The sequence below is a fragment of the Nocardiopsis sp. FR4 genome (assembly GCF_009830945.1).
In the GTDB taxonomy this organism is placed as follows: Bacteria; Actinomycetota; Actinomycetes; order Streptosporangiales; family Streptosporangiaceae; genus Nocardiopsis.
In genome coordinates, this window is the sequence record NZ_VWVV01000010.1 from 56,825 (window position 1) to 114,495 (window position 57,671).

The window sequence follows — 57,671 nt, forward strand, 5'->3', positions numbered from 1 at the left end:
TCCAAACCCTCTTTCCAACAATTCACGCAACGGCACCGATCAAAGCGTGAACTGTTTTCGCGTGCCCGCGTGAAGGCGCGTACATCCCCTGAACCAGAAGAAGGTGTTGTCATGGCTATGCAGGAATCCCCCGCGATCGACCTGCCCGACCTGGACTTCGACGACATGGAGGTCATGAGCGTCCGCGAGGCCGTCGCGGTCCCCGAAACCGGCGCCACAAGCGGATCCAGCAGCTGCACCTCCACGTCCTGCTGCGGCTCCAGCAGCTGCTGCTCCTCCGGTTCCTGCGGCTGACGGTGCCCCGCACGGGACCGCTCCGTCCCGTGACCGGGCGCCGCTGAGCCCCGCCTCCCGCGCCCGGACGGCACCGCCGGGGCGGCCCCCTCACAGGGCGGGGCCGCCCCCACGCTCCACCCCCCGACGAACCACGAGGGCCGCACGTGCACGCCATCCACGCCACCGACATCACCAAGGACTACGGGAAGGGGACGGTGCTCCACGGCGTCTCCTACCAGGTGCCCGCCGGGCAGATCGCCGCCCTGCTCGGCCCCAACGGAGCGGGCAAGACCACGCTGATCGAGATCCTGGAGGGACACCGGGGACGCACCTCGGGTCAGCTGTCCGTCCTCGGGCTCGACCCTGGCAACCGCCGGGACTTCGCACTGCTGCGCAGGCGCGTGAGCGTCGTCCTGCAGCAGACCATGCTGGAACCGGGCCTGTCGGTGCGCGACATCCTGCGCCGCCACGCCTCCTACTACCCCGACCCCCTGGACCCCGATGAGGTCCTCGCCCAGGTCGACCTCGTGGAGAAGCGGTCCGCGCTGGTCAGGTCGCTGTCCGACGGTATGCGCCGCCGCCTGGACCTGGCCCTGGCGCTCACCGGCCGCCCCGAGCTGCTCTTCCTGGACGAGCCCACCACCGGCCTGGACCCTGTGTCGCGCCGCCGCATCCGCGCCCTCGTCGCCGGACTGCGCGAGAGCGGCACCACCGTGGTCCTGACCTCGCACGACCTCACCGAGGTCCAGGAGCTGGCCGACCGGGTGGACGTCATCCGCGACGGCGTGTTCATCGCGTCGGGCACCCCCGAGGAGCTGGTCCGCGGCTCGGCCGCCCTGACCGTGGTGGAGTTCGCCGACCCCGGCGTGGCCGCCGAGCGCCTGCCCGAGGGGGCCTCGCTGGTCAACGGCCGGGTGCGCATCCGCACCGCAGACCAGGACGGGGTCGTGCGCGAGGTCCAGGAGTGGGCCGCGCGGGAGAGGACCGAGATCAGCGGGCTGACGATCGTCCCGCCGAGCCTGGACGACGCCTACATCGCGATGCTGGAGACGGGGAAGGCCGAATGACCACCACCCAGACCGTACGGGCCCCGAGCCCGGTCCGCAGCTTCCTCCTGCACGTGGACGGGGAGCTGAAGGAGTTCTGGCGCTCCCCCATCACCCTGGCCTTCATCGTCCTGATGCCGGTGATGTTCTACGTGGGCTTCGGGCTCGCGTTCCGCTCCCAGGCCGACGCGGTCCGCGCGGTCGGCGAGTACGAGATCACCCAGGCCAACCTGAGCTTCGGCGGGGTGCTCGGATTCGCGCTGATGTCGGTGGCCTTCGCCAACGTCGCCATCGGCCTGGCCATCCGCCGCCACCACGGCCTGTTCAAGCGCTTCCGCACCACCCCGGTCAGCCCGGCGACGGTGATGGGGGCCTACCTGGCCAACACCCTGCTCACGGCGGTGATCGTGCTGGCGGTCGTCGCCGCGATCGGCCTGCTCGGCATGGGCGTGACCCTGGACCCGGCGCGCGTGCCGCAGCTGCTGCTGGCACTGCTGCTCGGCTTCGTGTGCATGGCCCCTCTGGGCGCCGCCGTGTCGCTGCTGCCTCCCAACGCCGACGCCGCCGTGCCGATGGTCAACGGCATCTTCTTCCCCGCGGCCTTCCTCGCGGGCGGGTTCGTGGTCCTGCCCCTGGGCGAGACCGTCCAGGCGGTCGTGGACCTGCTGCCCGGCCGCCCCCTGACCGTCCTCCTCCAGGGTTCCCTGGCCGAGTCCGGCCCCGCCTGGGACTGGCCGTCGGTGTGGCTCCTGCTCGCCTGGTCCGTGCTGGGCACGGCGGCGGCGCTGCGCTGGTTCCGCTGGGCCTCCGAGCGCGAGCCGCGCGGCTTCGGCTCGGCCCGGCGCAAGGGGTCGGAGGGCAAGGGTTGAGCCTGCCTTCCTTCGAGTGCGTGGAGGGCCCCTACCTGGTCTCCCGCGTGAACCTGTACCCCTACCTGCCGCTGCGCGGCGCGGACGCGGACCTGGACCGGGAGCGGGTGCGCGTCCTGGCCGAGGAGGAGGCGTACCGCGAACGGTTGCGCGAGCGCCTGCTCGACGCCCTGCACGCGGCCGCCCCCGACCTGGAGGACGAGGAGCACCGGCGCACCGCGCTGACCGCCAAACGCGACGTGTACAACCGCCGCCCGCCGCGGGCGGCACTGGCCGGGCACCCGGTCACGTGGCGGATCGGCGCGCTCGGCGCGTGGGTGGAGAGCTGGGGGCGCACCCGTGAGGCCGCCGAGGCGCTCGACGCCGCGCACGAGGCGGCCCTGGCCGACGAGCGGGCCGTGCTCGCCGCGTGGGCCCGGGACCCCGGGACCGGCCGGAGCACGGCGATGTCCAGCCCGGACCTGCACCGGGCGGTGGCGGCCCGGGCGGCCGCCGACGGGCCGCCGGACAAGAGGATGCGCAAGGCCGAACCGTCCCTGGTGCGCTACCACTCGCGCTCCACCGTGAAGGTCAGCCCGTACTCGCTCTACACGGGCGTGCACTTCGACGACGTGGAGCAGCCGTCGTCGGCCACCCGCGACGGCGAGCCGCTGCGGTTCACCGCCCGCGCCGACCTGCGCCGCCTGCTGGTCCGGCAGGCGGGGCGCGCCCTGGCCTCCGACCCGGAGGCGCGCATGGAGATGGAGTGGGTGCTCACCGGCGGGGCCCGCCGCGAGGGCGACCGGCTGCTGGTGCGCCGCCGCCGGTGGGTGCCGCCCGCGCCGGGGCTGCGCGCGGAGGCCTTCGGCGAGGAGGAGGTGCGCCTCCCGCTCACCGGGGCGTGGGAGCCCCTGGTCGCGGCGCTGGAACGCCGTGCCGCGCGGCCCGTGCGCCTGGCCGCGCTGCGCGACGGGCTGGCGACCGACCTCGGCCGGGACCCCGCCGACGCCCTGGCCGTGCTGGACAGGATGATCGGCGCGGGTGTCCTGGTGCCGTGGGCCCCGGCCGCCGAGCAGTCCCCGGACTTCGCCGAACGCTGGCACGAGCTGGCCCGTTCCCTGCCCGGCGAGGCCGCCTCCCGGGTGGCCGCGGCCCTGGAGGCCACCAGCGGGATCCTCGCGGAGTTCGGCGAGGCGACGGGGGAGGAGCGGTCGGAGGCGGTGCTGCACCTGCAGCGCCTGTGGTCGGCCGCCCTGGCCCCGGCCGCCGGGGCGTCCGCCGCCCCCGGCGGGCCGGGGGACGAGGGGGACCGGAACGGGGGCGAGGCGGGGAACGCGGAGCCGCCCCGGGCGCCGACCGGCGGCGTCACGTCCTCCCCCCTGGTGGAGGACTGCCACGTCTCGCGCGGCGCCCCGGTGCCGCGCGAGTGGACCCGGCGGTGGACCGCCGACCTGCGCGGACTCGTGCCGCTGCTGTTCGCCCTGGACGACCAGCGGGTGCTGGCGGGCGCTCTGGAGAGCGTGTTCGTGTCCCGCTACGGCCGGGGCGGCCGGTGCACCGACCTGGACGAGTTCGCCGGGCACGCCCGCGCGGCCTTCCCCCTGACCCAGCGCCTGATGGCGGGCGACACCCGGGAGGCGGACGATGGCCTGACCCGCCTGCTGGCCGCCCGGGCCCGCGCGGTCGGCCACCTCAACGAGCTCTCCCGGCGGGAGGACGAGGAGGTCGAGGTGGACCCGGCGGTGGTGGCGGAGGTCGCCGCGCTGCTGCCGGAGCGGGAGTTCGCGGCGCGCCGCTCCTTCGCCGTGTTCGGCCAGCCGGACCGGGGAAGGCTCGTGCTCAACCACCTGTACGGGGGGCGCGCCCGGTACTTCAGCCGGTTCCTGTCCGCGCTTCCCGACGAGGTGCGCGACCGGGTGTCCGCCCACGTGCGGCGGCTGGGCCCGCCGGACGCGGACACCGTGCACATGCGGTCGGCGCTGGGGTTCAACGCCAACCTGTCGCCGCTGCTGGCCCCCGAGGAGCTGGCGCTGCGCGACGAGCCCGTGCTGGCCCCCGGCCCCTCCACCGGCGACCTGGACCTGGTGCACACGCCGTCGGGGCTGCGGCTCGTACGCGGCTCCCGGGAGGTCGACCCGGTGTACACGGGGTTCCTGGTGCCGCACGCGCTGCCCTACGACGAGATGCTCGTGGCGATGGTCGCCGACTCGCCGTTCTTCTCGTTCAGCGACACCGTGATGGACCTGCACCGGCGCTGGGAGGAGGGCCGGTCCGAACGCCGGGCGCCGGGTCCGACCCCGCGGATCCGCTTCGGGGACGTGGTGCTCCTGCGCCGGCGCTGGGCCCTGGACGCCGCGGCGCTGGCCGCCCGCCCCGGGGAGGCGCCGAGCGCGCTGCACCGGCGGGTCAACGTCGAGCGGACCCTGCGCGGGATGCCCGACCAGGTGTTCCTGCGTCCGCTCCAGGGCGCGCGGATGGGCCCGATGGAGCGGGCCATGGCGCCCAAGCCCCAGCACGTGGACTTCCTGAGCAGGCTGCACACGATGACCGCGGCCAAGCGGTTGGCCCACTTGGGCCCGACGCTGTTCGCGGAGGAGTTCCTGCCGTCCCCGGCGCGGAGCGGTCTGAGCGGACCGCGCGGCCGGCACGCCACGGAGGTGTTCCTCGAACTGTCCACCGTCCCCTCCCCCGTTCCTCCGGTGCCCGATCCCCCAGGCGAAGTGAGGCTGGTTCCGTGACCCTCGGACTCCGAGTGACCTACTACGACAAGGACAAGAGCGCGCTCCTGGGCGAGTGCCTCGTGCCCGAGGCCCTGGCCGCCGGGCGGCGCGAGGGCGTGACCGCGGCGTGGCTCCACCTGCACTGGCGGCTGGGCCCGCACTGCGTCCTCTACGCGGACGGCCGGGGCGACGCGGTGGAGGAGGTGATGCGCGACGCTGAGGAGCGCGTGCGGGGCTTCCTGGCGCGCAGCCCGTCCGCCTACCCGATCGACCGCCAGCAGTACGCGTCGTTCTCCCGTCGGATCGGCCGTCTGGAGCTGGTGGAACCGCCCTACGAACCGCTGGAGCCGGACAACTCCCTCCGACGGCTGGAGGGCGACCCGGTGGACACGTTCCTGCGCGGGCGCGAGGCGGTGGCGCTCAAGGGCCGGGTGCTGGCCGACGGCCTCCCCCGGGTGGCCGGCCAGATCGGCGGCCGGAACGCGACGGGCAACGTGTTCGCCGGGATGGGCGCGATCGCCTCCTGCTACCCCGGGTGGGGCCTGCGCTCGGGCTACCAGGCGTTCCTGTCGCACTGGAAGGAGTACTTCCACTGGACGGACCGCGACGGGAGCGCACAGGCGCGGCTCGCCGAGTCCTACGCCGCCCAGCGCGAGGACCTGGTGGGGGCGCTGCGGGCGGTCCACGAGGGGACCACGGACGACCCCCTGGCCCTGTCCTGGCTGGAGTGGACGCGGCGGTGGCTGCCCGAGGCGGTGGAGCTGGCGCGCGGGGAGCACATCCTGCCGTTCCCGCACCCGGAACGGCAGGACGCGGCGGCCCGCTTCGACGAGGAGACGCGGGTGCGGTGGAGCGGCTCCGACGAGCGCTCCTACAGCGACTACCACAACGAGTTCCGCAAGCTGGACTTCACCCGGCTCGGCGACGGGTACGGGTTCGCGGCGTTCCGGTTCCTCATCAACTGCTTCTTCGACCTGCTGCCGGTCATGGGGGTGTCGCCGATCCAGCGGTACTCGCTGGCCTACCTGTTCACGGAGGCCGCCCAGGAGGTGGTGGGCGAGACCTGGGAGGAGACCGTGCGCCGCGTGGTCGACCACCAGAGCGAGGACCCGGGGCTGCGGCCGACCCTGCCGTGGAGGGGCGATGTCTGAACCCGCCGCCGCGTGGCGGCTGAAGAGTTCCGTCCGCGCCCGCTCCCTGGCCGAGGAGGGGGTGGCCCTGAGCATGGGCGCGACCGCCGTGGTGGTGCGGGGCGCGCGGGCCGAGGCCGTGTGGCGGGCCCTGGAGCCCGCGCTGCGGGCCGGGTACACCCGGCAGGCCCTGACCGAGCGGTTCCCGGCCCGGGGGCGGCCCTTCCTGGAGGGCGTCCTGGACCAGCTGGAGGAGCACTCCTTCCTGCGGGAGGTGGAGGAGGAGCACGCGCTGTCGGAGGCCGAGCGGGTCGCCTACCCGCACCTGGAGTCGCTGACCGCACGGCCCTACGCGGCGCTGCGGGCGCTCGCGGGGAGCGGCGTGCGGATCCGCTCCTCCTGCCCGCTGCTGGAGGCCGAGGTGCGCCGTGCGCTGGGCCGCGCCGGTTTCCGTGAGGTGAGCGCCGACACCGGGCCCGCGACCGGGGCGCTGCTGACCACGCGCCTGTCCGTGCCCGGCCACGGGGAGGCACTGCACCTGGTCGCCTCGGGGCACGGGGTGTGGGTGTCGGGGCCGCGGAACGCGTCCGCCGACCCGGAGCTGGTGGAACGGGTGCGGGACTGGTTCTCCTCCCTTGAAGAGGGCGGGGTCGCCGACGGGACCGGGGAGGAGCCCGCCGCGGGGATCGTCCGCTCCCTCGTGGCCGCGCAGCTGGCGCTGGCCCTGGTGGCGCGGGTGGCCCAGGTGGTGGACGGGACGCCGCCCCCGGCCGACCCGGAGTTCATGGTGACCACGGACGAGCTGGTCAGCGAACCGCACCCGTTCGTCGCCCTGCCGGTGCTGGACCCGGAGGCCGGGGCGCCGCTGGCCCCGGCGGCGGAGCCGCCCGGGGAGGTGCCCGACCGGCTGGACGCGGTGGCGCACCTGTGGGACCGGGTGTTCGGCCCGGTCGGCGAGCCGCGCCCGGAGGACCTGGAACAGCTGCCGGTGGGGCTGGCGCGGGTGGAGCGCTCCCCGGTGCTGGGCGCCGGGACCACCACGGCGGAGGCCCGGCTGGACGCGCTGCTCGCCGCGCTGCACACGGTCGCCTGGCCTCGTGGCGAAGGCGCGGCCGCGCCGGAGGGCCCCCTCGGACTCGGGCTGGGGCTGACCCCGGAGGCCGCCGTCGGCGAGGCGGTCGGCGGCCTGGTGACGGCCGACCCCGCCGGATGGAAGGACGCGGACCCGCCGGAGCCGATGTCGGCGCCCGCGCGCAGGATGTGGGCCGCGCTGACCCTGCGCTTCGGGGTGGACGCGCGGTCGCGCTGGCAGGAGTGGGACGGCACCGGCCTGTGGCGGGTCGCCGTCCACGGCCCGGACGGGGCGCTGCTGGGCGCCAGCGCGGCCCCCGACGCCGACGCGGCGGTACGGGAGGCCCTGCTCCGCGCCGTGGCCGGTGCCCAGGCGGCGGGGAGGGACGGGCGCGTGGCCCCGGCGGCGACGCGGACCGCCCCGGTGACCGCGGCCCTGGCGCGCTGGGCGGGCGAGACCGGCCTGGTACGGGTGCGCGCGCCCGGCGGGGCCGGGGACTGGGCGCGGCGCGGCGTGTACGCGGCGGTGGCCGTATGGAGCTGAGCCGATGACCGCCGTGTTCCACCGGCCGCCCCGGGCACCCTCCCCGGAGGGGGCGACCCTGGCCGAACCCCGCACCGTCCCGGTGGCCGGGGGCCTGCTGCACGTGGCGATGAGCGGCGCGCTGGCGGTCGTCGGCCCGTGGACCCCCGACGGGGCCACGGGCTGCGCGCGGTGCGCGGGGCTCTGGCGCCGCGACGTCGAGGGCGACGGCGTCCCCGAGCGGGGCGCCGACGAACTCCTGCCCCTGTGGCGGCACGCGTTCACCGCCCTGGTCGAGACCGCCGCGGACGACCCCGGCCGCCTGCGGCTGGCGCTCACCGCCCTGGACTGCCGCACCGGAGCCCTCACCCGGCACACCCTCGTCCCGCACCCGGGCTGCGCGCACTGCTTTCCCGGCGGCGCGGGGCTCGCCGTGCCCGGCGGACTGGACCTGCGGACCCCGCAGCCGGTTCCGGGCCCCTCCCTGCGCGTGCGCGGCGCGGACCGGAGCGGCCTGCGCGCGCGGCTGCTGGACTTCCGGTTCGGTCCCGCCGCCCACCTCTACCGGGACGAGGAGTCACCGCTGTCCCTGGTGACCTGCGAGACGGTCGCCCCCGGGCACACCCGCCGCGAGGGCGGCTACGGGCGTTCGACCCGGTTCACCGACAGCGAGGTCCCCGCCCTCCTGGAGGGCGTCGAGCGCGTCACGGGAGGCCACCGGCACACAGGGGGGCCGGTCGTCTCCGGCTGCTACGCCGACCTCGCCGACGACGCGCTCGACCCCGAGCGCCTGGGCCTGCACGAACCCGAGTGGTACGGGCACCCGGCCTTCGAGCCGGTCCCCTACACCCCGGACACGCCCACCACCTGGGTGTGGGGCTGGTCCACCCGGGAGCGCCGCCGCGTCCTGGTGCCCGAGCACGTCGCGTACTGGCACGCGGGGACCCGGGAGACCCGCTTCCTGTACGAGTCCTCCAACGGCTGCGCGGTCGGCGGGAGCCTGGAGGAGGCCGTCCTCTACGGACTGTTCGAGGTGGTGGAGCGCGACGCGTTCCTGCTCGCCTGGTACTCGCGCACGCGGCTGCGCGAGATCGACCCGGGTGAGGACCCCGCCCTGGTGCACCTGACCGACCTGCTGGAGGAGCGGGGTCTGCGGCTGCGGCTGCTCGACCTCACCTCCGACCTGGGGGTTCCGACGGCGCTCGCGGTGGTGACCGCCCCCGAGGAGGCGGTCCGGGCCGGTCGGGCGCCCGCGTTGAGCCTGGCCACCGGAACCCACCCCGACCCCCGTCGGGCGGTCATGGCCGCGGTGGAGGAGACCGCCACCAACGCGCTCATGTACCCCAAGTGGGTGCGGATGCGCGCGTCGGTCAGCGTGGAGCGCTGCCGCCCCATGCTGGAGGACTTCACCCTGGTCAGAACACTGGAGGACCACACGGGCCTGCACGGGCTGTGGGAGTCGCGCCCGCACTGGGAGTTCCTGGAGGCGCCCGCGGGCACCGTCCCCCTGGCGGAGTTCGCCGCCGGGGCGCCCTCCTCCTTCGCGGGGACCGACCTCACCGCCCTGCTCAGGGAGCGCCTGGCGGCCGTGCACGCGCGGGGGCTGGACGTGGTCGTGGTCGACCAGAGCAGCGCGCCGTACGCGGAGGCCGCCGGGGTCCGCTCGGCGAAGGTGATCGTGCCCGGCGCCCTGCCGATGACCTTCGGCCACACCCACCGCCGCACCCGCTCGCTGGAGCGGCTGACCCGCGCGTCCACGCTGTTCGAGGGGGGAGTCCCATGGGAACGACACGGCCAGATCCACCCGGTACCGCACCCCTTCCCGTGACCGGCCCCGCGCCAGGGGAGGGCTCCCGGGCCCGGGTTCTGGCGGACCTGCACGGACAGTCGTACGGCAAGGACGTCGCCGAGGTGCGGACGCTGTTCTTCGGTCCGCGCCTGTCCACCGGCCTGGCCCGTCCGGTGCCGGGCCAGGTGCGCCCGCCCCTGCCCGCGCTGGGGCCGCTGCGGGACCTGGACGCCGCCGGGCCCGCGCTCGGCGGAACCTGGACGCGCGCGCAGCGGTTGCTCGCCGCGTGCGTGGAGGCCGTGCGGATCCGGCGGGTCTCGGCCGCCGACCGCTACCCGGTGCACCGCGCCTACCCGTCCCCGCGCGGGCTGTTCGGCGCCGACCTGTTCCTGGTCGCGGACGGCCCCGCGCCCCGGTGCCTGCGCGTGGACCCCGGGACGCACGCGCTCCAGCCCCGGGACGGCGTCCCCGCCCCAGCGGACCCGGAGGAGCTCTCCGGCTTCCGGCTCGTGGTGGCGGTGGACCACCGCCGCTACCCGCCCGAGTACGGACGGCTGCGCCCCTCGCTCGCGCTGCTGGAGGGCGGGCACCTGCTGGCGACGCTCGGCCTGGCACTGGAACGCGCCGGCCTGCGCCCGCGCACGCGCTTCGGCGCCGCCGACGCCCCGGACGGTTACGCCCCCTGCGGTGTCATCACCCTGGACCCGGACGGCCCGGACGCTCCCGCCGTCCCGGCCGAGGCCCTGGCCCGGGTGGCCGCCGCGTGCGCCCCGGCGGGCGTCACGCTGCGCCGCTGGCTGGACGAGCGCGGCAGCGGCGTGTCCGCCGCCAACCTCGTCACCAGCGCGTACGTCTCGCCCGAGGAGGGCGCGGTGGTCACGGCGGCCCTGACGGCCGCCCTCGGCGCCGCCCGGGAGGCCGTCCCCGGACCCGGAGCGCTGCGGCTGTACCGCCAGGTCCTGGTGGCGGACCGGGTGGAGGACCGCGCGGCCCGCGAACTCTCCCCCGACGGCACGGAGCACCCCGACCGGCCGGTGGAGCGCACCGGGGAGACCAACTTCTCCTCTCCCCTCGGCTACACGCTCACGGCCGACTTCACCGCGTGGGCGCGCGCCCACGGCGACCGCGCACCGGCCGTGCTGCACACCCTCCTGGGCTGGATCGCGCAGTGGGGCTGCCTGGGCGCGGCGGCCACCGGGCTGTGCGCCCGTCCCATGCGCAACCACCAGGAGGCCGACTGGGCCGCGGTCCTGGGCCTGGACCCCGGCCAGACCCCCGCCTACCAGCTGTGGGTGCGCGCCGAACGCGGCTCCTACCTGGACCTTCCCGTCGACGCCTGATCCGCCGCGCGCCCGGGACCGGGCGCGCGGCCACGACCCCGAGGAATCCCCCATGACCCGTACCTGGTCGGCCGTGTACGTCCACCTCCACCGCGACCGCGAGCGCATCGACTCCTTCCTGCTGGACCACCTGGCTCCGCGCGCGGAGGAACTGGTGGCGCGGGGGCACGCCAAGGGGTGGTTCTTCCTGCGGTACTGGGACGGCGGCCCCCACCTGCGGACGCGCTTCCTGGACGCGGACGCCGACGCCGTCCGGGAGTTCGGCGAGGACATGCGCGCCGCCGCAGCGGCGACCGCCGGTGACGCGGTCGAGCTGGACCGGACCGCCTACTACGCGGGCCTGCCGCGGGCCGACCCGGACCGCTGGCACCGCGACGGGGACGTGGTCGGGGCCGACTACGAGCCCGAGACCGAGCGCTACGGCGGCCCGCGGGCGCTGGAGGTGTGCGAGGACTTCTTCCGCACCAGCTCGGCGCTGGCTCTCGCCGTCCTGCGCTCGGCTCCCCGGCCGCACCAGCGGCAGGCGGTGGCCGCGGACCTGACCTCGCTGGCCTTCGAGGTGCTGGGCCTGTCCGACGTGGAGGCGGTCCGCCAGGCGCGGGGCTACCACGCGGCCTGGGACTACTCCGCGGAGGTGGCCCGGGGCGACGGCCGCGCCCGCGAGGAGGCCGAGCGGCTCTTCCACGAGTCCCCCGCGCGCTGGCTCCAGCGCCGGGTGCGGCTGCGGCGCCTGGTGGCCGCCGAGGGCTCCTCCACCCACCACCTGTGGCACCGGGCGCTCGGGGAGACCGTGGCGGCGCTGCGCCGACTGCACGCCGAGGAACCGCTCACCAACGACCTCACCCGTATCGTGTGGTCCTTGCTGCACATGAACAACAACCGCCTCGGGCTGGACATCGAGGACGAACGCCGCATCGCCTGGCTGCTCTCGCTGTGCTACCCCCGGTGGGAGCCGCCGGGGGACTTCTTCGACCCCGGGGTGGCCTCACCCGACCGGGCCTACGCCGAGGCCAGCAAGTACCGGACGGCGACCATCGGCGGCGAGCACCTGCCCCGCCCGGTCCCGGCCGAGGAGACGGGCCCGGAGCGGGGGCCGTCGGGGCTCGGCACGGTGGACCTGCCCGCGCCCGCGCCGCTGACCGCGCCGGTGGGCGAGGTGCTGGCCCGCCGGTCCAGCGCGCACGGGGACTACGGCTCCCGCCTGTCCCTGGCGGACCTGTCGGCCCTACTGGGGCACGCCGCCGGACCCAGCCGCCCCCGGTCGGGGGAGCCCGGCCGCCACCGGCCGCCGCGCACCCACCCGAGCCCGGGGTCCGCCTACGCCACGCAGGTGTGGGTGGTGGCCAGGCACGTGGCGGGGCTGGAGCGGGGCGCCTACCGCTACCTCGCCGAGGAGCACGGCCTGCTGCGGGCGGACGGCGCCGCGGCCGCCGAGGGCCTGGCGGAGCTGTCCCCGTTCCTGCGGGCGTCGGCCGACGGACGCCCGGGGGCGGTCGCGGACACGGTCGGCGCACTGATCGTGCTGGTGGGGGACCTGGGAAGACTGCGCCGGGGGTACGGGCAGCGCGCCCTGCGCCTGCTCCTCCAGGAGGCGGGGCACGTGGCGCAGAACCTGACGCTGTGCGCGACGGCCCTGGGCCTGCGGAGCCTGGTGGTGTCGGGCTTCGCCGACGACGCGGTGCACGCGCGGCTGCACCTGGACGGGGTGGACCGGGTGGCTCTGACGCTCCTGCCGGTGGGCGGGGGCCCGGAATAGGGACGCGACACGCCGCCGGTATCGCCATGCCCCGGACCGGGCCCTTCGTCACGTTTGCTGTCCACCACGACACAACTCCCTACCCCCTACTGGCAAAGCAGGGCTACTGAGTAGTAACATTGACTTGTTACTAGTCGGTAGATCCGCGTGTACAGACACCGCGGCCAGGACACAGCGGAGCTGTCCATGACGCATTACAAGAGCAACCTGCGCGACATCGAGTTCAACCTGTTCGAGGTCTTCAAGCGCCAGGACGTACTGGGACAGGCCCCGTTCGAAGAGCTCGACGAGGAGACCGCCCGCACCATCCTGGACGAGGTCAACCGCCTCGCCACCGGTGTGGTCGCCGAATCCTTCGAGGACGCGGACCGCAACCCCCCGGTCTTCGACCCGAAGACGAACACCGTCTCCATCCCCGAGAGCCTGAAGAAGTCCTACCACGCCTACATGGACGCCGGCTGGTACAACCTCGACCTGCCCCAGGAGCTCGGCGGCCTGGGCGCCCCCCGCTCCCTGGTCTGGTCCGCCGCGGAACTGGTCCTGGGCTCCAACCCCGCCGTCCACATGTACTCGGCGGGCCCCGGCTTCGCGAGCATCCTCTACTCCGAGGGCAACGAGAAGCAGAAGGAGTTCGCCAAGCTCGCCATCGAGCGCGGCTGGGGCGCCACGATGGTGCTGACCGAGCCCGACGCGGGCTCCGACGTCGGCGCGGGCCGCACCAAGGCGATCGACCAGGGCGACGGCACCTGGCACATCGAGGGCGTGAAGCGGTTCATCACCTCGGCCGAGCAGGACATGACCGAGAACATCTTCCACCTGGTGCTCGCGCGCCCCGAGGGCGCGGGCCCCGGCACCAAGGGCCTCTCGCTCTTCCTGGTCCCCAAGTACCTGGTCAACGAGGACGGCTCGCTCGGTGAGCGCAACGGCGCCTACGTGACCAACGTCGAGCACAAGATGGGCCTCAAGGCCTCCACCACCTGCGAGCTGACCTTCGGCGACAAGCACCCCGCCATCGGCTACCTCGTGGGCGACAAGCACGACGGCATCCGCCAGATGTTCCTCATCATCGAGTACGCGCGCATGATGGTCGGCACGAAGGCGATCGCCACCCTGTCCACCGGCTACCTCAACGCCCTGGAGTACGCCAAGGAGCGCGTGCAGGGCAACGACATGGCCGGGGGCAAGAACTCCCCCAAGGTGACCATCACCCACCACCCGGACGTGCGCCGCAGCCTCATGACGCAGAAGGCCTACGTGGAGGCCATGCGCGCCCTGGTGCTGTACACCGCCACCCAGCAGGACGCGATCCAGATCGCGCACGCCCAGGGACAGGACGTCACCGAGCTGGAGGCCATGAACGACCTCCTGCTGCCGATCGTCAAGGGCGTGGGCTCCGAGCGCTCCTACGCGCTGCTGGCCGAGTCCCTGCAGACCCTGGGCGGCTCCGGGTTCCTGCAGGAGTACCCGATCGAGCAGTACATCCGCGACGCCAAGATCGACACCCTCTACGAGGGCACCACCGCCATCCAGGCCCAGGACTTCTTCTTCCGCAAGATCGTCAAGAACGGCGGTCAGGCACTGGGCAGGCTGGCGGGCGAGATCAAGGCCTTCGCCCAGAGCGAGGCGGGCAACGGCCAGCTCAAGCAGGAGCGCGCGCTGCTCCTGGAGGCCTCCGAGCACGTGGAGAAGATCGTCGAGCTCATGGTCGGCCACGCGATGGGCTCCGCCGAGAACCCCCGCGAGCTGTACAAGGTGGGCCTGAACTCCACCCGCCTGCTCATGGCCTTCGGTGACGTCGTCCTGTCCTGGCTGCTGCTGCGCCAGGCCGAGGTCGCCCTGAACCGCATCGACGGCGCCAGCGACGAGGACAAGGACTTCTACACCGGCAAGATCGCCGCCGCGCGCTTCTTCGCCGAGCAGTTCCTGCCGCGCATCGCCGCCGAGCGCCGCGTCGCCGAGGGCGTGACCCTGGACCTCATGGAGGTCCCCGAGTCCGCCTTCTAGGACGTACCGGAACACCGCGCGGGGGCGGGGCGGCCAGGGGCCGTCCCGCCCCCGCGTCCGTGGTCCCGGTCACCCGCTCCCGGGTCGCGGCCCCGGTCGGCTCGTTCCCAGGCCCTTTCCATGGCCTCCGGGCCGACGGTGTCGGAGGAGGCCCCGGAGAAGCGTGCGAGGTCCTCGCCCGCCACAGCCCCGGGCTGCGGGCGCGGGCCGCCACCAGCACCCGGTAGACGCTCCCTGCCGCGCCGTTCGGGCAGCGTCGAGCCGCGCCCCACAGGCCGGCGAGGTCCGTTCCCGGGGAGAGCTCCAGCCGGGCGGCGTGAACACCGTCCCCCGACGCCAGTCCAGCAGGCGGGTCACCGGTCCGCCCCGTTCGGCTCCCGGAACGCGTGCGGGCAGGTGTACGCGATGTGGCGCTGGGTAGCCGCAGAGCCGAGCGTGTGCGCCGTACGGGGCGCACGGAAGGGGGGTTTCCGCATGGCACGACTCAGCGACGACCGCGTTGACGGGGCGCGCGAGTTCGACGACTACGACCGGGTGGCGGTGGTGACCGGCGCGGACAGCGGCATCGGACGGGCGACCGCGATCCGCTTGGCCGAGCAGGGCTTCGACGTCGGCGTGACCTTCCACCGGGACGAGGAGGGCGTACGCAAGACCGAGGCCGAGATCCGCGAGACCGGCCGCCGGGTGGCGGTGCGCCAGCACGACCTCACCGACCCCGTACAGGGCTCCGCGGCCGTCTCGGAGCTGATCGGGGACCTCGGGGGCCTGGGCGTCCTGGTCAACAACGCGGGCACCGGTTCCGGCGAGGAGCTGCTGGACACGGACTACGAGCGCTGGCGCGAGGTGCTGGCGGTGGACCTGGACGGCCCGTTCCTGTGCTCGAAGATCGCGGCCACGCACATGCGCGACGCCGGACGCGGCGGGCGCATCGTCAACATCACCAGCGTCCACGAGGAGTTCCCCCGGGTGACCGCGGGCGCCTACTGCACCGCCAAGGGCGGCCTGAAGCTCCTCACCCGCGTCCTGGCGCTGGAGCTGGGGCTGTACGGCATCACCGTGAACGCCGTGGCCCCGGGTGAGATCGCCACCCCCATGACCGGCCAGCACGAGGAGGAGCCCGCGCTGGACTCGCGCGCCGGATACCCGCTGTCGCGGCCCGGGCACGCCTACGAGGTGGCCGAGGCGGTGGCCTTCCTCGCCCGGCCGGAGGCGTCCTACGTCACCGGGGCGTCCCTGTTCGTGGACGGCGGCCTGTCGCTGATGGGACCGCAGGCCGGCGGGGCGCTCCAGGACGCCACCTGGCGCGCGGGCTGACCCCGGCGCCCGGCCCGCGCGCGGCGGGTCAGGGCCGCGCGGGGTCGCGCGCGGACCATCCCGACCAGTGGTGGACCGCGACCAGGATCATCACCTCGCCGGGCGGTTCGTCGCGGTACCGCTGGTACCGCTCGGCGAGCCGCTCGCGGGCCTCCTCCCAGGCGGGACCGGAGTGCTCGACCAGCGCCTCCCCGTCCGCGCGGGCCCACCACGACCGCTCCGGGTCCTCTCCGTGGTCGTCGACGAGCAGCGACACCCGGGGGTTGGCCTCGATGTCGAGCATCCACCCGAGCCGGTACGCGGTCTCGGGCCTGCCGTCCACGGGGATCGCGACGGTGCCGTCGTAGACGGCGAACACCACGGGGACCAGGTGGGGCTGGCCCTTCTTGTCCACCGTGGCCAGCCTGGCCACACGGCTCGCCGCGAACCGCTCCCGCGCCTGCTGCGGACTCCATTCCATGAGGAGAAAATCCCACGCGAACCGTTACGGCACAAGGGGAGCGGGCGCCCCGTCCCTCCCGGGACCGCCGAGGCACCCCGGGGCTGAGCCTAGGGACGCGGGCGGCGCAGGACGAAGAAGTACAGCACGGCGGTGGCGCAGGCCGTGGTCACGCACATCGGCACGAAGGCCGTCTGGTACGACTCCGGCTCCTCCGGCAGCGCCTGGAGGATGGCCCCGGCCGCCACGGTGCAGACCACGGCGGTGGTGAAGCCGCTCATGTTCACCAGGCCGGAGGCGACCCCGGTGCGGCTGGCGGGGATCCCGTCGCGGGCGAAGTCGAAGGAGATGGTCGGGGCCAGGGTCTGCCCCGCGGCGCTCACCGCCAGCACGGTGAGGCCGAGGGCCACGGGAGCCCCGCCGGGCCAGACCACCAGCAGCAGCCACCCCAGGGACAGCGCGGCGCCCAGGAAGAGGGCGAGCCACCGGCGCACGCCGGGGTCGCGTCCGATGACCAGGCCGGCGACCGGGGCCAGCCACAACCCGCCCGCGGCCAGCGCCGTGAGGGTGAGCGCGGCCGTGCCCTCGGCGAGCCCGAGGCCGCCCACGAGGAACGGGTAGCCCCACAGCACCATCATCATCGTGAACGGCGCCATGACGGCCGCGTGGTGGGCCATGCCGATCAGCGGGCCGCGGGCGCACAGCGCCTCCTTGAGCGCGGCCCACACGGAGATGGGGTCGGCCACCGTGGAGCGGCCGGCCGCCCCGGCGGGCCGGTCCCGGACCACGAGCAGCACCAGCAGGGCCATCAGCGCGGTCAGGGCCGTGGTGGCGAGGAAGGCGGCCACCCAGCCGACCCCGTCCAGGGCCCAGGCCAGCGGCGCCGCGCTGGCCACCTGGCCGGTGCCGCCGACCACGCCGGTGAGACCGCTGACCAGGGCGTAGCGCGCACGCGGGAACCACAGGGCGGCCAGCCGGATGACGTTGAGGAACACCAGGGCGTCGCCGAGCCCGATGAGGAACCGCCCGGTCACCGCCACCTCGACCCCGGGCGCCAGGGCGAACAGGCACGATCCGGCCGCCATCGCGACCATGCCCATCACCAGCGTGTAGCGCGGGCCGAGCCGGTCGGCGAGCAGTCCGGCGGGCACCTGGAGGACGACGTACACCAGGAGCTGCAGCATGGGCAGCAGGGACAGAAGCGCGGGGCCGACGTCGAAGCGGGCCTGGGCCTCCAGGGCGGCCACACCGAGACCGTTGCGGTGCAGCATCGCCAGGAAGTAGCCGCCCACGGCGACGCCCCACACGATCCAGGCGCGGGCGCCGCCCCCGGGTTCGGCGGGGACCGCGCCGACGCCTGCGGCAGTCCGGTCACCCGATGTCTCGGTCTGTGTCACTGGGCGGCTTCTCTCCGTTTCGTCCGACCCCTCCAGTCTCGGGCACGCGCGTAACCGCCCCTTACACCGGGGTGAAGGACGGGGCAAAACCGGCCGGGAGGTCCGGTGGGCGCGAGGATGCGGAAAGGGCAAAGCCCGCGTCTGGCCGGGTCAAGGATCTCCCACCTGCACAAAGTCACCCCCCGTGTTCGAAGAGGGGCCAGGAGTGTCCGAAACGGGTGAAGCTGGCGACATCCGGGGCGTAACGGAGAGCACGTTCCAACTCTCCCAAAAATCGAATACCAGATCGTAATATGGGGTCTGAACTGGCGGTTCTTGCTCAAACCCCATTGAGATGGTTTCGTTAAATGTGACATGCGTCACTTTCAGAAGCCTCGACTACCGGGGGTCAGGTACTGCTAGCATCCGGAGCGCAAAGAATAACTACGAGGTAACGACATCGTTCGGGCCTCACCAACTTTGTGGAGGGAACCCGCCAAAGCCGTACGGCCGCGGTGGCGCCCCTCGAACCGCGGCGACGCGCACGGCACGATCATCACCGCGGCACCCTAGACCCACTGGAGACGACCTTGAGTCACTGGCGCCTGAACAACCCCCGGGCCTCCCGGGCGAAGTCGGCCCTCGCCAGGCGAGTCAAGCACAAGCCCCGCCACGCCTTCTGTGCCGAGCGCGCGATCACCGCCCTGCTGGGCGAGCTCTCCTCGTTGACCCCGCGCCAGTTCTACTGGTCGGGCACCTCGGAGCTGGCCGTCATCTCGGTCCACAACGACGTCAACGTCTGGTGCCGGGACGGCCGCTTCTTCTGGAACGACCTCTTCCACGGCGGCCCCGTCTCCCACCCCGCCAACGACCCCGTCGGCGCGGCCGAGCTCCTCAACCCCTTCGCCCGGGGCCCCGAGCCGGTCTACAGCCACGGCACCGTCGCCAGCCACACCGCCGCCAGCCACACCGTCGCCGCCTGAGGTCCGCCGCGGCGCGCCGTCTCCGCCCGAACGCCCCGCCGGACCCTCTTCTCCCCTCTTCCCAAGCGCCCCGTCGACCCCTCCTGTCCGGATGCGCTTTTTCGGTCCGCCCCGCGTCGCGCTGGCCTGCCTTCTTTCTTCGGACTTACGGCACCAAGGCCCCACATAAGTGCACATAAGACCTCGGAACCCTCCAGAAGCATGTACCGCGGACGCTCGCCACGGGTTACGGTGACTGCTGACACACAGGGCACATACCGTCCCGTACCAGGGCGGGCCGTCCTCGATTCACCCCCTGGAACACCCCAGAGGCCCCATGCACCCCCTCAACCCCGACGAGCCCACCCGACTCGGGGACTTCCGCCTCCTTCCCCACCCCGGTTCCGGCGGTACCGAGCACGTGCCCCCGGACGCCCACCGCTCCTCCCCGCGTGCCGCCGCCCCACCGCCGGGCCGCGCTCCCCGGTCCCTCCGGGGGCGCCGGGTACTGCTGCGCGCCTGCGCGCTCACCGCAGCGGCGGCCTTCCTGGCGGGCGCGGGACTGTACTCCCTCGCCGCCCCCGCCTGGGACCCGTCCGCGACGGTGGGGACCGACACCGGCGGCTGCTCGGCCTCCGCCTCCGCCGTCTCCGACCGCCTCGCCCCGCCGGGCGACCCGCAGGTCACCTTCTCCGACGACCTCCCCCTCGAACTGTCCTTCTCCCCGGACGGGTCGGTCCTGGCCGTCTCCCAGATCGACGCGGTGACGCTGTGGGACTGGCGGGAGTCGCGCGCCATCGCCCAGATCGACCACGGGGCCTCCGCCGTACCGCCGACCCCCGCCTCCTTCAGCCCCGACGGGTGCCTGGTCGCCTACGGGACCCCGCACGGCGCCGCCGTCGTCGACCTGTCGACCGGACGCGGGCGCACCGTCGGCGCGGACCAGGCCGTACGGGCGCTCGCCTTCAGCCCCGACGGCTCCTCCCTCGCCCTGGGCGTGGGCAGCGACCCCGCCGGCAGGCTCCTGCACCTGCACGAGACCTCCACCTGGAAGCTGGAGAGCCGCTTGGCGGGGTCCGCCCCCCTCGGCTCGGTCCGGTACTCCTTCGACGGCAGCGTGGTGGCGGGCGGTGAGAACGACGGCGGGGTCGCCGTGTGGAACGTGGACCGCCCCCGCTCGGCCGGGCTGGTCCGCGACCGCGCGGGGGTGGGCGCCGACGCCTTCGACGTCGTGCCCGACGGGACGGCCGTCCTGGTCATCCGCTCCGGCAGCGTGCTCCTGGTGGACCCCCGGACCGAGGAGGTCCTGCGCGAGTACGTACCCGGCACCGACGAGGGCGTCCTGGTGGACGTGGCCTACAGTGCGGCGAGCGGCCGGGTGTTCGCGGCCCGCCTGGACCCCGCCACCGACACCGGCGACATGGTGGCCTGGGAGTACGGCGCGGCGACCGAGGTGGCCCTGGGAACGGACCTGCCGCGCGTGTTCCCCATGGCCCTGTCCGAGGACGGCTCGCGGGTGGCGGGTCTGCGGACCCGGACGGGCGACATCGCGGTCTACGACACGGATCTCTCACTGCTCAACGTGCTCACCCGCTGAGCCGCCCGGGACCCGCCCGACGGGCCTCCCGGGCTCGGGGACGCGGGCGGGAGCGCCTCCGGAGGGCTCGGGGCGAGCCGCTAGATTGGTGCCCGTTCGCCCCCTCCCCGAGCGTTCGGACCCCGCGCCGGGGCCGACGCAGCGAGGAGTGCCCCCGTGCGGCCCCTCACTCCCGACGGCCCCCCGCGCATCGGCCGGTACCGCCTGCTGGCGCGCCTGGGCCACGGCGGCGTGGGCATGGTCTACCTGGCGCGCAGCCCCGACGACCGCCTGTGCGCCCTCAAGGTGGTCCTGGAGGAGTGGCGGCACGACCTGCAGTTCCGTGCGGGGTTCTCCCGGGAGGTCCGCGTCGCCCGGAGCGTAAGCAGCCCCTTCGCCCCCGCCCTCCTCGACGCCGACACCGACGGGGACACGCCGTGGATGGCCGCCGAGTACGTCCCCGGCCTCCGCGCCGCGGACGCCGTCCCGGGGAAACCCTCCCCGGGCGCCGTGGACGGGGCCGCGGAGGCCGAACTGGAGGGATGGATCTACGAGGTGGGCTTCTCCGCCGACGAAGAGGCCCTGTACGTGTTCGGCATGAACACGCTGTCGGTGTGGGACCGGCGGACCGGCGAGCCGGTCGACGCCTTCGAACCCGTCCCCTCTGGCGCCGGGATCGGCGACGACGGCCACGTGGCCGCCACCTACGCCGACCTCATCCGGGTCTGGCACGCCACCAGCGACAACGAGGCCGCCTCCTTCGGCCGGGACAACCAGGGGCGCGGCTACTGCGACATGCCCGCCCTGACCTCCGACGGTTCGCGGGTCGCCGTGCTCGCCGCCGAGAACGCCGCGGAGGCCGACCCCGCCACCGCGCCGAAGCGCGGGTGCGGCGCTGTACCGTGAAGGCCCGTGCCCGTCCCCGAAGGGATCCGCCATGCCAGGCACCGCCGCGCGCCGCGCCCGCGCCACCAGCTCCGCCCTGTCCGTCCTGGCCCGGCTGATCGAGAACACCGGCGCGTCCGCGCGGGCCGCCTCGGTGTTCGGCGACCCGGTGGCACACGACGGCACCACCATCGTCCCCGTGGCCCGCGTGAGCGCCCTCACCGTCATGGGCGGGGCCACCGGGCGCATGGCGCTGAGGGCGGGCGGGGACGGTGCCGGGGGCACCGGCCTGGTCCGGATCCGGCCGGCGGGCTTCGTGGTGCTCGACGGCGCCGGGGCCCGGTTCCGGCCCATCCGGCAGCCCGCCACCGTGCTCGCCGTCCCGCTCGCGGTGATCGCGGCGGCCACGGCCACCCGGATCGTGGGGGTGTCCCTGCGCGAGGCCCGCCGACGCCGCCGCCTGGTCGCCGGCCGGCGGGACGCGCACGAGTCGGAGCGCTCCGGCTGAGTCGGAGGGCGCGGGGAGCCGCCGGGGCGGGACGGCGCTAGGCGGTCATCGCCTGCACGAAGGCGAACAGGCCCATGCCCCAGGCGAACACCGCGCACATCGCGATGATCACCAGGATCTCCGCGGCGTTGAGGACGCGGCGCAGCGAGGCCCTCGGCACGTCGGTCAGGCGCACCCAGCTCAGCACGCCGAGCACGACCCCGCCCAGGAGCCCGGCCAGCGGCAGCCACGGGGCCAGGAACCCGTACTCGCCCACGGCCGCCAGGCCCGTCGCGCCGATCCCGAGCACACCGGCCAGGCGCAGCGGCAGCACGTGCCGGACCCGGTCGAACAGGCGCGAGCGCAGCACCAGCAGTACCGACAGCAGCCCGCACAGCAGCAGGTCCGGCAGGCCGGTGGCCAGGACCGCGAGCAGCACCGTGACCGCCCCGCCGCTGACCGCCGCGCCCAGCACGATGCCGAGCAGCAGCCGGTCGGTGTTGGTGTAGGTGTCCTCGAACCGCTCGGTGGTCACCTGGCCCGAGCGGCCCACCTCGTAGTCGAGCCCGGACAGCCCGCCCATCACCATCGCCACGCGCGGCAGCGCGCCCACGCACAGCGCCAGGGCCAGCCCCATGGACCGCACGCCCTGCACCGGCTCCACGAAGATCCCCACCACCACGAGGACCCCGGCCGTCACCGCCACCACACCGAGCGCGGAGATGTAGGCCAGCCCCGTCTCGTGCAGCGTCCAGCCGACCACCGCCACCAGCAGCGCCCCGCACAGGGCGAAGGCCCCCGTCACCAGCGGGGCGGACGCGGTCACCAGACCGGCGGCGATCACGGCGGTGACCGCGCCCCAGGCACAGGCCGTCGCGAACAGCACGTGCGCGACGGCGGGCAGCGGCCTGCGGGCGGCCAGCAGCATCACCGCGACGGTGAACAGGGTGCCGACCGAGGCGATCCCCAGGTGCCAGGCCGAAGGGCTCACCCGCATCATGATCCCCAGCAGGAGCAGGGGGCCGATCGCGGCGACGAGGAGGCCGAAGGACAGCGTCGTCGTGGGGTTCCAGATCCGCGCGGTCCCGTCGACGCGGTCCTCGACGGCGCCGCGGACGTCGTCCACGTGCGCGGGCCTGCTCGGCGCGGTGTACCGGTCCAGCACCAGCACGGCGCCGTCGTAGACGCCCGCGCTCTCCAACGGCTCGTCCGGACGGACCGGGGTGCCGTCCGTGGTGCTCAGCACCCATCCGGCGGGTTCGGTGCCCTCCTCCTCGGGAGCGCACACCTCGATGATGCGCGGCATCAGCGTGGCCACGGGGACCGTTCCGGGAAGTGCCAGATCGGCCCAGCGTTCCGGCCCGGTGACCGTGACCCGGCAGTATCCACTCACACCAATGGTCCTTTGTGTCGTCGTCGCGGGCGGTAGCCGCCCCCGGGGGGAGGGATGGACGCGAATTAGGTGATTCGCCGTGATCGAGAGATCATTCTTAGCGTAGTCACCCCGATACCAGCCCCCGTAGGTGGACCGAAAGAGATCCCTGTGGCGACGAGACCTGTCCCCCGCCCGGCTCGAAGCGTCCCGACTGCCCCCGGGAACACCCCTCTCGTCATCGCGACGCCGCCGCAGATGCCGGAGAACCCCCCGGCGTCGAGTTCCGGCGCGATGATCATCATGCCGATCATCACCGGTTCGGGTTCCCTGCTGATGTCCATCACCATGGGCCACCGGCCGCTGATGGCCGTGGCCGGCGTGATGATCATGATGGCCAGCGTGGTGGTCGGCATCATCATGTTCGTCGCCCAGCACAACGGTCCGCGCAAGCGCATCCGCGAACAGCGCGAGCGCTACGTCGACTACCTCGACCAGCTGCGCGAGATCGTCCGGGACGTGGCCTCGGTCCAGCGCGCCGACAACGCCTTCCGCCACCCCGACCCGCAGCTGCTCCTCGAACCGGCCCGGTCGCGGGCCCGCCGGTGGGAGCGGCGGGCCTCCGACCCGGACTTCCTCGACCTGCGCGCGGGCACGGGGACGCGCCCCCTGGCGCGGCGGCTCAAGCTCAAGGTCGACACCTCCTCGCCGCTGATCGTCTACGACCCCGTCTGCCAGGGCTCGGCCGACCAGCTCATCGAGCTGTACGCGCAGGTGCCGGAGATGCCGCTGGTCGTACCGCTGCGCGAGCACGGCGTGGTGTCGATCGTCGGCGACCGCGCGGCGGGACGGAGCCTGGCCCGCGCGCTCATCGCCCAGATGGCCACCTTCCACTCCCCGCACGACCTGCGGATCGGCGTGGTGCGCGACAACAAGCTGCGGTCGCGGTGGGAGTGGCTGAAGTGGCTGCCGCACAACACCTTCGACGACGCCAAGGACGGGCCGATGCCCGCCAGGTTCGTGGCGGTCAACACCGTGCAGATCGCCGAACTCCTCGCCGACGAGGTCGAGCGGCGCACCATCGACCTGCAGCGGCGCCGGGGCGCCCCGCCCGGCCCGGGCACCCAGCGGCTGGTCGTCGTCCTGGACGGCGAGTACCAGTCGACGCTGTCCGGCCTGCACGCCGAGCCGCCGGTGATCTCCCTGGCCGACCTGGGCATCCACGTCATCGCCCTGGTCGCGGACCGGCGGGAGGAGCCGGAGGCGGTGGACCTGCGGTTGGAGATCGACGCGGACGGCACCCTGCGGGAGGACGCCGAGAACCCGGCCGCCGACGAGGACGCCGCGCCGCTCGACGGCCGGGCGGACCGGGCCGGCGTCGCCCACATGACCACCCTGGCGCGGATCCTGGCCCCGTACGGCATCGCCGCCACCGACAGCGACGACGCCATGCACGCCACCGTGGGCCTGCCCGAGATCCTGGGCGTGGCCGACGTCGCCCAGCTGGACACGCGGCAGACCTGGCGCAGGCGCAGCACCGGCGACTACCTGCGGGTGCCCATCGGTGTGGGCCCCAGCGGCAACACGGTCCTGCTGGACCTGAAGGAGTCGGCCTTCGGCGGCATGGGCCCGCACGGCCTGGTGGTCGGCGCCACGGGTTCGGGCAAGTCGGAGATGCTGCGCACCATGGTGGCGTCGCTCGTGATCAACCACTCCCCGGAGTCCCTGGCCCTGCTGCTCGTGGACTTCAAGGGCGGCGCGACCTTCGCCGACACCGACCGGCTCCCGCACAGCGCGGGGCTGATCACGAACCTGGCCGACGACGACTCGCTGGTCCTGCGGTTCCGCGAGGCGACCTTCGGTGAGCTGGTGCGCCGCCAGCAGATCCTCAAGGACGCGGGCAACCTGCCCAACCTGCACGCCTACGAGGCGGCCCGGGAGGACAACCCCGACCTGGAGCCGCTGCCGCACCTGCTGATCATCATCGACGAGTTCTCCGAGCTGCTCACCGCGCACCCGGACTTCGCCGAGCTGTTCGTGGCCATCGGCCGGATCGGCCGGTCGATCGGCGTGCACCTGTTGCTGGCCACCCAGCGCCTGGAGTCGGGCAAGCTCAAGGGCCTGGAGTCGCACCTGTCCTACCGCGTGGGTCTGCGCACGTTCTCCGAGGCGGAGAGCCGCGAGGCCATCGGCGTGGGCGACGCCTACCACCTGCCACCCGAGCCGGGTTCGGGCTACCTGAAGGTGGACACCTCGGTCTTCGAGCGGTTCAAGGCCGCGATGGTGTCCCAGCCCTACGAGCCCCCGGCCAGGGAGGAGAAGGAGGAGCACGCCCCGGTGCTGCCCCTGCTCTCCTTCAACGGGCTGAACAAGGTGACCGGAGCCGGTTCGCTGGTGGAGTCGCTGGTGGAGGCGGCCCACTCCAGGAGCGAGGAGTCCCGGCCCAAGGAGGACAAGCGCACCACGCTGCAGGTCACCGTGGACCGGCTGGTCGCCTCGGGCGCGCCGAAGGTGCGGCCGATCTGGCTGGAGCCGCTGCCGGAGCTGCTCACCCTCGACCGGGTGCTGACCGACCTGGGCGAGGGCGGGGACCTGGAGGGCGCCGGCACCGAGCCGGACCCGGCGGAGATGCGCGCCGTCATCGGCCTGACCGACATCCCCCGCGAGCAGCGGGTCATCCCGGCCGAGCTGGACTTCACCGGCGCCGAGGGCAACCTCATCGTGCTGGGCGGGCCCCAGTCCGGAAAGTCGACGCTGCTGCGCACGGTGATCGCCAGCCTGGCCTGGCGGTACCCGCCGGGCCGGGTGGGCGTGTACGCGATCGACTTCGGCGGCGGAGCGCTCCAGGCGATGGAGGAGCTGCCCCAGGTGGCGGGTGTGGCCGGACGGGCCGACCCGGAGAAGGCGCAGCGGGTGCTGGTGGACGTGCGGGCCCAGCTGGACCGGCGCCAGCGCGTGTTCCGCAAGTACAAGCTGGACTCGCCCGCCGCGCTGCGCCAGGCCCGCGCGGACGGCAGGGTCCCCGCGAACGTGGTGGGCGACCTGTTCCTCATGATCGACGGCTGGTCCTCGGTGCGCGACACCTTCGACGAGGCCGACGAGGTCCTGATGGACATCGCGACGCGCGGCCCGTCCCTGGGCGTGCACACGATCCTGACCGGCGCGGCCTCCTCCCAGGTGCGCTCCCGGCTCCAGGCGCTGTTCGGCGGCCGGTTCGAGCTGAGGCTGAGCGACCCGATGGACTCGGGCCTGGGCCGCAAGGTCGCCGAGGCGCTGCCCAAGGACACCCCGGGGCGCGGCCTGACCTCGGAGGAGCACCACACGCACGTGGCGCTGCCCCGGGTGGACGGCTCGGCCAGCGACGAGGACGTCACCGACGGGATCCGCGACCTGATCAAGCGGGTCGGCGAGCGGTGGCCGCAGAAGGCCGTCCAGGGCGTCAAGACCCTGCCCGCCAAGGTGGAGCTGGAGGACCTGCTCAAGGGCCGCCGCAAGCCCCGGGGCCGCCGCGACAACGAGCTGGTGCTGGGCCTGGCCGAGAGCACGCTGGCGCCGGTCACCACGAACCTGGAGCGGGACCCGCACCTGGTGGTGTTCGGCGACCCGCAGACCGGCAAGACCGCCCTCCTGCGCGGCCTGGTCCGGCAGATCACGCAGCGCCCGCCCTCGGAGATCGGCGTGGTCATGGTGGACTTCCGGCGCAGCCACCTGGAACTGGTGCCCGAGGAGCACCTCCTGGCGTACTGCACGAGCGCGGAGCAGACCAAGGCGGTCGCGACCAACCTCGCGGGTTCCCTGAAGGAGCGCCTGCCCGGTCCGGACGTGACCCCCAAGCAGCTGCGGGAGCGCAGCTGGTGGAAGGGCCTGGACCTGTACATCGTGGTGGACGACATGGACATGCTCGGCTCCCGCGCGAACCCGCTCGCCCCGCTGGCGCCGTTCATCCCGCAGGGCGCCGACCTGGGCCTGCACGTCATCGCGGCACGCCGCACGGGCGGGGCGGCGCGGGCCATGTTCGAACCGGTGCTGCAGGCGCTGAACGACATGGCCACGCCCGGCATGCTGTTCTCCGGCGACCGCATGGAGGGCCGCCTGGCCAACGGCACCGCGTCCAGGCAGCTGCCCGTCGGCCGCGCCCAGCTGGCCCGGCGCGGCCAGCGCCCGGACCTGGTCCAGGTGGGCTGGAGCGAGCCCCCCGCGTGACCGCCGGACCCCGGACGGGACGGCTTCCGGGCCGTCCCGTCCGGACCGCGGCTACGCCGTTCCGAACCGAACCATGACACCCTTGGGGTGGATCCCGCCCCGTGTCCCCCGTTCACCTCCGTGCCCCTCGTTCCCCGAAAGGCAGCTCCATGCGGCGTCCCCTCGCCCTGGCCACGGCCGTGTGCCTGCTCGCCCCCACCGCGTGCGCCGACACCTCGGGCGGCTCCGACGGCCCCGCCGAGACCGCGGAGGAACCGGCCGGGGCGGGGCCGTCCGGCCTCGTCCTGCTGCACCGGGGCTTCGAGGGCGGGGACCCCGAGACCGACCAGGTGCTGGTCTTCCACGACCCAGAGACGGGGCAGCCGGTACACCGGATCACGCTGCCCGAGGGCGCGGTCGACCCGATGGCGCCGAACCTGCCGGTGCACTCCCAGTTCTCCGAGGACTGGACCTTCTTCGTCTACGCGACCGCGGAGCCCAACGCCGTGCACCTCGCCGTCCTGACCGAACCGGAGGAGGCCGGGGCGGAGGAGGTCTCCTACCAGCCGGTCGAATCCGTCACCCCCTCGGCGAACGAGGTCCTGTCCCAGCCCGTCGTGCACGGCGAGCGGCTGTGGTTCGTCTCCGACAACACCCAGGACGGCGCGCCCCCGCAGGTGCTGTCGGTGCCGCTGGAGGCACCGGGCGGCACCCCCAACCAGGAGGGCAGCCTCGCCTTGGGCGAGAACCAGCGGCCCAGCGACTGGGCGCTCACCCCGGACGGGGCGCTGCACATCCGCAACAGCGTGCCGACCCAGCAGAGGAACGGCTCCGGCGGGGGCAGCCTGGTGGTGCGCGAGACGGCGGGGAGCGTGGTCAACGCGACCCTCAACGTCGACGGCGGCCAGTGGCAGACCTTCGACAACCCCCTGGTGTGGGGCGAGGGCACCGCGCTGCTGCGCCCCGAGGCCACCACCGGTGAGCCCCCGGCCGGCGCGTACCTGGTCCGGGTGGAAGGCGAGGGGCACACCGCCACCCGGCTGCTGGAGAACGCCGACGGGCCCGTGGTGCAGTACGCGCCCTCACCCGAACGCGACGCGGTCCTGCTCCAGACCGCCGAGGCCTGGTTCCGGGTCGGCCTGGCGGACGGCGAGGTGACGGAGACCGCCGAGGCCTTCCCCCGCTTCCACGACGCGTCCATGGACGGGTGGCCGCTGGCCGTGCGCTGGGCCGCGGAACCGGCGGAGGCCGACCCCGGCGCCAGCCCCTCCGGCTGAGCCGACGGGGGCCGACGGCCGGGAAGGGGGTGCTTCACCACGGGTCCGACTCCCCGTGAACAGAGGAGAACATCCGGGAACAGGCGGTACACACACGGCACCCGTACCGGTAGCATCCCCAGGACCCCCGGGCACCGCGGCGACCCCTGCCCCCGCCCTCGCCCGTGCCTCCCGTCCCGCGGGCCCGACCCGCGCGCGCCGACGGGCTTCCCGTGCGCGGAGGGCGCCGCGCTCCTCCCCGCGGACCCCGTCTTCGAGAACGAGGAGACCCCCACATGACCAACGAAGCGGGCGGCAACCCGATCGAGGGGATGCAGGGCGGCGAGTACGCCGAGACGCTCGCGTCCGCCATGGCGGGAATCGCCGACGCCTTCGACATCCTCCTGGACGACGCGGGGAGGGCCTCCGGCCACGACGACGTCAGAGCCGGGTTCACGGCGTTCAAGGAGGACGCCGCCCAGGCCCTGATCGACGTCCAGGCGCTCGGGCTGGCGCTGGCCGACAACGTCCAGGCGGGCGCGGGGGAGATCGCGCGCAACGACCTGGACAGCTCGGAGGGCTTCGACCACCCCTGGGAGTCCCACCGGGACATCAACTTCGAGAACTGACAGCACCGCCCGCCGCCCTGCCCCGCGCACGCCCGCCCCCGCCCCTCCGAGGAAGACCGTGGCAACCTTCTCCGTTATCTTCTTCCCCCGCGAGTTCTACTACGACTCCAAGCCCGTGTACGACTGCGCCGCTGACCTGGAGATCCTCAACGCGCGCCTCCTCGGCCGAGCCGACGACCTCAACGGGAGCTTCGACTCGGCGGCGCGCGAGTTCACCGACCTCATCGCCTGGGACATCCGGAGCCTGTCCGAGGAGGACCTGCAGAACTGGCGGGACGCCGCCGTCTCCGTCACCTACGCCGCCTCGGTCGCCGAGATGTGGGCGGACACCGTCAAGGCGTTCCACGAGGAGCGCGACGCCCAGATCACCACCTGGGAGAGCAGCAGGACGGCGAAGGAGAACGCGGTCCCCGCCAAGTACCAGGACGACCACATCACCTCGACCCACCCCGAGGTCGACGGCTTCTGGTGGACGGACTGGGGCGCCGGGGACGAACAGCGGTGCCGTACCCTCTACGACGAACTCTCCGCCGTGCAGGAGGAGCTCAGCACCCGCGAGCAGACCAACTGGCAGCGCCTCCAGGACGGCGCCGAGGAGGTCCGGACCATGCTCGAACAGGGTCCGACCCCGGAGAACGTCCGCAAGCTCATCGAGGCGGGCAACGCCAACCGGGCCTTCCTCAGCCTCGACCCCTCCCGCTACGCCTCGCTCATCGAGGACCGGGAGCTCACCCCCGAGAACGCCGAGGAGTTCGCCGAGGAGCTGGCCGCCTACTGGTCCGGTGACAAGCCGCTGGACGACCGCTACCACGAGATCATGCTCGTGCTCTCGATGGTGGGGACCAGCGCCCGGCAGAACCAGCGGAACGGCACCGAGCTCAGCGACGGGGAGATCGAGTTCCTGGAGGAGTTCTACGCCCGGTTGGAGGGCGACCTCCCCAACATGAGGGGGCTGCCCAACCAGGGAATCCTCGCCATCCCCAACCTCATGGAGAACGCCGGGTTCTCAGCCGAGGACCGGGAGTCCGCCCTCGGAGCCATCGGCGACGGCCTGCTCGCCCTCTCCGACACCAGGCTGGGCGGGGGCTACGACATGCTGCCCGCGTCCGTGCGCCACGGCGTGGAGGGGGTCTACCTGAACCACGGCGACGAGGACAAGGTCGTCCCGCTGGACGTGGACGCCTGGCAGAACTGGAGCACGCTGTCGGAGCTGTTCGCCCACACGGACGCCAACCTGGAGGGCGGCTACGAGCTGTCCGCCAACCTCCACCTGGTCACCGGCCTGCACCTGGAGATGTGGGGCGGCAGGGAGGGGGACGGAATGCCCTCCCAGGAGGAGATGGGGACGCTGCTCGACGTGGCCAGCCGCAACAGGGACGCCAACTACTACATGCTCACCGGTGAGCACCTCCACGAGGAACCGGGCATGGAGTCCAACGACCACTACCGGGAGCGCGCCCTGGAGGGCGTGTTCACCACCGAGTGGCACGACGACGGCCACACCGCGCGCCAGCTCACCGACTGGCTGGCCGAGGACCTCCACAGCGAGGACCCCGACGTGAGCCGACGGGCCGGGGACGCCTTCGCCGGGTTCATGGAGACCATCACCGACCCGGACATGCACGAGGCCCTCACCAACACCGGCGTGGACGTCACCGAGGGGGAGAACGAGTACTCCAACGCCTCGTTCACCCAGTTCAACGGGGCGCTGGCCGACAGCCTCGCCGACATCTTCGACGCGCACATCTACAGCTTCGCCAAGGGGGACGTGCTGGACGGCAACGACCAGCCGAACCAGGGCATCGGCGACTTCGACCCGGACAGAAGCTTCGTGAACATGGGACCCGACGAGCGGGCCATGTACATGCAGCTCCTCATGGGCAACGACGAGACCGCCGGACGCGTTGTCAACTCCGTCGACGCCTACCAGCAGATCGAGTCACTCGCCTTTCTGGAAACCGGAAACGAGACGATCTCCGCGCGCGGCTCCGGGCAACTCCAGGGACTGCTGGAGCGGGCCCTGTGGCTGGAGTCGGAGAACCGCAGCGCCGACCTCGACGAGCAGATCGACCGCCAGAAGGAGATCGCGGATTTCGTGGTGGGTGAGGCAGCGGGCCTGTCCGAGAAGATTCCGGTCATCGGCACGGCCGTCTCCAAGGGGTTGGACCTCGGCCAGGAGAGTATCGTGAACGCCATCGTCAGCGGTGAATACGATGTCTCCCCCCGATTCCCCGTCTACACCAGTGAGGACTCCGTCAACCGGAACTTCCGAATGGAAACTCTGGACTACCTGGCGCAGAGCGACCCCCGAGCATTCCAGGAAGACACACAGCGCGGGGACTTCAGGGTTCTGGTCGACAGCGGCGTGGTGACCGTCGAACGCGACGGCCGGGTGCTCGACGCCTCCGACGTCACCAACGACTTCGCCTTCGACCAGGACGTCACGGTCAGTGTCACCAAGGGTGACTGGTCCCGGTTCGTAGCCGACGACCTCAGCGCCGTCGATGACGCGCTCTCCAACATCATGGACACGACCCGCGTCAACGCCGAGTACGTCGACAGGTTCGGGGACACCGTCCAACGCGACGACTCCAGCGACGCGTGGGTGGCCGACTTCACCACCGAGTACATGAACTCCTACGGCAAGACGAGAGACTACTTCAACGGCGACGTCGAAGGCTTCCGCAAGCCGGACGGAGAATCCGAGAAGTAACGAACTGGTGGGCCACCGCACCGACACCGCATCCGATCCGCTTCCGGAGGAACCGTTGACTCGCCGTGAAGGACGACCGCTCGCCTTCCTGACGGCCGCGTTGTCCATGTTCGCGACCCTGACCGCATGCTCCGCCTCCGAACCCGAGAACGAAGGCGAAGGACCACCGCCGGACTACGTTTCCGAGTCCTGGGTCGAGCGTGAGGTCATGTTGCACATCCTCGACCGCATGATCACCGAGAACGAGCCAGAAGAAGACGCCGAAAAAATAACCGGTAGTCAGAACGCGCTCTTCGAGGCCGGGATCATCAAAGAGACCGAAGACGGATACTCCGTCGAATTCGACAAGGACGAGTGGCGGACCGAAGAGGTCAACGGCCTCTCGGAGGTCGACGGCTCCCTGGTCGACGCCACCAACTTCGACGAGGTCACCTGGTGCGGTGAACCCGTCGGCGGCCGGGAACTCGTCGACACCTACATGGACGAGTTCTGGGGCACCCTCGACAGCCACGACGCATACACGGCCAGCATCGCCGACTACGTCGACTGCGGCGACGGACGCCCGTGACGGCGCCCGGACCCGCGGCGCGCTCCGCGGGGACCCGAAACCGGGGACGGGCACCCGTGGCCGGAAGTGGCCAACCCACCTCTGGAGCGTCCGCGCACCGCAGCGGGCACGGCCGCGAACCGCGGGCAGGGGGAGGCCCGGGCGCGGAACGGGGAGGAAGGGCCTCCTGGTGCGCCTCCGGTGCCCCGGAGGCGCTTCCGGTTCACCTGGCGCGCGCGAAGGATTCTCACCCGGCGCACGGTGTCACCAGGAGCGCCGCTCCGTTGACCGAGAGGTGCGATCCTTACTATCGTCCTTAATCTCCGCTCTCTACCGTGGCCCCACGCACCTCCAGCTCTACGCGGAAAGCGGCCCGGGAAGCAGGAGCCCCCACCCTCACGACCTCGGAAGGGTCCAGATGTCCTACGTCGGTCTTGAAAACGTCAACAGCCTCGCGACGGGCGGCGAACAGCTCGGCCAGGAATCGGACAACATCCGCACCCAGGTCAACCAGCTCCTCCAGGACCTGAGCAGCTCCGGGAACTCCCTGCAGGGCGAAGCCCTCGCCAGGTTCCAGGAAGCCCAGGAAGAGCTCTCCAACCGCTTCGAGGAACTGATGACCTGGTGCGGCCAGAACGGCATCAAGCTCAACGAGGGCCAGCAGGAGTTCACGCGGACCGACGCCAATTCCAGCGACCAGTTCAGCGCGGCCGGCAACGACCTCGGTGCCATGTCCAGGCCGGTCAACGCCTGAGCCCGTTCCCCTCCGCTCCACCTCCTCCGAGAAAGGTTTCCCCATGGGCGCCCAGTTCGACGTGTTCGGCGACGTCTCAGGCCTGCAGGGCCTGGCCGAGGACCAGCAGGCCCACCTCGGTCGCTTCACCGCGATCATGAGCCAGATCAACGAGCAGTCCGAGTCCACGGTCAGCCAGTGGGAGGGATCCGGCAGCTCCCAGTTCCAGGCCAAGGCCTCCGAGTTCGACACCCACTTCTCCGAGGTCAACGCCGCCTTCGCCAAGGTGATCGCCGCGACCAGCGAAACCGCGGACAACTACGGCCGGCTGACCCGCTACCTCGACGGACTGTTCTAGTAGGCTGAGCGGAGATGTCCTCACCGTCCCCGTCGTCCGCTCCCGCGGATCCCGAACCGCAGCTCCCCGAGGCGTTCCACTTCACTCCGAACGAGGAGAAGTACGTCCTCCAGGCGGACGCCCTGCGCCACCGCCAGCTGCGTTCGGCCCTGCTGTACGGATCGAGCCGGTACTGGCGCCGGCGTCAGCAGGTGTGGCCCGCGGTGATCGGCGGGCTCATCCTCGTCGCGCTCATCTGCGGGGTCATCGCCCTCATCGGGGCGTTCGGCAGGCAGCAGGAGGTCAACGAGGAGCGGGGGTTCGGCATCCGCCAGGAGGTGGGCCAGGGTGCGGCCACCGAGGCCCCTCCGCTGCCCCAGAACCCGTAGCACCCGGCGTCACACCCTCCCTCCTCCTCGGACGGAGGATCCTCCACCACGAACACCACAGGGGGTCGCTCTCTCATGTCCGGCTCCGAGAACACCGCCTGGGCACCGGGGTACGAGGCCTCCGCCCTGCTCCGGCGGGGGCGCCGGGCCCGGATCGTGCGGGCCACCCGCTCCACGAGCGGCGCCGACGTCGTACTCAAGGTCCTCCCCGAACCCCTGGGCCGCGCCGAGCTGAACCATCTGCGCGACCTCAGCGGGGTGTCCGGCGTGGTCCCCCTCCTGGACGCGGGAACCACCGCCGACGGTGACCTGTTCGTGGTGCTGCCGTTCTACGCGGACGGCTCCTTCGGCGACATGCTCGCCCGGAGGGGCCCCGCTCCGATCCAGGAGGCCGCGGCGGTCGCCCGCAGCGCGGCCGCGGCCCTGGGTTCCATGCACGGCCGCGGCCTGCTGCACAACGACGTCTGCCCCGGCAACATCCTGCGCGCGGGCCGCACACCGGTGCTGACCGGTTTCGGCTCCGTCCGGCCCTCCGGGGAGGCCGCGCCCCCGCCCGATCCGCGCTCGGAGTCGTTCCTGCACTCCCCGCCGGAGGCCCTGCGGGGAGGACCGCGCACCCCCGCCTCGGACGTCTACCAGCTGGCGTCCACCATCTGGACGATGCTGGCCGGTCACACCCCCTTCTCCACCACGGACGGAACCCCGTTCGACCCCGCCGCCTACGCGGAGCGGGTGCTGGCGCAGGACCCCAGGCCCGTGCCCCGCTCCGACATCTCGCGCAAGCTGCGCGGGGTGCTCACGCGCGCGCTGTCCAAGCTGCCCGAGGAGCGCTTCGAGACGGCGGCGGCCTTCGCCTCGGCCTTCGAGCAGGCGCGCACGTCCAAGCCCGCGACGACGCTGTCGGGTGCCACCGGGGGGCAGAAACCGCTCAGCGGGGCCCAGACCCCGGCGTCCGGACCGCAGAGCTCCGTGTCGGACGCCCGCGCTCCCCTGCCCGGGCCCCAGAATCCCGTTTCCGGTGCCCAGGGCCCCCTCTCCGAGGTCCAGCGCCCCGGATCCGGGCCCCAGACGCCCTTCCCCGGCGCCCAGAACCCCGTGTCGGGTGCCCAGACACCCCTGTCCGCACCGCAGGCCCCCGCGGTCGGAACCGAGGGCACCGCGCACGGACCGCAGGCCCCGGCCTCCCCGCCCGGAACACAGCCGACGGGCCAGCACGACGCGCGTTCCGGCGCGTCGTTCCCGCCCCCGCCCTACGCCGCCCACCACCAGAGCGGAGCCGCGCCGGGGACGGGCTCGCAGATTCCCCACCCGCCTCCTCCGGCGTCTCCGTTCCCGCCAGGCACCGGACCCCAGACTCCGCAGACACCGCCTTCAGGACCGCGGGACGCCGCCACCGCTGCCTGGTTCCCGTCTTCGGGCTCCCATGCCCCGCACGCCCCGACCGCACCGGGAACTCCCCCGGCACCGGCCGTCCCGGCCGGCGGGCCCCAGGCCCCGCCGGAGGGCCCCCGGTTCCCGGAGGGTCCGGTCCAGCACCTGCCGGTCGGCCAACAGGGTCCCCCCGACCGGAGGCGCCCGCCGCGCCCCTCCCCGCGCACGGGTTCCGGAAGCGCCCCGCACCAGCCCACCGGGCTGGAGGGGAGCCGGATCCCCGCCACGGACGCGGGCGGCACGGCCGAGATCATGATGGCCAAGCTGCGCGGCGAGGAGATCTCCGCCCTGCGCGCCTGGTCCCGCCTGGAGGGCTGGACCGGGACCGCCGAGTCCTCCGCGCTCCCCGTGGACGAGGACCCCCCCGGCACGGAGACGGACGCGCCCGAGTGGGGGCCCTCGGGCGAACCCGAACTGGAACAGGCACGGTGGCGGCGCCACCTCCACATCGCCGTGAGCGTGTGCGGCATTCTGCTGGTCACGAGCGTCTCCAGTGTGCTCGCCGCGTCCGGCTCCCAGGCCCCCGGGGTGGCGGCCGCCGAGGAGCAGGCCGAGCCGGAGCCGGTGGCCGCGGAGGAGACCGCCGCACCGGTCGTCACGCCCTCGGCACCGCCCCCGGTCCCGGCACCGTCCGGGGTCCTGCTGTCGGACGGCCTCGCTTCCGTCGAGCTGTCCTGGACCGACAACAGCGGCGGCACCGCCTCGTTCTTCGTACTGGGCGGACTCAGCGGTCACGAACCGCTCACCCTGGCCCGGACCGGGCCCGGTGTGGTCTCCGCGCAGATCGTCACCGCCGACGCGGTCATGGAGTACTGCTTCACGGTGGTGGCCGTGGACGGCTCGGCCGCCGCCTCGGAGGAGGTGTGCACCTCACGCGCCGCCGCACGCGCCGAGGCCGAGCGCCAGGCCGAGGAGGAGGCGGCCGCCGAGGCCGAGGAGGAAGCCGGGGAAGAGGAAGCCGAGCCCTCCGCCGAGCCCAGCGCGTCCGCCGGGGACTGAGAGGGCCGTTGCCCCCGCGCACCGGCCGGGGTCTCCCGCTCCCCGTACGCTACCGGCGCGTACCCGCACACGAACGTGGAGCGACCCCGTGCAGCCCCTGCTCGCCGCAGACCCCGCCCACGCCGGTCCCCACCGCCCGCTCGCCCGGCTCGGAACCGGCGGTATGGGGATGGTCTACCTGGCGCGCACGCCCTCGGGCGCTCTGGTCGCGGTCAAGGCGGTCCGCGGGGAGTTCGCTCTCGACCCCGGGTTCCGGGCCGGGTTCTCCCGTGGGGTGAGGGCCGCGCGGAGGGTCACGGGACCGTTCACCCCAGCGCTCACGGACGCCGATCCCGACGCGCCCGTGCCGTGGATGGCCACGGAGTACGTGCCGGGCCCCACCCTGCGCGAGGCCGTCGTGTCCGAGGGGCCCTTCCCGGAGGAGTTCCTGCGTGTGCTCGCCCTGGGCCTGGCGCACGCCCTGCGGTCGATCCACTCGGCGGGCCTGGTGCACCGCGACCTCAAACCCGACAACCCCCTCGGGGAGACCGTCGCGGTCAGCGAGTTCGGCACGAGCCGTTCGAGCGTCCTCTTCCTCGACCCGGACACCCTGCGGGACGTCCACGAGATCCGCCGAGCGGCGACCCGGAAAGCCTCTCCTGATGTGACCTGCGACGTATCGTCCCGCTTCCTCCTTGGATAGCGTTTTCACGGTTGTTCGCGCGTTCGCAGTGGGGGCGCCCCTTGTCCGGGGTCTTGATCGGTTTCGGTGTCATCACCAGCGTCGTCGTCATCGGCTACATGCTGGGGCGGCTCCCCCTCCTGGGCCCGGGGGCCAAGGAGGTGCTCACCAGGCTCGCCTTCTACGTGGCCAGCCCCGCCCTGCTCTTCACGATCCTCGCCGACGCCGACCTCTCCGTGCTCGTGTCCGCACCGGTCCTGGTCCTGGTGCTCAGCGTGGCCGCCGTGGGCACCGCCTTCACCGTCTTCGCGCTGGTCCGGCGCATGGGCGTGGGCCGGGCCACCGTCGGGGCGCTCGCGTCGTCGTACGTCAACGCGGGCAACCTCGGGATCCCCATCGCCGTGTACGTCCTGGGGGACGCCTCCCTCGTGGCGCCCGTCCTGTTGACGCAGCTCCTGATCATGGCACCGGTCGGGCTCACCCTCCTGGACCTGTGCAACGGCGGCGTCCGCGGCGTGGGACCGGTCCTGCTCCGGGCGCTGGGCACACCGGTCCGCAACCCCGTGGTCATCGCCTCCCTGGCGGGCGTGGCGGTGTCCGCCTCCGGCCGGATGCCGCCCGAACCCCTCATGGAGCCCTTCCACCTGATCGGCGGTATGGCGGTCCCGGCGATGCTGCTGGCCTTCGGGATCTCCCTGCGCGGCAGCGCGTTCCCCGGCCGCGGCCCCGACCGCGCGCCGGTCCTGGCGGCCGTGGCCCTCAAGTCCGTGGTCCAGCCCCTCACCGCGTGGCTCCTGGGCTCCCTCGTGTTCGGCCTGGACGCCGCCGCCCTGTTCTCCGTGGTGGTGCTGGCGGCCCTGCCCACCGCCCAGAACGTGTTCAACTACGCCACCCAGTACCGGACCGGGGAGGTGATGGTCCGCGAGGTGGTGCTGCTGACCACCTTCCTCACCATCCCGGTGCTGTTCACCGCCACCTTCCTCCTCGGCTAGCCGGGCACGGCCCGCACCCCGCGCGGTACAGCTGCCCGTACCCCCGGAACACCCGTCGGCGCCAGTGATCCGGACGGCTCCGGTCCCTAGTTTCGAAGGTGTCGAACCCAGCCATCCCCGGGAGTACCGATGCCACCCTTCCCCCGCGCCCTGCCCCTGCTGGCGGCGCCCCTCATGATCGCCGCCTCCCTGGCGCCCGGAGCGGTGGCGGCCGCACCGGTCGAGTACGCGCCGGCCCCGGCCGCCGCGGCCACGGACGTCCCGCTCACCGCCGAGAGCGCGGAGGAGTTCACACGGGTCCGCGTGGCCGAACTGCTGGAGGAGCACGGGGCGCCCGGTGTCGCCGTGACCGTCGTGGCCGACGGGGAGCAGCTCGCCTCCGCCTCCCACGGCTACGCCGACCTGTCCGAGCGGACGCCCCTGGACCACACCGCGCACACCCTGCCCGTGGGCTCGGTGTCCAAGTCCTTCACCGCGGCGGCCGTCCTCACCCTCGCCGAGCAGGGCCTCGTCGACCTGCACGAAAACGTCAACACCTACCTCCCCGAGGACGCGCGGCTGCCCGTGGACGGCGTCACCCCGCACCACCTGCTCACCCACACGGCGGGCTTCGGCGACGTCGTCGACTTCCCCTCCGCCGAGGACACCGACCGGCACATGACCCTGGCCGAGACGGCCCGGGCCCTGGTCCCCGGACAGCTCCACGAGCCGGGCCGGTTCGCCGGCTACTCCAACCAGGGCAGCGCCCTGGCCGGGTACCTCGTGCAGGAGGTGAGCGGCACACCCTTCGAGGAGTACGTCGCCCGCCACGTGTTCGCGCCGCTGGGCATGGACGGGAGCGCGTTCCTCCAGATGTCCGAGGCCCGCGAAACCCACGCGGTCCCGTCCTTCCACCTGCCCGACGGCTCCGAGCCCGAGGACCTGTACATCTCGCAGGCGCCCGCCGGAGCCGCCCTGTCCACGACCGACGACATGGCCCGGTTCATGCTCGCCCTGCTCGGGGACGGCCGGATCGACGGCGAGCAGGTGCTGCCCGCCGGGGTGGCCGAGGCCATGACGGCCGTCCAGCACGAGATCCACCCGCGGACCACCGCCCTGGGCTACGGCACCTACCAGTGGCGCGGCGGGGAGTCCCCGGTCGTCGGCCACGGCGGCGACCTGGTGGGCATGCACGCCGCCTACGTGATCATCCCGGAGATCGACGCCGGGCTGTTCGTGGCGGTCAACGGCGACGACACCGCGGCGGGCAACCCCCTGCTCGACCTGCGCATGTCGGTGGCCAAGGAGTTCACCGACACCTTCGCGCCGCAGGAGGCGCCCTCCGGGGCACCCGACACCGCGGCGGACCTCGGCGCCTACTCCGGCACCTACGTGACCACCCGCCGAGCCGTCGGCGGACCCACCCAGATCGTCGGCCTCTTCGACAACGTGGTCGTGCGGGACGCGGGCGACGGCACCCTGTCCGCCAGCGGCGCGATGACGCTGGACGACCGGTGGCTGCCGGTCGGGGAGGGCCACCTCGTGGCGGAGAACGGCTCGGACCAGCTGGTCTTCCTGGAGGAGGGGGGCGAGGCCGTGGCCCTGGCCCTGGACTCCAACCCCACCCAGGTCTACGAGCGGACCACGTGGCTGACCAGCCCGGTCACGCACGGCGTCGTCGCCGGGGCGGCGCTGCTGGTCCTGGTGGTCGCGCTCCTGCGCTTCGACCGCCCCCGGAGCCGGTACGCCCTGGCCGGCCGGGTGCTGGCCGCGCTGACCGCGCTGAGCTGCCTGGTCGGCGCGGGGCTGGTCGGGTACGGCCTGTTCGACTCCCAGACCCTGGAGCGGTGGATCTTCGACGAGTCCCCCGCGCTCACCCTGCCGCTGGCCGTGGCCGCCCCGCTCGCCCTGGCCACCGCCGCCCTCGCCGCCCTCGGCTGGGCCCGGGGGAGGCTGCGCGTCCTCGACCGGGTGCACCTCGGCGTGGTCGCCCTGGCCGCGGCGGCCGTCGTCGTGACGGGAGCCCAGTACGGCTTCGTGTGGATGGTCTCCTGAGCGGCCCCGCGTCCGCGCGGACCGGCGGGGGGCGCCGGGCCGTGTCCCGTGACACGCCGGGCCCCGCCTCCGGGGGCGCCAGGTGTCGGTGACCGACCGGAGGGAACACCCCAGGGGTGGGGTCCGTCCCCCTCCCCCTTGGGGGGCGGGCTCTCCTCGCGGGAGGGGCCGGTGCGAAGAACTCGCACCGGCCCCGTCGCGGGCCCGGCCCGGGTGCGGCTACCCCCAGGCCAGGGCGGTCAGCTCCGGGTCCTCCAGGGCGGTGCCGACGTCGCGCAGCACCTTGGAGCCGAGCTCGCCGTCGACCAGGCGGTGGTCGAAGGAGAGCGACAGGGTGGTCACCTTGCGGACCGCCAGCTCACCCTCGTGCACCCACGGCATGTCCCGGATCTGGCCGAAGGCGAGGATCGCGGCCTCTCCCGGGTTGATGATCGGGGTGCCCGCGTCCACGCCGAACACGCCGACGTTGGTGATGGTGATGGTGCCGCCGGACATGTCGGCCGGGCTGGTCTTGCCCGCCCGGGCGGTCTCGGTGAGCCGCATCAGCTCCGCCGAGAGCTCCGGCAGGGCCTTGGCGTCGGCGTCCTTGATGTTGGGCACCACCAGGCCGCGCTCGGTGGCCGCCGCGATCCCCAGGTTCACGTAGTCCTTGACCACGATCTCCTGGTTCTCCTCGTCCCAGGAGGCGTTGATCTCCGGGTGGCGGCGGACGGCCATGAGCAGGGCCTTGGCCACCAGCAGCAGCGGGGACACCCGCACGTCGGCGAAGTCGGGCCGCTGCCGCAGGCGGGCCACGGCCTCCATCGTCCTGGTGACGTCCACCTGCAGGAACTCGGTCACGTGCGGCGCGGTGAACGCGCTGCCGACCATCGCCGCCGCCGTGTGCTTGCGCACCCCCCTGACCGGGATACGCCGCTCGCGCGCGGAGCGGTCCGCGGCAGCCGGGGAAGGCGCCTGGGGCGCGGACGCCTCCTGCGGTTCGGGAGCCGCCGGGGCCTGGGCGGCCTCGGCGGCGGCCCGCACGTCCTCGCGGGTGACGACGCCGCCCGCCCCCGTGGGGGTGACCGACGCCAGGTCCACGCCGAGGTCCCGGGCCATCTTGCGCACCGGCGGCTTGGCCAGCGCGCGGCCGGAGGCCGGAACCGGGCCCGGCGCGGTCTCCTCCGCCGCGGGCGTGTTCGCCGGTGCGGGCTCGGTGAGCCGGGGCACGGACGGTGACACCGGACCGGAGGGCGTCGGCCGGCGGCGCGGACGGCGCTTGGTGGAGCCCGCCTTCTCGCCGTAGCCGACCAGCGGCTTCTCGCGCTCCTCGGTGTCCTGGGCCGCTCCCGCCGGGGCGGACTCGTCCGCCTGGCCGCCGGGGGCTGCCGGACCGCCGGTGCCGTCGTCCACGGTGATGATCACCGCGCCGACCTCCACCGTCTGGCCCTCCTCGGCCAGCAGTTCGCGGACCGTGCCCGCGAACGGGCTCGGCAGCTCGACGACGGCCTTGGCCGTCTCGATCTCGCAGATCATCTGGTTGACCTTGATCTCGTCACCCGGTTTGACGTACCAGGTGAGGAGTTCGGCCTCGACCAGGCCCTCTCCGACGTCGGGCAGACGGAACGCCCGCACGCCGTCGACGGCGGGCTCGTTCTTGGAAATCGCCATGTCCTTCGGTTTCCCCGATCCCTAGTACGCGAACGCCCGGTCGACCCCGTCCAGGACCCGGTCCAGGTCCGGCAGGTAGTGCTCCTCCAGCCGGGACTGCGGGTAGGGGGTGTCGAACGCGGCCACACGGATGACGGGCGACTCCAGGTGGTAGAAGCACTCCTCGGTGACCCGGGCGGCGATCTCGGAACCGGGTCCGCCGCTGAGGGGCGCCTCGTGCGCCACGACGAGTCGGCCGGTCTTCCGGACCGAGGCGAACACGGTCGGGTAGTCCACCGGGGACAGCGAGCGCAGGTCGACGACCTCGACGGAGTGGTCGGTGTCGGCCTCGGCGGCCTGCAGGGCGGTCTTGACCATGGGCCCGTAGGCCAGCAGCGTCACGTCGGTGCCGGGGCGGGCCACACGGGCGGCGCCCATGGGGGTGGCCTCGGCGATGGGGGCCTCGGTGTCCACCTCGGCCTTCTCGTAGTAGCGCCGCTTGGGCTCCAGGAAGATGACCGGGTCGTCGGAGCGCACCGCCTGCTGGATCATCCAGTAGGCGTCCTCGGGGTTGGCCACCGTCACCACGCGCAGGCCCGCGGTGTGGGTGAAGTAGGCCTCGGGGGACTCGCTGTGGTGCTCCACGGCGCCGATGCCGCCGCCGTAGGGGATGCGCATGACCACGGGCACGCTGAGCTTGCCCGCGGAGCGGCGGCGCATCTTGGCCAGCTGGGTGAAGGTCTGGTTGGCGGCCGGGAAGAAGAAGCCGTCGAACTGGATCTCGACCACCGGTCGGTAGCCGCGCATGGCCATGCCGATCGCGGTGCCCACGATGCCGGACTCGGCGAGCGGGGTGTCGATGACGCGGTCGGCGCCGAAGTCCTTGTACAGGCCGTCGGTGACCCGGAAGACGCCGCCGAGCTTGCCGACGTCCTCGCCCATGACCAGGACCTTGGGGTCGTGCTCCATGGCGGCGCGCAGGCCCGCGTTGATGGCCTTGCCGATCGTGAGGTTGGTTCCCATGGCCTAGCGGCCCCCTTCCGCGCCCTCGAAGGAGGCGAGGTACTCGGCGAATTCGGACCGCTGCTGGTCGATGTGGACGTTGGGCTCGGCGTACACCTCGTGGAAGATGTCGAGCGGTTCGGGGTCGACGAGGGCGTGGCACTCGGCGCGCACCTGGGCGCCCAGTTCGTCGGCCTCGGCGTCGACCGAGGCGAAGAACTCCTCGTCGGCCAGGCCGCCCCGCTCCAGGTAGCGGCGGACCCGCAGGATCGGGTCCTTGGCCTTCCACTCGTCCAGCTCGGCCGGCACCCGGTAGCGGGTGGGGTCGTCGTTGGTGGTGTGGGCGCCCATCCGGTAGGTGAACGCCTCGATGAGGGTGGGGCCGTTGCCCTCGCGGGCGTTGTCCAGGGCGGCGCGGGTCACGGCCAGGCAGGCCAGGACGTCGTTGCCGTCCACGCGCAGGCCGGGGAAACCGAACCCGGCGGCGCGCCGGTAGATGGGCACGCGGGACTGGCGCTCCAGCGGCTCGGAGATGGCCCACTGGTTGTTCTGGCAGAAGAAGACCACGGGGGCGTTGTTGACCGAGGCGAAGTTGAACGCCTCGTTGGTGTCGCCCTGGCTGGTGGCCCCGTCGCCGAAGTAGGAGATGACGGCGGTGCCGTTCTCACCGCCGACGGCGCCGTCGCGCTGGACGCCCATGGCGTAGCCGGTGGCGTGCAGCGCCTGGCTGCCGATCACGATCGTGTACAGGTGGAATCCCCGCTCGTGGGGGTCCCAGCCGCCGTTGGTGACACCGCGGAACATGCCGAGCAGTTCCTTGGGGGCGATGCCCCGGCACCAGGCGACACCGTGCTCGCGGTAGGAGGGGAACGCCATGTCGTTCTCGCGCAGCGCGCGGCCGGAGCCGATCTGCGCCGCCTCCTGGCCGAGCAGGGAGGCCCACAGACCCAGTTCGCCCTGGCGCTGGAGGGATACGGCCTCACCGTCGACCCGGCGTACCAGGACCAGGTCACGGTAGAGAGCGCGGACCTCGTCCGCGCTGATGTCCAGGGGGTAGTCGGGGTGCCCCGTCAGTTCCCCTTCCGGTGTCAGGAGCTGGATGAGCTCCGGTTCCTCGTGCGCGGTGGTATCCGACACGTCGCTCCTCGGGTTCTCGGGGCCGAATTCGCGTGGGTGAACGCTGATCGGCCGGATCACGGTCCGCCCTGTCCCGGGGTGGTGGGAGAGGGCGAACAGCCCTCCCCATATCGTGACAGACCTCACCATGGAGAGCGCAAGCCCTCAGCGTCACTTTTCAGCTGCGTGCCCCATGATCCAGGACCGCACGGCAACGCGGTTACCAGGGCTTCCTAGCATCGGCAGGGTCTCGCGGCCCCGCTCCGGGCGCCGGTCGGCGACGGGCGCGCGGCCGGAGGCCGCGGGCGCACGAGGGGGCCCGGGCGCGGCACGGATCGCGACGGGGACGGGAGGAGAGGGAACGGGAGGGAGGAGGGAGCGGGGACGCCCGCGTGAGGGAGCCGGAGGTCACCGGCTTCGGGGCGCCCGGTCGGGGCCGGAGCGCGGGGCGGCTCCAGCCACCGCCGCCTACGGGACGGCGGGTACCCGCATCCCGCGGTCGCGGGCGTAGTCGGCGAGCATCTCGCGGAGCTGGCGGCGGGCGCGGTGCAGGCGGGACATCACCGTTCCCAGCGGGGTCCCCATGCGCTCGGCCACCTCCTTGTAGGCGTAGCCCTCGATGTCGACGAGGTAGATGACCTCCTGGAACTCCTCGGGCAGCTGCGACAGCGCCTGCTTGATGTCGGAGTCGGGCAGGTGGTCCAGGACCTCGTTCTCGGCCGACCGCATCCCGGACGAGGTGTGCGCCTCGGCGGCGGCGAGCTGCCAGTCCTTGATCTCGTCGGTGGTCTCCTGGCGCGGCTCCCGCTGCTTCTTGCGGTAGCCGTTGATGAAGGTGTTGGTCAGAATCCGGTAAAGCCAGGCACGCAGGTTCGTACCCGCACGGAACTGGTGGAAATTCGCGAACGCCTTGGCGAAGGTCTCCTGAACGAGATCCTCGGCGTCGGCGGGGTTTCGCGTCATCCTCAGCGCCGTGGGGTAGAGCTGGTCGGCGAACGGCGTCACCGCGGTCGCGAAGTCCAGTGTCTGCGCTTCGTCACGGGTTTCACCGGTCGTGGAGGCCTGGTCCATTTCTATAGTCGTCAAGATTCCCCCTCAGGACGACCGGACGGTCACTTCCACTCTGTTAGACGCCACCGCGCTCTTCCGATGATGACACCCATCGACGTGATACGGGTCACGGGAGCCCCGAAGCCATCCCCCGCACCGGTCAGGGTGCGGTAAAGGCGCGGCGCGCTTCCTCGCCAGGACGCCTACCCACTCCCACGTGCCGTACGCTTGCGACGCCCCCTCCCGTTCGAGAGTCCGTGGAGGCCGGCCCGCCCGCCGCAGGCACGTGCGGCACACCCGTTTCCTTGTGGAGGACCCTGTGGCCCGCGTCGTGGTTGACGTCATGCTCAAGCCCGAGATCCTGGACCCCCAGGGCCAGGCCATCGCCGGAGCCTGCTCCCGGTTGGGCTTCGAGGGGATCGCGCAGGTCCGCCAGGGCAAGCGCTTCGAGGTCGAGGTCGAGGGGGAGGCGGACGAGGCCCGGCTGGCCGACGTCCGCCGCCTGGCCGAGACCCTGCTCGCCAACACGGTCATCGAGGACTACGAGGTCCGCGTGGAGAAGTAGGGGGAGGCGTCGCCCCGCGGGAGCGCGGGCGTGAGTTCCGCCACAACAGCGGCCCCCTCTTCCCGCGGGTGACCGCGCCGGGGGAGCCGTTCGGAAAGATTCGGCGAATTCCTCCGAACGGCGTCCGACGTGCCAGAAGCTCCGGAAAATCCAGCCGTGTCCTCTCAGGGGCACGGCTGTTCGTTTTACTCCATCCGCCGTCGGGGAAGGTCCCTAACATGCCGGGTTGAACACGACGACGGAGCACGAGAGGTGTACTAATGGACGCCGTTTTCTCGATCTCCCTCCCCAGGCAGGCGTACACGGTCGCCGTCGCACGCGATGTTCTCGGCACCCTCCTCGCCCGGGCGGGGGTGTGCCGGGACTGCGCCGACGACATCCTGTTGGCCGTCTCCGAGGCCTGTGCCAACGCGGTCGACCACGGTCGACCCGCTTCCGACTACAGGGTCGAGGCCGAGATGGGCACGCGGTGGTGCGAACTCCGCATATCCCACACCGGAAAGGCACCGGACCCCGCGGCACTCGCCGAGAGGTTCACCGCCGACCACACGCCCCTGCCGGGACTGGAAGCAGAATCGGGCAGGGGCATTCTGTTGATGCGCTACCTCATGGACGAGGTCGCCTTCGAGGGGGAACCACGAACAACGGTCCTGTTGCGCAAGCGACTGACCGCCTGCGACGAACCGACACGGGAGGAGGAGGCGGCGGCCGGCCGGGTGCCCGTCCAGCGCTACGCCCTCCTCTGAACCACCGCTCCGGCGGCCGGGACCGACTCCGGTGACCAAGACCACAGGTCGCGGTCGGCCCCGGGGGTGTTCGGCCCGGCATACACCCCGAGACCCCGCGGGAGCGCACGGCGCGCCGGGAGAACTGTCGGATCGCACACCGTTCCGGGCGTGCCGCGGACGTCCCGTTCGGAGGATCCTCCAGGTCCGCGGCCCCCGGAGGGGGTCGACGTCGTACCTGAGCACAGGTGAGCGGGTACGCTGCGAAGTGCGGACGCACCGTCCCCAGCGACGGGACCGGCATCTCCCCGCCGAACGCTCCCCGTGCACGCGGGGATGGACCCGAACCAAACCTCTCGGAGTGTGCTCATGACAGCCCGCGTGGGCGTCGTCACCTTCCCCGGCTCCCTCGACGACAAGGACGCCGCGCGCGCGGTCGCGCTGGCCGGGGCCGAACCCGTCTCCCTCTGGCACGCGGACGCCGACCTCAGGGGCGTGGACGCCGTCGTCCTGCCCGGCGGCTTCTCCTACGGCGACTACCTGCGCTGCGGCGCCATCGCCCGGTTCGCCCCGCTGATGTCGGAGCTGGTCCCGGCCGCCCGCTCGGGCGCGCTGCCGGTGCTGGGCATCTGCAACGGGTTCCAGATCCTGTGCGAGAGCCACCTGCTCCCCGGGGCCCTGACCCGCAACTCCTCCCTGCGCTTCGTCAACCGCGAGCAGGTGCTGCGCGTGGAGAACACCGGCACCGCGTGGACCGGCTCCTACACCGAGGGCCAGGAGGTCCTGGTGGTTCTCAAGAGCGGTGAGGGCAGCTACGTCGCCGACGAGCACACCCTCGACGAACTGGAGGCCGCGGGCCGGGTCGTGGTCCGCTACGTGGGCGGCAACCCCAACGGGTCGCGCCGCGACATCGCCGGGATCACCAACGAGCACGGCAACGTCGTCGGCCTCATGCCCCACCCCGAGCACGCCGTGGAGGCGCTCACCGGCCCGTCCACCGACGGCCTGGGCTTCTTCTCCTCGATCCTCACGCACCTGGCCGCCGGCTCGCCGGTGAACGCCTGACCCGCGTACCGAACAGGGGGTAGGTCCCGCGATGATGGCGCTGCTGCGCTCCAGAAGGACGATGTTCGTCCTCGTCGGCCTGGTCGTGGTCGGCCTGGTGGTGTCCGCCGCGATCGGGCTCTTCAACGCCATCGGGACCGCACCCGTCACCGCGCCCCAGCAGGAACAGCAGCAGAACGGGGACCGGGGCACCGGCCAGGCCCCGGCCGCCCCGCCGGACGCGGGCGTGCTCGGCCAGGCCCCGCCCGGCCTGGCCTACGTCTCCGACCCGGAGGCCGACGTCTACTGCGAGGGGACCGAGTGCGTCCGGCTGGTCATGGTCATGACCGAGGACGGCGAACTGCCCGAGGACTCCCGCGCGTCGGTGGAGGCCGTGGCCGACCAGCTGACCGCGCGCGGCTGGGAGGAGCAGCGACCCCAGGGCGCCCCGGCCGACCAGCTCTTCCTCAGCGACGGCGAGCACATCCTGGCCGACACCTCCTCGCACGACGACCCCGAGTCCGCCGCGATGCTCATGCTCGGCGACGCGGGCGGGGACACCACCAGCCCCTGACCACGACTCCGCGCCGGTCGGCGGACGCCACGGCTCGACCCACACCCGCACACCCCGAACGGAACCACGCATGTCTGAAGCACCTGGACTCGACACCGTCGCCGTGGCGCACGACAGCCCGGACACGCCGCAGCCCTACGCGGAACTGGGCATGGCCAAGGACGAGTACGAGCGGGTCCGCGAGATCCTGGGCCGGCGCCCCACCTCCGCCGAACTGGCCATCTACTCGGTCATGTGGAGCGAGCACTGCTCCTACAAGTCCTCCAAGGCGCACCTGCGCCAGTTCGGGGAGAAGGCCCCCGAGAGCGACGCCCTGCTCGTGGGCATGGGTGAGAACGCGGGTGTGGTGGACGTCGGCGACGGCCGCGCGGTGACGTTCAAGATCGAGTCGCACAACCACCCCTCCTACGTGGAGCCGCACCAGGGCGCGGCCACCGGTGTGGGCGGCATCGTCCGCGACATCCTCACCATGGGCGCCCGGCCCGTGGCGGTCATGGACGCGCTGCGGTTCGGCCCCGCCGACGCCGACGACACCAAGCGGGTGCTGCCGGGCGTGGTCTCGGGCATCTCCTTCTACGGCAACTGCCTGGGCCTGCCCAACATCGGCGGCGAGATCGGCTTCGGCCCCGGGTACATCGGCAACCCCCTGGTCAACGCCCTGTGCGTGGGTGTGATGCGGCACGAGGACATCAAGCTGGCGCAGGCCCCCGGCCCGGGCAACAAGGTGGTGCTGTTCGGCTCCACCACCGGCCCCGACGGAATCGGCGGCGCCTCGGTGCTGGCCAGCGCCACCTTCGACGACGAGTCGCACGCCAAGCGGCCCAGCGTCCAGGTCGGCGATCCGTTCATGGAGAAGCTGCTCATCGAGTGCAGCCTGGAGCTGTTCGACAAGGACCTGGTCGTGGGCATCCAGGACCTGGGCGCGGCGGGCGTCTCCTGTGCCACCACCGAGCTGGCCGCGGGCGGCACCGGCGGTATGCGCATCCAGCTGGACCGGGTGCCGCTGCGCGACCACCGGCTCACTCCCGAGGAGATCCTCATGAGTGAGTCGCAGGAGCGCATGATGGCGATCGTCGAGCCCGCCAAGATGGACGAGTTCCTGGCCATCTGCGACAAGTGGCAGATCCTGGCCACCGAGATCGGCGAGGTCACCGACGTGACCCCCGAGGAGGCCGAGCGCGGCGGCCGCCTGGTGATGACCTGGCACGGCCAGACCGTGGTGGACATGCCGCCGCGGACCGCCTCCGACGAGGGCCCGGTCTACCAGCGCCCCTACGCGCGCCCCGCCTCGCAGGACGCGCTCCAGGCCGACGACGCCGCGAAGCTGCCCCGGCCCTCCACCGACGCCGAGCTGCGCGAGCAGGTGCTGCGCGTACTGGGCGCCCCGGGCGTGGGCGACCCCACCTGGGTCACCCAGCAGTACGACAGTTACGTGCGCGGCGACACGGTGGTCTCCACCCCGCACGACGCCGGGATGATCCGCATCGCCGACGACTCCCACCGCGGCGTGGCCCTGTCCACCGACGGCAACGGCCGCTTCACCCGCCTGGACCCCTACACGGGTACGCAGCTGGCCTACGCGGAGGCCTACCGCAACGTCGCCGCCACGGGCGCCCGCCCGCTCGCGGTGACCAACTGCCTCAACTTCGGCTCGCCGGAGGACCCCGGGGTCATGTGGCAGTTCGCCGAGTCCACGCGGGGCCTGGCCGACGCCTGCCAGCAGCTGGGCACCCCGGTGACCGGCGGCAACGTGAGCTTCTACAACCAGACCGGCGACGTGGCGATCAACCCCACACCGGTGATCGGCGTGCTCGGCGTGATCGACGACGTGCGCACCCGGCTCCGGAGCTCCTTCGGCACCGACGGCGCCCGGGTGTTCCTGCTGGGCCGCACCCGGCCGGAGTTCGGCGGTTCGGCCTGGGCCGACACCGTCCACGGCCACCTGGGCGGCCTGCCGCCGCGGGTGGACCTGGCCGCCGAGGCCGCCCTGGGCGAGGTGCTGGCCGCCTCCGCCGAGCGTGGCCTGGCCGACGCCGCACACGACCTGTCCGACGGCGGCCTGGCGGTCGCCCTGGCCGAGTCCGCGCTGCGCGGCGGCCGGGGCGTGCGGGTGAGCGTGGCCGGGGACGCCTTCACCGCGCTGTTCAGCGAGTCCGGTGCCCGAGTCCTCGTGGCCGTGCGCCCGGGCCGGGAGGAGGCCTTCACCGCCCTGGCCGAGGAGCACGGCGTTCCGGTGGAGCGCCTCGGCGAGGTGGGCGGCGACGCCCTGTCGGTCACGCACCCGGGCGGCGCCGTGGAGATCCCCCTGGCCGAGCTGCGGGAGTCCTACGAGGCGGCCCTGCCCGCCCTGATGGACGGCGTGTAGCCACCACGCGACCGCGGCGGGGAGGCGCCCGTGGGCGCGTCCCCGCCGCGGGTCGGTCGGCCCGCGGACGGGCCCAGGGGGAATCGGCAGCGTTGCGCTGAAGCTCAGGGATCGTGGTCCTCCGGTCCCTCACCATGGTGTCCACGCCTCCGGCGCATGACCGCGTTCCGCATCTGCCAGACGTTTCTGGACCTGTGCCGGACACATGCCGCATACGACACAACACTGGTGGATTTATCCCTGACTTCCGTCTGACCGCCGCTACCAGGTGGGTAGGGGCCGAGGAGTGGACATCGTACGGGGTCCGCGCGGCCCGACAGCGGGCCACCGGTAGAAACAGGGGACGGCGAAGGGAGCGGACATCATGCGACGCGGCAGGTTGAAGGGCCCCCTGGGCAGCCACGAACGCCCTGCGAGCCCTCTGGGCTTCCGGCTGGTGCTGGCCGTGTTCGGCGCCCTGGTGATGCTGGTCGCCACGGTGAGCGCCTACGTGTGGACCGACCAGACGTGGCTGGTGGTCCTGTTCGGTGCGGGCTTCATCGCCTCCTGCGTGAACGTGTACTGGGTGGGGCGCCGTCTGAGGTACGAGCGCCCGGTCCGCTGACGGCCGGTCCGCCGGGCACCGGAAAGCCGCGGAGCCCCCGTCAGCGCGGGGCCGGCTGGTTTCCGCGTGCCGGACACGGAGCGGGGAGCGAACACGCACGAGCGCGGAGGTGAACGCGTCGCCCCCTCGGGCGGCGGGCGCGGGAAGGGCGCGTCCCGCGGGGGCGCATCGGTGGCGGGCGGGGCGGCCCGGCCACGGGACCGGCTCCAGGTCCGCGGGATCCCTCTGACTTCCTCCGGCCGTGCTCGCCGCCGCGGTCGTGGCGCTGTCCGCCGGAGGCGTGCTGCCGGTGTGGCCCGGCCTGGTGCACCTGGTGGCGCCGCTGGGCGCGGTGGTGGACCTGGGCTTCGACTCCGACGCCCCGGCGGCCTACGAGCCGCTCGGGAACACGGACGCCCCCGCCGAGATCTACGGGACACCCCTGCCGGAGGGTACGCGCTCCCTCAGCGTCACGCCGGCGGGCGACCTGCCGCTGATGCCCTCCGGATGGCGGATGGACGTGGGCCGGAACGCCTGCCCGCTGCGCGAGCCGCACCCCTACCTGCCGCCCTCCGGCGGCTACTACGAGGAGGTGAACAGGTTCCTCGACGGAGACCGCCGCTCGCGTGCCCGGTCTTTCGCGACTGGGGAGCGCCGATGACCGTCCCCTTCGGCGTCCCGCGGACGCACATGGATCCCTCGGCGGCGACCGCGGAGGGCGGCTGAGCCGCCGGGGCGGGGAGCGCCTCCCCGCCCCGGCGCGGGGTCAGCGTTCAGCGCGGCCCCCGGGGAGCCACTCACGCCACACGTCCGGGTTCTCCCTGACCCATATCTCTGCGGCGTCGGTCGGGTCGAGCCCGTCATCGGCGATCATCCCCGCGACCTCGTTCTGGTGCGCGTTGGTCCACGTCCAGTTGTCCAGGAACTGGTACGCGGGGTCGTTCGTCTCCACGAACCCGGCCCGGAAGATCTTGTTCAGCTCGTAGACCGGGTAGTCGCAGGGCACGTGGTCGGGGTCCTCGGCGCAGCCCGGCTCGTAGTCGGGGAATTCGACCTTGACCAGGTCCAGCTCGTCATGGAGCCACTGCGGTTCGTAGAAGTAGAAGAGCACCGGCTCCCCGTTGGCGTACCGCCGCCGGACCTCGGTGATCTGCGAGGCCTCCGAACCCGCGTAGACGATCTCCAGGTCCAGGTCGAACGCGTTGATCATCCCCTGGTCCTGGGTGACGAACCCGGGCGCGCCGCCCAGGAACTCCCCCTCCTCGCCGGTCTCGGCGGTGCGGAAGAGGCCGGTGTGCTCCCGCAGGCCGTCGACGGTGGTGATCTCGGGGTACTCCTCGACCAGGTAGGCCGGGACGTACCAGCCGATCACGCCCTCGTTGCCGTTGGGGCCGCCGTCGACCACCGTGCCGTTGCCCTCGGGACCGTAGAGCTCCATGAGGTCCTCGTGACCCCAGTTCTCCACGATCACGTCGAGCACGCCCTGGTCCAGGGCCTGCCACGAGGGCTGTTCGTCGGTGCGCACCAACTGGACCTCGTAGTCCATCTCCTCGCGCAGGATGTAGGCCAGCACCTCGGCGCTGGCCTCGTAGCCGACCCAGCCGTTGAGGGCCATCCGGACGGTGTTGGGGTCGCGCGCGACCTGGTCGGTGCGCACCGCGCACGAACTCACCATGGCCACGGCCAGCACCACCGAGACGGCCCCGACCAGGGAACCTCTCCGCCTAGGCACGGGGCGCCCTCCTTCCCTGCGTCACCCGGTCCAGGAACAGGCCCAGGCAGACGATCGCCAGACCCGCGGCCAGACCCAGGCCGAGTTCGTTCTGCGCCAGGCCGACCACCACGTCGTTGCCCAGCGCCCCGGCGCCGACCAGCGCGCCGATGACCACCATGGACAGCACCAGGATGATCCCCTGGTTGACGGCGAGCAGCAGAGAGCCGCGCGCCATGGGCAGCTCCACCTTGGTGAGCAGCTGCCACCGGGTGGACCCCAGCGAGCGCGCCGCCTCCAGAGCGGGCTTGGGCACGCCCCGGATACCGTCGTTGACCAGGCGGATCACCGGCGGCAGGGCGAAGACCACCGCCGCCACCAGGGCCGGAACGCGGCCGATGGTGAACAGCGCCACCGCCGGGATCAGGTACACGAACGGCGGCAGGGTCTGCATGGCGTCCAGGACCGGTTTGAGGACCGTCGCGAACACGTCGCTGCGCGACATCAGCACGCCGATCAGTACGCCCAGCACGATGGTGACCGCCGAGGCCACGAGCACCTGCGACAGCGTGTCCATGGCGTGGTTCCACACGCCCAGCAGGCCCACGGCCAGCAGCGACGGTCCGGAGACGAGCGCCGCACGGCGTCCGGCGAGGATCCATCCCAGGGCCGCGGCGGCGAGCACCACCAGCCACCAGGGGGAGTGGGTCAGCAGGGTGGCGAGCGGTGCGAGCACACCCTCCAGCAGCCACGTGGCCAGCGCGGCGGTTCCCGCGCCGATGGCGTCCTGCACGTGGCCGTACAGGGCGTTGACCGGGGTGCTGAGGTCGACCGACCGGTCGCGCGGCCAGCCCTCCACCCCCATCAGGCGGGCGATCGCGACGACGGCGATGACCAGGGCGAGCGCGCCGCCCAGGAGCGGCATCCGGTACCGCTCGGGGATGTCGGGGGCGTGCGCCCCGTGGCCCACCGCCCCGGTCACCCGGTCCATCGCGATGGCGAGCATGACGATCGCCAGGCCCGCCTCGAAGGCCTGGCCGACGTTGACCTTGGACAGCGCCTGGTAGATCGCGTCGCCCAGGCCGCCCGCGCCGATGACCGACGCGATCACGACCATGGACACGGCGAGCATGATCGTCTGGTTCACGCCCAGCAGGATGGTGCGCCTGGCCATGGGCAGCTGCACCTTGGTGAGGATCTGCCAGGGCGTGGAGCCCATCGACTCCGCGGCCTCGACCGCGCCCCGGGACACCCCGCGCACGGCCAGCGCGGTGATGCGCACGGCGGGCGGGAACGCGTACACGGCCGTCACCACGGCCGCGGCCGGGTTGCCGATGCCGAACAGCAGCACGAACGGCAGCAGGTAGGCGAAGGCGGGCATGATCTGCATGAAGTCCAGCACCGGCCGGATGCCCCGGTGGAGGCGCTCGCTGCGCCCGGCCAGGACGCCCAGGGGGAGGCCGAACAGCAGGGCGATGAAGACCGCCGTGATGATCAGGGCCAGTGTCGTCATCGACGCGTTCCACAGGCCGGTCAGGGCGAACACCGCGAAGGCGGCCAGCACCACCAGCGCCACGCGCCACCCGGCGACGCGCCAGGCGATGAACACGCCGGCGAGGGTCACGCCGGGCCAGGTGAGGAGGTCCAGGGTCCGGTTGATCAGCACGACCGCCGATCCCAGACCCACCGAGACGTAGTTGAAGAAGTACAGGAACAGCGGGCTGTCGTTCCGGTTGGCGACGATCCACGCGTACACGGAGTCGAGCCAGGCCATGAACCGGTCGCCGACGGCGGTCGGGAAACCGCCCGCCCAGGCGGGGTGGCCCAGCAGGCGGCTCACCCAGTAACCGGCCACGAGGACCACGACCACCAGCAGCGCCCGCACCCACGCGCGGCGCAGCGGGTTGCCGCCGCCCTCATCCCGGGCGGGGGTCCCGCGGGGGGTCGTCGCGGGTTGGGTCATCGCGGTCATGTCACCCACCGCTCCCGGTCGGGGCCGGGCCGCTGCGTTCCCCGGCGTCCGCGGTGCCGTCGGAGACCCCCTCGGCCGCCTCCTCCTCGATGGCGGCGGCCGCGGCGGCGTCCTCCAACTGGTCCTCGGCGATGGCGCGCAGCACGTCGTCGCGGCCCACGTAGCCCAGCAGGGTGTCGCCCTCCACCACCCGGACGGGCGCGGTGCTGGCCGCGAGCATCGGCAGCACCTCGGCCAGCACGGTGCCGGGCGCGGTGACCGGGCCGTCCGTGCGCTCCCCGGGGTAGGGGTCGCGCACCAGCCACCGGGCGGTGAGCACGGTGGTGCGGGCGACGTCGGAGGTGAAGTCGGCGACGTAGGCGTTGGCGGGGCGGCCCACGACCTCCTCCGGGGTACCCACCTGGACGAGTTCCCCGTCGCGCATGATGGCGATGCGGTCGCCGAGCCTGAGGGCCTCCTGGAGGTCGTGGGTGATGAACACCGACGTCTTGTTCAGCTCGCGCTGCAGGCGGCTGACCTCGTTCTGCATGTCACGCCGGATCAGGGGGTCCAGGGCGCTGAAGGGCTCGTCGAACAGCAGGACCTCGGGGTCGACGGCGAGCGCGCGGGCTAGGCCGACCCGCTGCTGCATGCCGCCGGAGAGCTCGCCGGGCCGGGAGTTCTCGTACCCGGACAGGCCCACCATCTCGATCATCTCGCGGGCGCGGGCGTAGCGCTCGGGGCGCGGCGTCCCGCGCACCTCCAGCCCGTAGGCCACGTTGTCGAGGATCCTCCGGCTGGGCAGCAGCCCGAAGTGCTGGAAGACCATGGCCATCTTGTGCCGGCGCAGCTCGCGCAGCCGCTGCGGACTGGCCGTGCCGATGTCCTCACCGTCGAGCAGCACCTGCCCGGCGGTCGGCTCGATGAGCCGGGTCAGGCAGCGGATCAGCGTGGACTTGCCGGAGCCGGACAGGCCCATGACCACGAAGACCTCACCGGGGCGGACGTCGAAGGACACGTCGCGCACCGCCACGGTGCACCCGGTCTCCTCCTTGATCCGGTCCCGGTCGGCCCGCTCCAGTTCGGTGCCGACCACCTTGTCGGCGTTGCGGCCGAAGACCTTCCACAGGTGGCGCACCGAGAACGTGACGTCGGCGGTGTCCCGGTCCGGACCGGCCGTCTCGGCCACCGGAGTGCTCATCGGGTCCCCTCCCCGGAGGCCGGGGCGTCCTGGCGGATGAGGTCGGCGGCCCGCTCTCCGAGGGCCAGGACCATGACCATGGGGTTGGGTGTGGGCAGGGTCGGGAACACCGACGCGTCCGCCACCCGCAGCCCGCGCAGGCCGCGCACCCGCAGCCGGGGGTCGACCACCGCGGTGTCGTCCTCGGCCGCGCCCATGCGGCAGGTCCCGGCGGGGTGGTAGACGGTGTGTGCGGCGCGGCGGCCGTACTCCGAGAGCTCCTCGTCGCTCTGGACGCCGGGGCCGGGCGCGACCTCGCGCTTGATCCACGACCGGAAGGGCTCGGTGGCGGCGACCCGGCGGGCGATCCTCAGCCCGTCCACGACGGTCTTCTCGTCGTACCCCTCGGGGTCGGTGAAGTACCGGAAGTCCAGTGCGGGCTTGACGTCGGGGTCGCCGCTGGTCAGGTAGAGCTTGCCGCGCGAGCGCGACCGGGGGATGTTGGGGGTCATGCACACGGCGTAGCCGTCGGGCGGGGAGTCGTAGCCCAGCCGCTTCGTGTTGTCGTCGAAGGGGATCTGGTAGATGTGGAACATCAGGTCCGGGCGCGGGTCGGAGTCGTCGCGCCGCACGAACAGGGCCGCGTCGGAGTTCATCACCGTGTTCCGGGGAACCGGCCTGCTGGTCTCCCACATGATGATCGACTCGGGGTGGTCGAGGAGGTTCTCCCCCACGCCGGGCAGGTCGTGCCGGGGCTCGATGCCCACCCCGCGCAGCTCCTCGGCGTTGCCGATCCCCGAGAGCATGAGGAGCCGGGGCGAGTCCACGGCCCCCGCGGCCAGGACGACCTCGCGGCGGGCGCTGACCGTGACCCGTGTGCCGTCCTTGGTCCGGGCGCTGACCCCGGTGGCGCGGTCGCCGTCCAGGACCACCCGGTCCACCCAGGTCTCCAGCATGACGGTGAGGTTCTCGCGCACGTCCATGATCGGGTGCAGGTAGGCCACCGAGGCGGAGGAGCGGTACCCGGTGTAGGGGTCGTAGGCGATGGACAGGAAGCCCGCGCCGTCCGCGAAGCCGCCTCCGTGCGAGGTCAGGGCGTTGAAGTCCTCGACCACGGGGACGCCCGCCGCCTCGGCGGCCGAGGACACCCAGTCCTTGACCATCGCGTTGCGGTCCTTCTCGGCGACCGGGACGATGTTGCACTTGATCCGGTCGGCGTAGGACTGCACGGTGGCGTTGTCCCAGCCCTCGGCGCCCGCCGCGACCCAGTCGTCGAGGTCCTGGGCGAAGGGCCGGAAACTGATCAGCGTGTTGTGCGAGGAGCACCCGCCCAGCACGCGGGCGCGGGAGTGCAGGATGTGGGAGTTGCCGCGCGGCTGTTCGACGGTGGTGTAGCCGTAGTCCAGTTCGCCGTCCAGGACGCTCAGCCAGTCGCGCAGGCGCAGCACGTGCTCCAGGTCGCGGTCGTCGGGACCGCCCTCGATCAGGCACACGGTGGTGCCGGGGTCCTCGGTGAGCCGGTTGGCGATCACCGATCCGGCGGTGCCGCCGCCGACGATCACGTAGTCGTAGGTGGTCTCGGTGGGGTCCACGGTCCGATTCCTCTCGTTGTCTGTGTCCAGGGGGTGCCGGGGAGACGGACCTGCTTCGCCGTCCCCCTCCCACGGGAGCGCCCGGCGGCGCGGAGGACGGAGCCGCGCCGCCGGGCGGCCGGGCCATCGGCCCGGAGGGCTCGGCTCAGCCGAACCAGCGCTGCGGCTCGGGCGCCAGGTTGCGGTAGATGTGCTTGGCCTCGCGGTACTCGTCCAGGCCCGCCAGTCCCAGTTCGCGGCCGATGCCGCTGCGGCCGAAGCCCCCCCACTCGGCGCCCGGGAAGTAGGGGCCGAAGTCGTTGACCCAGACCGTGCCGTGGCGCAGCGCCGCGGCGACCCTCTCCCCCCGCGCGGTGTCGTTGGTCCACACGCCGCCGGAGAGCCCGTAGTCGGTGTCGTTGCCCAGCTCGACGGCCTGCCGCTCGGTCTCGAAGCGCTCCACGGTCACGACGGGGCCGAACACCTCGGTCTGGACGATGTCCATGGAGCGCTCGCAGTCGACGAACACGGTGGGCCGGTAGAAGTAGCCCGCGGCCAGCTCCGGGTCGTCGGGCCGCCTTCCCCCGGCGAGGATCCGGGCGCCCTCCTCCACACCGCGCGCGACGGCGGCCTCCACCTTGGCGCGGTGCTCGGCCGAGACCAGCGGGCCGCACCGCACGCCCTCGTGCTGGCCGCGGCCGATGCGGATGGCCTCGGCCCTGCGGGCCAGCTCGGTGGTGAAGGCGTCGTGGATCTCGTTGTGCACGATGAGGCGGGCACCGGCCGAG

46 protein-coding genes (1 of these 46 cut by a window edge) are annotated in these 57,671 nt (G+C 73.0%); 34 read left to right on the forward strand and 12 right to left on the reverse strand.

All coding sequences use genetic code 11. The annotated features are described in order from the left end of the window. Window positions 1–111 precede the first annotated feature (111 nt). From FYW95_RS11680 to FYW95_RS11730, 11 genes are all read left to right on the forward strand, one after another. On the forward strand, window positions 112–294 hold the full coding sequence (locus FYW95_RS11680) for a thiazolylpeptide-type bacteriocin (protein WP_159944714.1): 183 nt from the start codon (window positions 112–114) through the stop codon (window positions 292–294). 146 nt (window positions 295–440) lie between these two features. Further along, on the forward strand, window positions 441–1,343 hold the full coding sequence (locus FYW95_RS11685) for an ABC transporter ATP-binding protein (protein ID WP_159944715.1): 903 nt from the start codon (window positions 441–443) through the stop codon (window positions 1,341–1,343). Next, window positions 1,340–2,191 carry an ABC transporter permease gene (locus tag FYW95_RS11690; RefSeq protein ID WP_159944716.1) on the forward strand — a complete coding sequence of 284 codons (852 nt, stop codon included), beginning with the start codon at window positions 1,340–1,342 and terminating at the stop codon, window positions 2,189–2,191. Before FYW95_RS11685 ends, FYW95_RS11690 begins: the two co-directional genes overlap by 4 nt. Then, window positions 2,188–4,908 (forward strand): lantibiotic dehydratase, encoded by a 2,721-nt coding sequence (locus tag FYW95_RS11695; RefSeq protein ID WP_160050338.1) that lies wholly within the window; start codon window positions 2,188–2,190, stop codon window positions 4,906–4,908. The genes FYW95_RS11690 and FYW95_RS11695 overlap by 4 nt, the downstream gene beginning before the upstream one ends. Next, window positions 4,905–6,041: a hypothetical protein gene (locus FYW95_RS11700; protein WP_159944718.1), complete on the forward strand. Its 1,137-nt coding sequence runs from the start codon at window positions 4,905–4,907 to the stop codon at window positions 6,039–6,041. The genes FYW95_RS11695 and FYW95_RS11700 overlap by 4 nt, the downstream gene beginning before the upstream one ends. Then, window positions 6,034–7,635, forward strand: a complete 1,602-nt coding sequence (locus tag FYW95_RS11705; protein ID WP_159944719.1) for a hypothetical protein — start codon at window positions 6,034–6,036, stop codon at window positions 7,633–7,635. Before FYW95_RS11700 ends, FYW95_RS11705 begins: the two co-directional genes overlap by 8 nt. 4 nt (window positions 7,636–7,639) lie before the next feature. After that, entirely contained in the window at window positions 7,640–9,442 is a 1,803-nt protein-coding gene (locus FYW95_RS11710) for a TOMM precursor leader peptide-binding protein (protein ID WP_159944720.1), read from the forward strand. Then, the gene (locus FYW95_RS11715) at window positions 9,439–10,743 is read left to right on the forward strand and encodes a nitroreductase family protein (RefSeq protein WP_159944721.1); all 1,305 of its coding nucleotides are present in this window, start codon (window positions 9,439–9,441) and stop codon (window positions 10,741–10,743) included. The genes FYW95_RS11710 and FYW95_RS11715 overlap by 4 nt, the downstream gene beginning before the upstream one ends. A 52-nt stretch (window positions 10,744–10,795) precedes the next feature. Further along, window positions 10,796–12,499 (forward strand): thiopeptide-type bacteriocin biosynthesis protein, encoded by a 1,704-nt coding sequence (locus FYW95_RS11720; protein WP_160050339.1) that lies wholly within the window; start codon window positions 10,796–10,798, stop codon window positions 12,497–12,499. A gap of 186 nt (window positions 12,500–12,685) precedes the next feature. Beyond that, window positions 12,686–14,503, forward strand: coding sequence for an acyl-CoA dehydrogenase (locus FYW95_RS11725; RefSeq protein ID WP_159944723.1), 1,818 nt, complete (start codon window positions 12,686–12,688; stop codon window positions 14,501–14,503). 474 nt (window positions 14,504–14,977) lie between these two features. Continuing rightward, window positions 14,978–15,817: an SDR family oxidoreductase gene (locus FYW95_RS11730; protein WP_159944724.1), complete on the forward strand. Its 840-nt coding sequence runs from the start codon at window positions 14,978–14,980 to the stop codon at window positions 15,815–15,817. A gap of 28 nt (window positions 15,818–15,845) precedes the next feature. Here FYW95_RS11730 and FYW95_RS11735 read toward each other — a convergent pair whose 3' ends face one another. Further along, window positions 15,846–16,277, reverse strand: coding sequence for a TIGR03668 family PPOX class F420-dependent oxidoreductase (locus FYW95_RS11735; RefSeq protein ID WP_159944725.1), 432 nt, complete (start codon window positions 16,275–16,277; stop codon window positions 15,846–15,848). Window positions 16,278–16,366: 89 nt separating this feature from the next. Then, window positions 16,367–17,653, reverse strand: a complete 1,287-nt coding sequence (locus FYW95_RS11740) for an MFS transporter (RefSeq protein WP_159944726.1) — start codon at window positions 17,651–17,653, stop codon at window positions 16,367–16,369. A gap of 569 nt (window positions 17,654–18,222) precedes the next feature. Here FYW95_RS11740 and FYW95_RS11745 point away from each other — a divergent pair. The 4 genes from FYW95_RS11745 to FYW95_RS11760 all read left to right on the forward strand — a co-directional run bounded on the left by FYW95_RS11745 (window position 18,223) and on the right by FYW95_RS11760 (window position 21,563). Next, complete coding sequence (locus tag FYW95_RS11745; RefSeq protein WP_159944727.1) at window positions 18,223–18,615, forward strand: hypothetical protein; 393 nt, start codon at window positions 18,223–18,225, stop codon at window positions 18,613–18,615. Between the two features lie 316 nt (window positions 18,616–18,931). Continuing rightward, window positions 18,932–20,191 (forward strand): WD40 repeat domain-containing protein, encoded by a 1,260-nt coding sequence (locus FYW95_RS11750; RefSeq protein ID WP_236568015.1) that lies wholly within the window; start codon window positions 18,932–18,934, stop codon window positions 20,189–20,191. Window positions 20,192–20,347: 156 nt separating this feature from the next. After that, window positions 20,348–21,076, forward strand: a complete 729-nt coding sequence (locus FYW95_RS11755) for a protein kinase family protein (RefSeq protein WP_160050340.1) — start codon at window positions 20,348–20,350, stop codon at window positions 21,074–21,076. Window positions 21,077–21,107: 31 nt separating this feature from the next. Further along, window positions 21,108–21,563, forward strand: a complete 456-nt coding sequence (locus FYW95_RS11760) for a GerW family sporulation protein (RefSeq protein ID WP_160050341.1) — start codon at window positions 21,108–21,110, stop codon at window positions 21,561–21,563. 37 nt (window positions 21,564–21,600) lie between these two features. Here FYW95_RS11760 and eccD read toward each other — a convergent pair whose 3' ends face one another. Then, window positions 21,601–22,935 carry a type VII secretion integral membrane protein EccD gene (gene eccD, locus FYW95_RS11765; protein ID WP_160050342.1) on the reverse strand — a complete coding sequence of 445 codons (1,335 nt, stop codon included), beginning with the start codon at window positions 22,933–22,935 and terminating at the stop codon, window positions 21,601–21,603. A gap of 219 nt (window positions 22,936–23,154) precedes the next feature. On the opposite strand from eccD, the gene eccCa reads away from it, so the two are divergent. The 12 genes from eccCa (at window position 23,155) to FYW95_RS11825 (ending at window position 39,817) form a co-directional block, all read left to right on the forward strand. Then, entirely contained in the window at window positions 23,155–27,117 is a 3,963-nt protein-coding gene (gene eccCa, locus FYW95_RS11770; protein WP_370462987.1) for a type VII secretion protein EccCa, read from the forward strand. 149 nt (window positions 27,118–27,266) lie between these two features. Beyond that, a complete protein-coding gene (locus FYW95_RS11775; RefSeq protein ID WP_159944732.1) occupies window positions 27,267–28,373 on the forward strand; it encodes a hypothetical protein in 1,107 nt (368 codons plus the stop codon). A gap of 275 nt (window positions 28,374–28,648) precedes the next feature. Beyond that, entirely contained in the window at window positions 28,649–28,981 is a 333-nt protein-coding gene (locus tag FYW95_RS11780) for a hypothetical protein (RefSeq protein ID WP_159944733.1), read from the forward strand. A gap of 58 nt (window positions 28,982–29,039) precedes the next feature. Next, window positions 29,040–31,694 carry a TPR repeat domain-containing protein gene (locus FYW95_RS11785; RefSeq protein ID WP_159944734.1) on the forward strand — a complete coding sequence of 885 codons (2,655 nt, stop codon included), beginning with the start codon at window positions 29,040–29,042 and terminating at the stop codon, window positions 31,692–31,694. Window positions 31,695–31,701: 7 nt separating this feature from the next. Then, window positions 31,702–32,262, forward strand: coding sequence for a hypothetical protein (locus tag FYW95_RS28155; protein ID WP_236572174.1), 561 nt, complete (start codon window positions 31,702–31,704; stop codon window positions 32,260–32,262). Window positions 32,263–32,659: 397 nt separating this feature from the next. Next, window positions 32,660–32,995, forward strand: coding sequence for a hypothetical protein (locus tag FYW95_RS11795; protein WP_159944735.1), 336 nt, complete (start codon window positions 32,660–32,662; stop codon window positions 32,993–32,995). A 43-nt stretch (window positions 32,996–33,038) separates the two neighbouring features. Continuing rightward, window positions 33,039–33,332 carry a WXG100 family type VII secretion target gene (locus FYW95_RS11800; protein WP_159944736.1) on the forward strand — a complete coding sequence of 98 codons (294 nt, stop codon included), beginning with the start codon at window positions 33,039–33,041 and terminating at the stop codon, window positions 33,330–33,332. A 14-nt stretch (window positions 33,333–33,346) separates the two neighbouring features. After that, window positions 33,347–33,700, forward strand: a complete 354-nt coding sequence (locus FYW95_RS11805; protein WP_159944737.1) for a hypothetical protein — start codon at window positions 33,347–33,349, stop codon at window positions 33,698–33,700. Window positions 33,701–33,775: 75 nt separating this feature from the next. After that, window positions 33,776–36,130 (forward strand): serine/threonine protein kinase, encoded by a 2,355-nt coding sequence (locus tag FYW95_RS11810; RefSeq protein WP_159944738.1) that lies wholly within the window; start codon window positions 33,776–33,778, stop codon window positions 36,128–36,130. Window positions 36,131–36,218: 88 nt separating this feature from the next. Further along, on the forward strand, window positions 36,219–36,812 hold the full coding sequence (locus tag FYW95_RS11815; RefSeq protein WP_160050344.1) for a protein kinase domain-containing protein: 594 nt from the start codon (window positions 36,219–36,221) through the stop codon (window positions 36,810–36,812). 41 nt (window positions 36,813–36,853) lie between these two features. Then, entirely contained in the window at window positions 36,854–37,783 is a 930-nt protein-coding gene (locus FYW95_RS11820; RefSeq protein WP_159944740.1) for an AEC family transporter, read from the forward strand. A 129-nt stretch (window positions 37,784–37,912) separates the two neighbouring features. Beyond that, window positions 37,913–39,817: a serine hydrolase domain-containing protein gene (locus tag FYW95_RS11825; RefSeq protein ID WP_236568017.1), complete on the forward strand. Its 1,905-nt coding sequence runs from the start codon at window positions 37,913–37,915 to the stop codon at window positions 39,815–39,817. A 219-nt stretch (window positions 39,818–40,036) separates the two neighbouring features. Here the strand turns inward: FYW95_RS11825 and FYW95_RS11830 are convergent, their stop codons facing one another. The 4 genes from FYW95_RS11830 to FYW95_RS11845 all read right to left on the reverse strand — a co-directional run bounded on the left by FYW95_RS11830 (window position 40,037) and on the right by FYW95_RS11845 (window position 44,650). Then, window positions 40,037–41,467, reverse strand: a complete 1,431-nt coding sequence (locus FYW95_RS11830; protein WP_159944741.1) for a dihydrolipoamide acetyltransferase family protein — start codon at window positions 41,465–41,467, stop codon at window positions 40,037–40,039. Window positions 41,468–41,488: 21 nt separating this feature from the next. Beyond that, window positions 41,489–42,469: an alpha-ketoacid dehydrogenase subunit beta gene (locus FYW95_RS11835; protein WP_159944742.1), complete on the reverse strand. Its 981-nt coding sequence runs from the start codon at window positions 42,467–42,469 to the stop codon at window positions 41,489–41,491. 3 nt (window positions 42,470–42,472) lie between these two features. Further along, complete coding sequence (gene pdhA, locus FYW95_RS11840) at window positions 42,473–43,585, reverse strand: pyruvate dehydrogenase (acetyl-transferring) E1 component subunit alpha (RefSeq protein WP_159944743.1); 1,113 nt, start codon at window positions 43,583–43,585, stop codon at window positions 42,473–42,475. Between the two features lie 447 nt (window positions 43,586–44,032). Further along, the gene (locus FYW95_RS11845; protein ID WP_159944744.1) at window positions 44,033–44,650 is read right to left on the reverse strand and encodes a sigma-70 family RNA polymerase sigma factor; all 618 of its coding nucleotides are present in this window, start codon (window positions 44,648–44,650) and stop codon (window positions 44,033–44,035) included. 283 nt (window positions 44,651–44,933) lie between these two features. On the opposite strand from FYW95_RS11845, the gene purS reads away from it, so the two are divergent. From purS to FYW95_RS11880, 7 genes are all read left to right on the forward strand, one after another. Then, window positions 44,934–45,179 (forward strand): phosphoribosylformylglycinamidine synthase subunit PurS, encoded by a 246-nt coding sequence (purS, locus tag FYW95_RS11850; protein WP_159944745.1) that lies wholly within the window; start codon window positions 44,934–44,936, stop codon window positions 45,177–45,179. A gap of 260 nt (window positions 45,180–45,439) precedes the next feature. Continuing rightward, window positions 45,440–45,925: an ATP-binding protein gene (locus FYW95_RS11855; RefSeq protein ID WP_159944746.1), complete on the forward strand. Its 486-nt coding sequence runs from the start codon at window positions 45,440–45,442 to the stop codon at window positions 45,923–45,925. A gap of 348 nt (window positions 45,926–46,273) precedes the next feature. Next, window positions 46,274–46,969 carry a phosphoribosylformylglycinamidine synthase subunit PurQ gene (purQ, locus tag FYW95_RS11860; protein ID WP_159944747.1) on the forward strand — a complete coding sequence of 232 codons (696 nt, stop codon included), beginning with the start codon at window positions 46,274–46,276 and terminating at the stop codon, window positions 46,967–46,969. Window positions 46,970–47,000: 31 nt separating this feature from the next. Next, window positions 47,001–47,522: a hypothetical protein gene (locus tag FYW95_RS11865; RefSeq protein WP_159944748.1), complete on the forward strand. Its 522-nt coding sequence runs from the start codon at window positions 47,001–47,003 to the stop codon at window positions 47,520–47,522. A 70-nt stretch (window positions 47,523–47,592) separates the two neighbouring features. After that, window positions 47,593–49,887, forward strand: a complete 2,295-nt coding sequence (gene purL, locus FYW95_RS11870; protein WP_159944749.1) for a phosphoribosylformylglycinamidine synthase subunit PurL — start codon at window positions 47,593–47,595, stop codon at window positions 49,885–49,887. 364 nt (window positions 49,888–50,251) lie between these two features. Then, window positions 50,252–50,491 (forward strand): hypothetical protein, encoded by a 240-nt coding sequence (locus FYW95_RS11875; RefSeq protein WP_159944750.1) that lies wholly within the window; start codon window positions 50,252–50,254, stop codon window positions 50,489–50,491. A gap of 241 nt (window positions 50,492–50,732) precedes the next feature. Continuing rightward, entirely contained in the window at window positions 50,733–51,131 is a 399-nt protein-coding gene (locus tag FYW95_RS11880) for a hypothetical protein (protein WP_159944751.1), read from the forward strand. A gap of 105 nt (window positions 51,132–51,236) precedes the next feature. Here FYW95_RS11880 and FYW95_RS11885 read toward each other — a convergent pair whose 3' ends face one another. The 5 genes from FYW95_RS11885 to FYW95_RS11905 form a co-directional block, all read right to left on the reverse strand. After that, a complete protein-coding gene (locus tag FYW95_RS11885) occupies window positions 51,237–52,145 on the reverse strand; it encodes an ABC transporter substrate-binding protein (protein ID WP_159944777.1) in 909 nt (302 codons plus the stop codon). 49 nt (window positions 52,146–52,194) lie between these two features. Beyond that, window positions 52,195–54,153, reverse strand: coding sequence for an ABC transporter permease (locus FYW95_RS11890; protein ID WP_159944752.1), 1,959 nt, complete (start codon window positions 54,151–54,153; stop codon window positions 52,195–52,197). A gap of 1 nt (window position 54,154) precedes the next feature. Then, a complete protein-coding gene (locus FYW95_RS11895; RefSeq protein ID WP_160050345.1) occupies window positions 54,155–55,333 on the reverse strand; it encodes a quaternary amine ABC transporter ATP-binding protein in 1,179 nt (392 codons plus the stop codon). Further along, window positions 55,330–56,904: a GMC family oxidoreductase gene (locus FYW95_RS11900; RefSeq protein ID WP_159944754.1), complete on the reverse strand. Its 1,575-nt coding sequence runs from the start codon at window positions 56,902–56,904 to the stop codon at window positions 55,330–55,332. Before FYW95_RS11900 ends, FYW95_RS11895 begins: the two co-directional genes overlap by 4 nt. Window positions 56,905–57,049: 145 nt before the next feature. Then, on the reverse strand, window positions 57,050–57,671 hold the end of the coding sequence (locus FYW95_RS11905; protein WP_160050346.1) for an aldehyde dehydrogenase family protein. The gene runs 905 nt beyond the window's last position; only the last 622 of its 1,527 coding nucleotides appear in the window; the start codon falls outside the window, past its right edge — the gene reads right to left on this strand; its stop codon occupies window positions 57,050–57,052.

Bases quoted from the DNA above. Each gene is read 5' to 3' on its own strand.
- FYW95_RS11690 (WP_159944716.1), top strand. From the start codon at position 1,340: ATGACCACCACCCAGACCGTACGGGCCCCGAGCCCGGTCCGCAGCTTC.
- FYW95_RS11750 (WP_236568015.1), top strand. From the start codon at position 18,932: ATGCACCCCCTCAACCCCGACGAGCCCACCCGACTCGGGGACTTCCGC.
- FYW95_RS11800 (WP_159944736.1), top strand. From the start codon at position 33,039: ATGGGCGCCCAGTTCGACGTGTTCGGCGACGTCTCAGGCCTGCAGGGC.
- FYW95_RS11875 (WP_159944750.1), top strand. From the start codon at position 50,252: ATGCGACGCGGCAGGTTGAAGGGCCCCCTGGGCAGCCACGAACGCCCT.
- FYW95_RS11730 (WP_159944724.1), top strand. From the start codon at position 14,978: ATGGCACGACTCAGCGACGACCGCGTTGACGGGGCGCGCGAGTTCGAC.
- purQ (WP_159944747.1), top strand. From the start codon at position 46,274: ATGACAGCCCGCGTGGGCGTCGTCACCTTCCCCGGCTCCCTCGACGAC.
- FYW95_RS11735 (WP_159944725.1), bottom strand. From the start codon at position 16,277: ATGGAATGGAGTCCGCAGCAGGCGCGGGAGCGGTTCGCGGCGAGCCGT.
- FYW95_RS11795 (WP_159944735.1), top strand. From the start codon at position 32,660: ATGTCCTACGTCGGTCTTGAAAACGTCAACAGCCTCGCGACGGGCGGC.
- FYW95_RS11720 (WP_160050339.1), top strand. From the start codon at position 10,796: ATGACCCGTACCTGGTCGGCCGTGTACGTCCACCTCCACCGCGACCGC.
- FYW95_RS11775 (WP_159944732.1), top strand. From the start codon at position 27,267: ATGCGGCGTCCCCTCGCCCTGGCCACGGCCGTGTGCCTGCTCGCCCCC.
- purL (WP_159944749.1), top strand. From the start codon at position 47,593: ATGTCTGAAGCACCTGGACTCGACACCGTCGCCGTGGCGCACGACAGC.
- FYW95_RS11825 (WP_236568017.1), top strand. From the start codon at position 37,913: ATGCCACCCTTCCCCCGCGCCCTGCCCCTGCTGGCGGCGCCCCTCATG.
- FYW95_RS11835 (WP_159944742.1), bottom strand. From the start codon at position 42,469: ATGGGAACCAACCTCACGATCGGCAAGGCCATCAACGCGGGCCTGCGC.
- FYW95_RS11805 (WP_159944737.1), top strand. From the start codon at position 33,347: ATGTCCTCACCGTCCCCGTCGTCCGCTCCCGCGGATCCCGAACCGCAG.
- FYW95_RS11885 (WP_159944777.1), bottom strand. From the start codon at position 52,145: ATGGTGAGTTCGTGCGCGGTGCGCACCGACCAGGTCGCGCGCGACCCC.
- FYW95_RS11890 (WP_159944752.1), bottom strand. From the start codon at position 54,153: ATGACCGCGATGACCCAACCCGCGACGACCCCCCGCGGGACCCCCGCC.
- FYW95_RS11895 (WP_160050345.1), bottom strand. From the start codon at position 55,333: ATGAGCACTCCGGTGGCCGAGACGGCCGGTCCGGACCGGGACACCGCC.
- FYW95_RS11780 (WP_159944733.1), top strand. From the start codon at position 28,649: ATGACCAACGAAGCGGGCGGCAACCCGATCGAGGGGATGCAGGGCGGC.
- FYW95_RS11855 (WP_159944746.1), top strand. From the start codon at position 45,440: ATGGACGCCGTTTTCTCGATCTCCCTCCCCAGGCAGGCGTACACGGTC.
- FYW95_RS11830 (WP_159944741.1), bottom strand. From the start codon at position 41,467: ATGGCGATTTCCAAGAACGAGCCCGCCGTCGACGGCGTGCGGGCGTTC.
- FYW95_RS11680 (WP_159944714.1), top strand. From the start codon at position 112: ATGGCTATGCAGGAATCCCCCGCGATCGACCTGCCCGACCTGGACTTC.
- FYW95_RS11865 (WP_159944748.1), top strand. From the start codon at position 47,001: ATGATGGCGCTGCTGCGCTCCAGAAGGACGATGTTCGTCCTCGTCGGC.
- FYW95_RS11725 (WP_159944723.1), top strand. From the start codon at position 12,686: ATGACGCATTACAAGAGCAACCTGCGCGACATCGAGTTCAACCTGTTC.
- FYW95_RS11810 (WP_159944738.1), top strand. From the start codon at position 33,776: ATGTCCGGCTCCGAGAACACCGCCTGGGCACCGGGGTACGAGGCCTCC.
- FYW95_RS11760 (WP_160050341.1), top strand. From the start codon at position 21,108: ATGCCAGGCACCGCCGCGCGCCGCGCCCGCGCCACCAGCTCCGCCCTG.
- FYW95_RS11710 (WP_159944720.1), top strand. From the start codon at position 7,640: ATGACCGCCGTGTTCCACCGGCCGCCCCGGGCACCCTCCCCGGAGGGG.
- FYW95_RS11705 (WP_159944719.1), top strand. From the start codon at position 6,034: ATGTCTGAACCCGCCGCCGCGTGGCGGCTGAAGAGTTCCGTCCGCGCC.